Source organism: Rubritepida flocculans DSM 14296, from assembly GCF_000425365.1.
In the GTDB taxonomy this organism is placed as follows: Bacteria; Pseudomonadota; Alphaproteobacteria; order Acetobacterales; family Acetobacteraceae; genus Roseococcus; species Roseococcus flocculans.
Map to the genome: position 1 here is coordinate 14,156 of NZ_KE384355.1, position 54,795 is coordinate 68,950.

Here is a 54,795-nt window from a genome sequence, read left to right on the forward strand (position 1 = left end):
GCAAGGGAGAAGTGTAGCGATGCCCGGGGCGGCCGCAAACCGCAGCGTGGACCTGTCCGGGTCCATGGGCCATGCCAGTGTAGCGATGCCCGGGGCGGCCGCAAACCGCAGCTGCGCGCCGGTCCTGCCCGGCGAGACGCTGAGTGTAGCGATGCCCGGGGCGGCCGCAAACCGCAGCGAAACGGCGCTCGACGCGCTCGCCGGCGCGAAGTGTAGCGATGCCCGGGGCGGCCGCAAACCGCAACTCGCGCCGCGACGGTGTGCTGTCATTCGTCAGTGTAGCGATGCCCCGGGGCGGCCGCGGCGGCAAACCGCAGCGCTGGCCGCGCCGGTATGGTCCCGCCATTGAGCGTAGCGGCGCCCGGAGCGGCCGCAAACAGTAGGACGGGTGCGGCTCCGATCACCACCGTGACGGGTCCTGATCTCGCGAAAGGGGGGCGTGTCAGGCGGCAAGTTCAGCGCGCCGCGCCGATTGCCCCGGCAATCGCTTCGCTGAATCCGAACCGCGGACTCCCGCAGAAAGCAATGGAAAAACAACCGCCTAACCCTTGTAGACTGAATCGGCCAAGTCCCAAGGTCCGGAGAGAAATGGGCGGAGAGAGACGCCCAAAGGCCTGTCGCTGCGACGTCGAAGTATCAACCCGGCCGCGTAAACCCAGGCCAAACCTGCGCCTCAGCGCGGTGCACTGACCAGGAGAGACAGGTTGTGAGAGAGAAGAATGGAGCAGCGGTAGGAACCGGAGAATGAAATTCTCTGGGGTGCGCCCGCTCGGGACCCGTCCTGAACAGCTTCTCTACCTGACAAACTTTGTCACAGCGATGAGAAGCTCTGTCGGGTGAACACGCGCACAAAGCCTTCATGAGAACGGCATCCGCCGCCTCGAAATGAAGGAAATGAACGCATGCGCAACCCGCTCATCCTTGCCGTCGGCCTCGCCATGATCGCAGGCGCTGCGATGGCCCACGACCCCAGCGGGCGCCCTGAGGCGGGCGCCTTCGTGCCGCACGTCGTCGGCGCGAACGGCGACGGCACGCCCGAGATCCACCGCCCCGCGGGCAGCACGCACGACGCCGCCTCCAACGGCGTCGCTCGCCCGACCGGAGGCGCGGACGACAACTCGATCACCTACACCGGCCCGCAGCGTGGGTCCTTCGGCTTCCCGACTGCGGCGCGCGTGGTGGACAACGTCGATGGTCAGCCGGTGGTGGAGCATGGTCATCGGCCGGCAGGCAGCCGCTGAAGACCCTCGGCGGGGGCCATCGACCCCCGCCCCTCTCCGCACCTCGCCAAGGCATCTCCCGATGAACCGCCGTGATCTTCTGCTCAGCGCCGTGGCGCTGTCTCTCCCTGCGAACGTCGGTGCGATGGCGCAGGAAGCGCCCTTCACCATCCGAGTCACCACCCGACAGATCGACATCAAAGGCCGAGCGGCGCGCGTCTTCGGGCTGGTCGGTCAGGATGGCCGCCCTGGATGGACGGGCCGCGCCGGCGACGGATTTGCCGTCCGCGTCGTCAACGACCAGGCCGAGCCGACCGGCATCCATTGGCACGGCCCAACGCCACCGTGGCGCCAAGACGGTGTGCCGGGTGTTTCGATGGAGCCGATTCCGTCGGGCGCAAGCCAGGACTTCCGCTTCCCGCTCGACAAGCCGGGCACACACTGGATGCACAGCCACCTGGGCATGCAGAAGCAGGCCCTGATGGCGGCGCCGCTCATCGTGCGCCATGCCTCACCGCGCGACGAGCAGGAGGTCGTCGTGCTGCTGCAAGACTTCAGCTTCACCCCGGCCGATGAATTGCTGGCCCGATTGCTCGGTGGTGAAGGGGGCGCAGTCCCGCACGGGTCGGCAGCAGCGCCCCATGGCGCCATGGGCGGCATGGGTCTTGTCGATCGGCTGCGCGGTCTTGTCGGACTCGCCCGCCGGGGAGCGATGCCGATGGACGTCAACGACATCGAGTACGATGCCTACCTCGCCAACGACCGAACCCTCGACGATCCGGAGGTGGTCGCGATCGAGGCGCGGGCGCGCGTACGCCTCCGCGTCATCAACGGGTCCGCAGCCACAGGTTTCCATCTCGACCTCGGCGAGTTGTCCGGAACCCTGGTCGCCGTGGACGGGGACGACCTGGCCGAGCCGTTGAGGGTCTCCTCCGTGCCGCTGGCAGTGTCGCAGCGGGCCGACGTTCTGCTGGATATGCCGGCAGGAACGGGTGTCGTGCCCGTGATGTTCCGCCGCGAAGGTGCGCGAGAGCGCACGGCCATCCTGCTGCGACCACCGGGGGCGCCCATTCGCCGTATTTCAGAGCTCGGAGACCCCGCCCCGGCCATCGGCTTGGAACTCGAAACACGGATGCGCGGTCCCGCCATACCGGTGCGCCCCGCGCGGAGCGTCATCGTGCCGCTGACCGGCGACATGGCCAGTTATCGGTGGGGGATGGGCGACGTTCCGCCATTGCGGCGGGGCGAGCGCATCGAGCTCGAGTTGCGCAACACCACCATGATGTCCCACCCGATGCACTTGCACGGTCACCGCTTCCAGGTCGTGGCCATCGACGGACGCCGGCTTCAGGGCGCGAGCCGCGACACAGTTTTGGTGCCGCCGATGCAGCGCGTGACGATCGCCTTTGAGGCGGACAACCCCGGCCCGTGGCCGTTTCACTGTCACCATCTCTACCACCAGGTGCGCGGCATGGAGACGCTGGTCCGCTACGCCTGACATGTTTTGTCACACTGGTGACAAGCATCGTCGTGCGCGAGCGGGCACCAGGACCAATCGGTACTACAGGGACTGCGACTCCATGATCAGGGCCAGTGCGCGATGCACTACCGCCGTTGTCGCCGGGTTGCTCTGGCTGACGCCCCCTTTGGCGTCGGCTGCCAATCTGCAAGAGGGCTTCACAGCGGCTACGAGGTTGGATGCCGAGTTGCGCAGTATCGCCGCCCGGCGAGAAGCGGCGCTGGCCCGCGCTGCCCGCGCAGATTCCCTCCTGCCGGGTGCACCGGTCGCGGCACTCGCCTACCGTTCCGACCAGCTGAGCGGCAATCGTGGCCTTCGCGAATATGAGGGCGAACTCGATGTGCCCGTGTGGTTGCCCGGTGAAGCGCGTGCGCTCCGCCAGGCGGCCGAGGCGGCGGTCACGTCCTTGGACGCCCAGGGCGCACGACGTCGGCTCCTCCTGGCCGGCGAAGTCCGGACCGCTTACTGGAATTGGGCAATGGCGGATGCCGCACGTGCAGCCGCGCAGCAGCGAGTCACGCTCGCTCGGTCGCTGGAGCGTGACACCGCGCGCCAGGTGCGCGGCGGCAACATGCCCCAGACAGAGGCATTGCTCGCGCTCGCCGATCTGCGCGAGGCCGAGGCGAGCCTCCAGACTGCCGAGCTTGATCGGCGCGCCGCCGCGATCGCGTTCCGCACCTTGACCGGCACCATGCCATCCGCCGGGCCACCTGAGTCGCCTGCACCAGGACGGGTGGCGACAGACCCTCGCATCGGCGCAGCCCAGGCGGCGATCGGGGCAGCGCAGCGGGAGGAGCGGCTGGTCGCAGCACGCGACCGCGCCAATCCCGAGATCGGGGTCCAGCTCCGCTACGAACGCGACGCCTTCGAACAGCCGTGGGGCACACGCGTGCTGCTGCGGATGGCAATTCCCTTCCAGAATCCCCCGCTTCAGCGCGAGAGGCTTGCAGAGGCACGCGCTGCAATGTCGGCGGGTGTTGCGGAATTGCACAGCGCGGAGCGCACGGTCGCATCGGCGGCAGACGCCGCGCGTGCAACTCGCGAAACCGCAGAGGCCGTTATGGTCACTGCCCAGGCCCGTCATGATGCGGTGCGACGGCAGGCTGCTCTCGCTGAGGCCGCGCTGCGTGCTGGGCAACTGCCGTTGATCGAGCTGGTGCGTGTCCGCGGCCAGTTGGCGGATGCGGACGCGGCCCTCCGTCGCGCACGTGTGAACGCTGCCCGCAGCGTATCGGTCCTGAACCAGGCGCAGGGGGTGCTGCCCGAATGATCCCCCTCCTGCTCGCCGCAGCGGTGTTGACGACGCTGTCCGCACACGGCGCAAGCGCGGCCGATCTGCGCGAGGGCTTCACACGTGCGCTCGGCCTCAATGCGGAACTTCGCACACTCGAGGCGCAGCGCGACGTTCTAGTGGCGCGCCGCGCACGGGGAGATGCGCTGCTTCCGCTGGCCCCCACTGTGCAGGGTGGGGTGCGATCCGATGCGATCGCCCAGAACAGGGGCTACCTGCAACTGGAGGCCGGCGGCACGGCCCCGCTTTGGCTTCCGGGAGAGGCGCGTGCCCTGCGCGGCGCAGCAGATGCGCAGATGACTGCACTCGCCGCGCAGATAGCCAGACAGCGCCTCCTGCTGGCTGGCGAGGTCCGGACGGCCTACTGGACCTGGGCCATCGCGTCCGCCGAGGAAGAGGCCCAACGGGCGCGCGTCAGCCAGGCCGCGGCACTCGAGCGTGACCTCACCCGACAGGTGCGGGCTGGACAGTCTCCCGAGGCTGATCGCCTGGTGGCCGTTGCCGCGCTGCGAGAGGCAGAGGGCGCATTGCGCGAGCGGCGTCTCGCGGCGCGCGAAGCCGCGATCGCCTTCCGCACCCTCACCGGCGCCGAGCCCAGCGCTGGCGGTGAGGAGCGTCCCTCCCCCCAGGCGAATGGCAGGCAAGCGCCCTCCGATGCCGACCCTCGGCTGGTTGCCGGCCGAGCCGCGGTGGAGGCGGGACGTGCCGGCGAGCGTCTTGCCGCCGCGCGGGATCGAGAGAACCCGACCCTAAACGGGCAGGTTCGCTGGCAGCGCGACGCACGGGGGGATGCCCTCCAGCCCAACCTCATGGTGGGCGGTGCCCTCCCGCTCAGGCACGGGCCGACATACCGCGAGCAGCTCGCCGAGGCGCGCGCCGGGACAGTTGCCGCGGAGGCAGAGCTGGCCGCTGCCGAGCGCACCCTGCGCGGTTCTATGGATCGCGCCCGGGCCGCAAGGGAGACGGCACTCGAACTGGCACGTCTCGCCGAAGCGCGACACGCCGCGCTGCGCCAACAGGCGGGACTGTTCGAGCAATCCTATCGGGCGGGGCAGCTTCCGCTCATCGAACTGGTGCGCGTGCGCGGCCAGTTGGCGGACGCCGACGCCGCACGCCGGCGGGCGCGCGCCGAAGCCGGACGCGCCGCCTCCGACGTCAATCAGTATCTTGGAGTGGAACCCCGGTGATGCGTCACGTCTTTCGCAGCCTTGTCCTGCTGCTTTCCATCGCCTCAGCTCCCGCGCTCGCACACCCGGGGCACGACGACGAGCCGGCGACTGTAGCTGCCGCGCTGCCGCGCGCCGAAGCCCACACGGACGTGTTCGAGATCGTCGCCGTCCTGCAGCCAGGCGGAGTCCTGACGATCTACCTTGACCGTTGGGCCGATAACGCACCTGTCGATGGAAGCGTCACGCTCTCGATCGACGGGCAGGAGGTGACAACGGAGCGGCAGGGCATTGGCTTGTTCGTCGCCCGCTCCCCCCTCCTGGCGCGCGCGGGCCCGCGTGACGTGGTATTCACGGTGACTGCCGGCGAAGAGATGGATCTCCTGACCGCGCGGCTTGAGGTTCCCGAGGCGCCGGCCGCCCACGGAGCCGGGGCGTCGGCACTTGCTTTTCTTCGCAGTACGGCAACGCAGCTGGCGATCGGGCTGATGCTGCTGGTCGTGGGCATTCTCGTGGGCCGCGGGAGCGTCCGCCGGGAGCTTCCACCGATGGTTGAGGAGGGTCAGCCCGCCGCACCGCCGGCCGCCAAGCCCCTGGTCACGGAGCCTGCGGCCCTGGCGCGGCGTGCCGCGGCACTCGTCCTGTTGGGGAGCCTGCTCGCCTCACCGGCCCTGGCAGACCCAGGTCATGGGGCCGCACCGGGTTCGACTTCGACCTTCGAAGCCCCGCGCCGTCTGGAGGACGGAGCGATCTTCGTGCCCAAGGGCTCGCAGCGCCTGTTGACCATCCGAACCCAGGTGGCGGCCGGCGGCGACGCGGCATCCACGTTGCGGATGGTCGGCACGCTGGTGCCTGACCCCAACGCATCGGGCCGCGTGCAGTCCTCGCAGCCTGGCCGCCTTGAACCCAGCGAGCAGGGCTTCCCCATTCTCGGCCAGCGCGTGCAGCGCGGTCAGGTGCTGGCGTTCGTGACCCCGACCTACAGCGCAGCGGAGCGCGGCGGCCTGGTCCAGAATGCGGCCGAACTTGACGCGCAACTGACCATCCTCGAGGCGCGCGTACGTCGTCTGGTGGCGTTGCGCGGTAGCGTGTCCGAGCGCGAGATATCGGAGGCGCAGGCCGAATTGGCAGGCGCCCGCCAGCGCCGCGCCGCCATTCAGCCGGCATTGTCCGGGCGGGAAGCGCTGGTGGCGCCGGTCTCGGGCGTGGTTTCGGCCGTGCGCGGCGCCGTCGGCCAGCTCGTCGACAGCCAGGTGTCGGTTTTCGACATCGTGGACCCGTCGCGCCTCTGGGTGGAGGCGCTCGCCTTCGACCGGCAGGGGATCGACAACGTCACGGGCGCCACCGCCACGCTGGCCGATGGCCGTTCGGTGGAGCTCTCCTTCATGGGGCGGGGGCTCACGGTGCGCCAGCAGGCCGTTCCGGTGAACTTCCGCGTCGAAAATCCGCCCGCCGATGCACCCATCGGGGCCTCGGTCATGGTGACCCTGCGCACGGCGCGCTCGGTTCGTGGCGTCGTGTTGCCGGCCGATGCGGTCGTGCGCTCGGCAGAGGGACCGCCCGTGGTCTTCGAGCATGTCTCGGCAGAGCGCTTCGCACCCCGCCAGGTGCGCGTGCAACCGCTCGATGGCACGCGCGTCGTCGTGACTGCGGGCCTGGAGCCAGGACGCAGGGTGGTGATCCAAGGCGCGAACCTGATAGCGCAGGTGCGCTGAACCATGTTCTTCAATGCACTCGTCGGCTTCTCGCTCCGCAATCGTCTCTTCGTCCTGATCGCCGCACTGCTCGTGACTGGGTACGGCATGTGGACGCTCTCGCGCATGCCGGTCGATGTCTTTCCGGACCTCAACAAGCCGACCGTCACGCTCATGACGGAGGCTGAGGGTTTCGCGCCTGAAGAGGTTGAGCAGCTGGTGTCTTTCCCCATCGAGACAGCGGTCAATGGGCTGCCTGGTGTTACCCGGGTGCGTTCCGTCTCCTCGGTCGGCCTGTCCATCGTCTTCGTGGAGTTCGATTGGGGGCAGGACATCTGGCGCGCGCGCCAACAGGTGAGCGAGCGCCTCAACCAGATCCAGGCACAGTTGCCGCCCAGGATCCTGCCGTCCATGGCTCCCGTCTCCTCCATCATGGGGGAGATCATGCTGGTGGCCGTCACCGCGCCGGCGGATGGCAGCGTCACGCCCATGCAACTGCGCGAGATCGCCGACTGGGTGATGCGGCCGCGCCTGCTGACGATCCCAGGCATCAGCCAGGTGATTCCGATCGGCGGTGAGGTCCGCCAGTTCCGCGTCATGCCCGACATGGCGCGTCTGCACGCCCTCGATCTGACCCACGAGCAGATGGTGGCGGCACTGCGTCAGTTCGGCGTCAACGCGGGCGGCGGCTATGTCGACCAGGCCGGCCGCGAGTTCATGATCCGCAACATCGGGCGCACCACGTCGCTGGAGGATTTGCGCAACGCGACCGTGGGGTTCCGTGAGGGTCAGCCCATTGCGCTCCGGCAAGTGGCGGAAGTGGAATTCGGTGCACGCGCCAAGCGCGGAGATGCCGGCGTGGATGGCGGCCCGGCCGTCATCCTCGGCATCGGCAAGCAGCCGGGGGCGGACACCATCCAACTGACCCGCGCCGTGGAGCAAGCGCTGGCCGAACTGCAGCGCGGCATGCCGCGCGGCGTGGTCGCGGACCGCGTCAAATTTCGTCAGGCTGACTTCATCGAGCTTTCCATCGCCAACCTCCAGCAGGTGCTGGCGGAAGCCTTCATCGTCGTCGCCATCGTGCTGTTCGCCTTCCTCCTGAACACGCGCACGACCTTCATCTCATTGACCGCGATTCCCCTCTCGATCCTGCTCACTGCCATCATCTTCGCGGCATTCGGACTGTCCATCAACACGATGACGCTGGGCGGGATCGCCATCGCCGTTGGCGAACTCGTGGACGATGCGGTGGTGGATGTGGAGAACATCTTCCGTCGCCTTCGCGAGAATCGTGAGAAACCTGTGCCGGACGGTGCGCTGCAGGTCATCGCAGCCGCGAGCTCCGAGGTACGGTCGGGGATCGTCTACGCCACCCTCATCATCGTACTCGTGTTCCTGCCGCTTTTCGCGCTGTCGGGCATCGAGGGCAGGCTCTTCGCCCCATTGGGCGTGGCCTACATCGTCTCGATCCTCTGCTCGTTGCTGGTCTCGATCACCGTCACACCGGTGCTGTGCTACTACATGTTGCCGCGAATGAAGCGGATGGCGCACGGCGATGGCTGGCTGGTCCGCAAACTCAAGGCCGGCAATGAAAGGGCGCTGCGTTGGGCCTTCGGGCACCGCTCGCTCGTGCTCGGCTTCGCCGGTGCCGGCGTGGTGTTGGCAGGTGTGGCCGCTGCCTACCTGCCGCGCGCGTTCCTGCCGCCCTTCAACGAGGGCACGATTGTCATCAGCCTGACCTATCAGCCTGGAATTTCGCTCGCGCAGTCCGATGCTCTCGGGACGGTCGCCGAGCGCCTGGTCATGGCGGTGCCGGAGGTGAAGGGTGTAGGGCGCCGCACCGGGCGTGCGGAGCTTGATGAGCATGCCGAGGGTGTTCACACCTCCGAGCTTGACCTGGACCTGCGTGAGAGTGGCCGGCCGCGCGCCGAGGTTCTGGCCGATATCCGCACACGGCTATCGGCGCTTCCAGCAGCAGTGAATCTTGGCCAGCCGATCTCCCACCGGCTTGATCACATGCTCTCCGGGGTCAGGGCACAGATCGCGCTGAAGGTGTTCGGCGACGACCTCGATACATTGCGGACCTTGTCGGAGACGCTCCGCGTCCGGCTGGCCGCCAACGTGCAGGGGCTCGCCGATCTTCAACTGGAGCGGCAGGTCCGTGTACCCCAGCTCCGCATCGCGGTGGATCATGAACGCGCCGCCCTCTACGGCGTTTCCGCCGCCGCGCTCACCGAAACGCTGCAATCCCTGACTGGCGGGACAGTCATCAGCCAGATCATGGATGGGCCGCGCCGCTTCGACGTGGTGATGCGGCTCTCCGATGCGGACCGAACGACGGCGCGCCTGGCCGAGGCGCTTGTTGAAACGCCCGGTGGCCGCGTCCCGCTGCGTATGCTCGCGACCGTGGAGGAAGCCGACGGCCCGAACCAGATCCTGCGCGAGGGTGCGCGGCGCCGCATGGTGGTGCTCGCGAACACCGCCCCTGGGGCCGACATGGCCGCGGTGATCGCCGCCATCCGCGAGGAGGTCGCGCGCATGCCGATGCCGCCCGGATATACCACCAGCCTGGAGGGAACCTTCCAGGCACAGGAGGAGGCGATGCGGACCATCGGCGTGTTGGCCGTGGTGTCGCTCTCCCTGATTTTCGTTGTGCTCTACTCGCGCTACCGCTCGGCCATGCTCGCCGCCATCATCATGGGCAACGTGCCGCTGGCGTTGATCGGTGCCGTGGCGGCGCTCTGGATCAGTGGGCAGCCGCTCTCCGTCGCCACCATGGTGGGCTTCGTGACGCTGACAGGCATCACCACGCGCAACGGCATCCTCAAGGTGAGCCACTACCTGAACCTCGCATTGCACGAGGGTGAGCGCTGGGGGCTTGCCCTGGTGCTGCGCGGCAGTGCCGAGCGGTTGACGCCCGTCCTCATGACGGCACTCTCAGCGGGCCTTGCGCTGATTCCGCTGGCGATCGGCGCCGATGCGCCGGGCAAGGAGATCCTCCACCCGGTGGCGATCACGATCCTGGGCGGGTTGGTATCGGCCACGCTGCTGGACACCTTCGTCACACCGATCCTCTTCCACCGCTACGGACGGCCGGCACTGGAGCGGTTGCGCGCAGAGGCGGAGGAGCGCCGCGTCGCGGCAGCGACTGCCACCACCCGACCGGCCATCGAAACCTTCTGATCGAGGAGACAAGCACATGAACACGCGTCGCACGGTATTGACCGCCTTCCTGGCCCTGGGTGGCGGCCCAGCCTTGGCGCATGGCGAGGGAAAGCGTGGGGTGAATGGCGGCATCATCGGAGATGTGGGCGATCGGCACGTCGAGGTGCTGGCGCGGGACGGCGAGATCCGTATCTGGGTGCTCGACGCACAGGACCGCCCGGTACCGGCCGCCGGCGCCAGTGGCAGCCTGATCGTGCTGGCCCAAGGCCGCCAGCAGACCATCCGGCTCGAACCGGCTGAGAACAACGCCTACCTGGTCGCGCGGGGCGAGTTTCGGGCGGATCGCGCCATGCGGGTTGTCGCCACTTTGACGCTGCCTGGTCAAACGCAGCGGCAGGCACGCTTCACGCCGGTCGAGTAAGGCCGGAAAGTGCAGTGATGAGCGAAGGCCCGGAACGCCGTCTGCTGGACCGCGAAGCGCATGTGCTCGTCGTCGAGGACGACGGCGAGATGCGCAATCTCGTCACGCGGCTACTCCGCGAGGCGGGGTTCCGCGCCTCTGCCGCACGCGATGGACGCGAGATGTGGGAGGTGCTGGAGAGCCCAGCCGGCGAGCCGGACCTTGTCCTGCTCGACGTGATGCTGCCAGGCACTTCGGGGCTCGATTTGCTGCGCCGGCTGCGAGAGCGGAGCCGGACACCGGTGATGATGCTGACGGCGCGCGGAGAGGAGATGGATCGCGTTCTGGGGCTCGAGCTCGGCGCGGACGACTATGTCGCCAAACCCTTTGCCCCGCGCGAGTTGGTGGCGCGCGTGCGCGCGCTGCTGCGCCGCACCACCCCTGTCGAAGCGCCTGCCGTGCAGCGCTCGCGCCGGATCACCTTCGCCGGCTGGGCGTTGGACACGGCGCGGCGGGAGCTGACGGCGCCTGACGGCGCCTCGGTCGACCTGTCGGGGGCCGAATACGATCTGCTGCTTGCCTTCCTGGAGCACCCTGGTCGCGTGCTTTCACGCGAGCAATTGCTGGAGGTGGGAAAGCGTAGGGTGAGTGCCGACCCCTTCGACCGAACCATCGACGTGCAAGTGAGCCGGCTGCGCCGCAAGATCGAGCCCGATGAGGCAAGTCCGGCGCTGATCAAAACGGTTCGCGGCGCGGGTTATGTGCTGGTCGCGGAGGTGTCGCGCGGATGACAGCGCTGCCGCGGCGATTTCGGCGGTGGCCGGCAAGCCTCGCTGGGCGCGTGACGCTGCTTCTGGTGGGCGGGTTGATGCTGCTGCACCTGGGTAGCATGTGGGTACACGAGCGCTCGCTACACGGTGCGGAGACTGGGGCACGGCTGGAGCGCCTTGCCGATCTGGTCAGCGCAGCGGCCGGCGCCGTGGACCGCCTGCCGGAGCCAGCTCGCGATGCCGCGGCCCATGCGCAGTCGCGCCCAGGACTGGAACTGCACTGGGATCGGGAGCCACCGCTCGCGGCAGGAGCTGTGGTGCCGGACGTACTCCTCCCCGCGCTCGGGCGCCTGGGTCCAGGGGCACGGATCGGATGGGACCCGAAAGCCGAGATCGGGCATCGCCTGATCGGGGCGGTCCCTGTTCAAAGCGGGGGTTGGATCGTGTTCGCGGCACCCTGGTTCAGCGGCGCGCCGCTGGCCGATCGCGGCGCGGTGCTCTCCATGGTCGCCATGGCTGCGGGCATCGCGCTCGCCTCGATCCTCATCATTCGATGGATCACGCGTCCCTTGAGGCGCCTGGCCGACGCCGCCGATGCGATTGGTCGCGATGTGCGCGCGAACCCAGTGCCGGCGGATGGCCCCACCGAGGTGCGCCACGCCGCCGTCGCGTTCAATGCCATGCAGGAGCGGATCCGGCGCCTCGTGGATGACCGGACGGAAGCGCTCGCCGCCATGAGTCACGACCTCCGCACACCGCTTGCGAGGATGCGCCTGCGCGCAGGCTTCCTGCCCGAGGGTGAGGAGCGCGCGAGGATGGAAGCAGACATCGCCGAGATGGAACAGATGGTCGGCCGCACTCTCGACTATCTGCGGGAGGGACGCGATGCGGAGCCGGTGGCGGCCACCGACCTGGCGGCGATCCTGCAGACCCTCGCATCGGATGCCGCGGATGCCGGCGCCGATGCCGCCTATGAAGGCCCGGCCCGCGTGGTGCTGCCGCTGCGGCGCCTGGCCGCCAAGCGGGCGCTGTCCAACCTGGTGGAAAATGCGGTTCGCCACGGTTCCGGGCCTGTTCGCTTGGTCGCACGCCAGGAGTCCGGGCGGGTCATCGTCGAGGTCTCGGACCAGGGCGGCGGCATCGCCGAAGCCGACCGCGGCCGGGCGCTCGCGCCCTTCGTGCCACTCGATGCGTCCCGTGGCGGCGGTGGCTGCGGCCTGGGCCTTGCCATCGCCGCGCGCTTTGCCGAGGCGAGCGGCGGCGCCCTCACCCTCCTAGATGGTGCGAACGGGCGAGGCTTGGTGGTGCGCCTCACGCTGCCGGCCGAGGCGACTTGACGGCCAGCCCGCGCCACACTTTGTCAAACTGTGACGGGCAACGGGCGTTGGCACGCCGGGTTTTCTCTTTGGTTGGCACAAGGAGGAAAGACCCCATGCATCACGAACACCACGACATGGCTGCCTGCATCCGCGCCTGCCTCGATTGCCACCAGGCTTGCCTCGCGACAATCGGACACTGCCTGACAATGGGCGGCCACCACGCGGAAGTCAGCCATATCCGCATCATGATGGACTGTGCGCAAATCTGCGCGACCAGCGCCGATTTCATGATCCGCGGCTCGACGCATCACGCGCATCTGTGTCGCGTATGTGCCGAGATCTGCCGCGAGTGCGAGCAGAGCTGCAGCGGCCACCAGAACGCGGATGAGGCGATGCGCTCCTGCGCCGCAGCCTGCCGCCGCTGTGCGGATGAGTGTGCGAGCATGGCGGCTTGAGGAGGCCGCCTCGCCGGCTCAGGCGTCTGGGGCGAGCCGGATGCGGCCATCCCCCAGCCGCCTGAGCCGACCTGCCTGCTCCAATCGCGCCAGCGCCCGGTAGGTGGCCTCGTGCGAGAGCCCGAGCTCGGCCGCCATCGCCTTCCAGCTGCGCCCGGGACGACGGGTGCCGTCCGCCTCGGCCGGCAAGGCGTGCAGCACATCGAGCAGGCGGTCCTCGGCACGCGGGCGGATGAGGCGCTCCGCCCGCGAACGCTCGGCCACCAGCCTCGCCGCGAGGTGCGCGGCGATGCGCCAACCGAGCGCGGGGTCCGCTGCCGCGGCCCGGCGCACCGCATGGGCGCCGTACACGTCCACTTCGACCTGGGTGGCGGCGATGGCGTCGCAATGGTGACGTTTCTCGAACAGCGACGCCTCAGCGAAGGTCTCGCCGGGCCCGGCCCGGTGCAGAACGGACCGGCGCCCCTCGGGCGAGACGCGCACCAATTCGAGCAGGCCTGCGCGCACGACCACGAGGCCCACTGACGTGTCGCCAGCATGGAAGAGCGCCTCTCCGCGCGTCAGAAGGCGGCGGCGCGGGGCGGGCAGAATGGACAGCAGGTCGTCATTCATCAGGGGAGCTTCTGGCGCGTATGACGCGGATCATACGCGCCTGTGGCGTCGCCCTCCTAACCTTCACTGATCAATGACCATCAGGACCCGCGCATGCCACTCCGTCACCTGATTCCCCTGGCGCTCGCCGCCGCTTTCCTCGCTCCCGCCGCGCCTGCCACCGCCCAGCATGGCGGGCACGGGCATGCCGGGCACGCGGCGCCCTATGCCGGTTTCCAGGGTCGCGAGGCCGCGGGGCTGAGCGCCCAAGATGCCGCCGATTTGCGCGCGGGGCGCGGCATGGGCCTCGCGCTGCCGGCGGAGCTGAACGGATACCCCGGGCCGATGCACGCGCTCGAGCTGGCCGACCGGCTCGGGCTGTCGCCCGCCCAGCGGGCCACGATGGAGCAGCTTCGCGCGGCGATGCTCGCCGAGGCCGTGCCGCTGGGTGAGGCCGTCATTGCTGCAGAGCGGGCGCTGGACGCGGTGTTCGCCCGCGGCACTGCGACGGCGGCCGAGGTGGACGCGGCCGTCACGGCCGCCGCGCTGGCGCATGGCAGGGTGCGGGCGGCCCATCTTCGCACGCATCTCGGCACGCGCGACGCGATGACGCAGGCGCAGCGGGCGATGTACGCCCGGCTGCGCGGCTATGCGTCCCCTTGACCTTGCCGTGGGGCAAGGGGGCATCTGTGCGGGGCAAAGGAGCCGATCGATGACCCGCTTCCACATCCCCAACATGACCTGTGGCGGTTGCGCCAAGGGCGTGACCGCGAGCCTGCGCGAGGCAGTGCCCGGCGTGATCGTCACCGTCGATCTCGACCGCCGGCTCGTCACGCTGGAAGGTCCGGCCGACGCTCAGGTGGCGCTCGCCGCGCTGCAGGCCGATGGCTGGCAGGCAGCCCTCGCCGACTCGTCCCCTGGCCATTGACCTTCCCCCGGGGGAACACACCACCTCAGTTGGCATGAGCACGCACGCGCACCAAGGTCCTACCGGCGGGGCCACCACCGCCCTCCAGGTCGAGGGCATGACCTGCGCCTCCTGCGTCGGGCGCGTCGAGCGGGCGCTTGCCCGTGTGCCCGGCGTGGACGGCGCGGTGGTCAATCTCGCAACGTCGCGCGCCACCGTGCATCACGCGGGGGGTGTCGATGCGGCCGCGCTGCGGGCCGCCGTCGAGCGGGCAGGTTATGCGGCGCACGTCCCGCCCGCCGATGCGGCCCCGCACGGCGCGCACGAGCACGGCGAGGACGGGTCCCTCAAGCGGGATACGATCATCGCGCTGATCCTGGCCTTGCCGCTGCTGCTGCTGGAGATGGGCGGCCACCTGATCCCCGCCTGGCACCACGTCATCGAGACGACGATCGGCATGGCGGCGTCCTGGTGGGTCCAGGCCGCGCTGGCCACGGCCCTGCTGTTCGGTCCCGGCTTGCGCTTCCATCGGGCGGGCTGGCCGGCGCTGCTGCGCGGTGCGCCCGAGATGAACTCGCTCGTGGCGCTCGGCACCTCGGCGGCCTGGGTCTTCTCGGTAGTCGTGCTGCTGGCGCCCGGGCTGGTGCCGGCGGAAAGCCGCTTCGTGTATTTCGAGGCCGCCGGCGTCATCGTGGCGCTGGTCCTGCTGGGCCGCTGGCTGGAAGCGCGCTCGCGCGGCCAGGCGTCCCAGGCGATCCATCGTCTGATGGAGCTGGCCCCCGCCGTCGCGCGCGTGGAGCGCGACGGGACGGAGACGGAGATTCCCGCCGCAGCGCTGCGGGTGGGCGATGTGCTGCTGGTGCGCCCCGGCGAGCGTATCCCGACCGACGCCCTGGTGCTCGACGGCGCCTCCCATGTCGAGGAGGCGATGATCACCGGCGAGCCGCTGCCGGTTCCCAAGCTGGCCGGCGACGCGGTGACGGGCGGCACGGTGAACGGCGCCGGCGCGCTGCGGCTGCGCGCCACGGCGGTCGGCGCCGGCACCACGCTCGCGCGTATCGCGCGGATGGTGGAGGAGGCGCAGGGCTCCAAGCTGCCCATTCAGGCGGCCGTGGATCGCATCACGCTGTGGTTCGTCCCCGCCGTGATGGCCCTGGCCGTGCTGACCTTCGCGGGCTGGCTGCTGGCGGGCGGCGGCGTGGCCCAGGCGCTCGTCGCGGCTGTCGCCGTGCTCATCATCGCCTGCCCCTGCGCGATGGGCCTGGCCACGCCGGTCTCCATCATGGTCGGCACGGGTCGCGCGGCGGAGCTGGGCGTGCTGTTCCGCCGTGGCGCGGCGCTGGAGGCGCTGCGCGGCGTGCAGGTGGTGGCCATGGACAAGACCGGCACGCTGACCGAGGGCAGGCCCGCATTGACCGACCTGCACCCGGCAGAGGGCTTCGCCGCCGACGAGGTGCTGGCGCTGGCCGCCGCGGCGGAGGCGCGGTCCGAGCACCCCATCGCCCACGCCATCCGCGAGGCGGCGCGCACGCGCGGGCTGGACGTGCCGGCAGCGCAGGATTTCGAGGCGCTGCCGGGCGGCGGCGTGCGCGCGACCGTGGGCGGCCGGCGGGTGGAGCTGGGCGCGGACCGCTTCATGACCTCGCTCGGCCTCGACGTGGCGGCCTTTGCGGCGATGGCGGCAGCGGCGGGGCAGGCCGCACGCACGCCGCTCTATGCCGCGGTGGGCGGGCGGCTGGCCGCCTTGCTGGCCGTGGCCGACCCGCTGCGGGCGACCACACCAGGCGCGGTGGTGGCGCTGCGCGGCATGGGCCTCTCGCTGGCCATGGTGACGGGCGACAACCGCCGCACGGCCGAGGCGGTGGCCGGCCCGCTCGGGATCGCCGAAGTGGTGGCTGAGGTGCGGCCGGAGGGGAAGGTCGAGGCGGTGCGACGCTTGCGTCAGGGCGGTCGCAGCGTCGCCTTCGTGGGCGACGGGATCAACGACGCGCCGGCTCTGGCCGCCGCCGATGTCGGCATCGCGGTGGGCGGCGGCACGGACATCGCGGTGGAAGCCGCGGAGGTCGTGCTGATGCGTGGCGACCTGCATGGCGTGGCGACCGCGGTGACTCTGTCGCGCGCCACCATCCGCAACATCCGGCAGAACCTGGGCTGGGCCTTTGGCTACAACGCGCTGCTGATCCCGGTCGCGGCGCTGGGTCTCCTGTCACCGATGCTCGCCGCGGCGGCGATGGCGCTGTCCTCCGTCTGCGTGGTCGGCAACGCGCTGCGGCTGCGGAGGGCGGGCACATGAAGGTCGGCGAGGTGGCGCGCGCCGTAGGCGTGTCTTCGAAAGCCATCCGCACGTGGGAAGCCGCGGGACTGGTACCCGGGGCGGCGCGCGGCCCGTCGGGTTATCGGGCCTATACCGCGGCGGACCTCGCCACGCTGCGCTTCGTGGCCCAAGCGCGGCGCCTGGGTTTCGGCATGGAGCGCATCCGCGGGCTGCTGGCGCTGTGGCAGGACCGTGGCCGTTCCAGCGCCGAGGTGAAGCGCCTGGCCCTCGCCCAGGCGACGCTCCTGAGGGAGGAGGCGGCGGCGCTGACGCGGATGGCTGATGAACTGGAACGTCTCGCGGCGCACTGCCACGGCGATGCGCGGCCGGATTGCCCGATCCTGGACGCGCTGGCGCGGCCTGCGGATCATGCCTGACATGTTTTGTCATGAAGGCGAGAAGCTACGTCGCCCACCGCAGACTAACGAAGCCATGTATCGTTGAAGGAGACCACCGCCATGCGCCGCACCACACTCGTCGCCACCGCCGCCATCGCCCTGGCACTGGCCGGAGGCGCAGGTTTCGCTATTGCGCAGGCCCCACATCACCACGGCCCAGGCCATTCCGCCCCGCGCGCCGCGCAGGCCCCTGGCGCACACAACCATGGCGCCGCGGCACCGGCCAATGCATCGCCCTCCACCCGCGCCTTCATGGCGGTGAACGACAAGATGCACCGTGACATGGCCATCACCTTCACGGGCAACGCCGACCGCGACTTCACGGCCGGCATGATCCCGCACCACCAGGGCGCCATCGACATGGCGCGCGTGGTGCTGGAACACGGCCGCGATCCGGAAGTGCGGGCGCTGGCCGAAAGCATCATCCGCGACCAGGAACGCGAGATCGCCCAGATGCGCGCGATCCTCCAGCGCCTGCCGGCCCGTTGAGGCGACGGGCCCTCCTCCTCGCCCCGCTTGCCGGCGTCGCCGCGCCCGCGGCGGCGCACTCCGAGCTGCGCCGCTCGGTCCCCGCCGCGGGCGCCGTGCTGGAGCGCCCGCCGGAGCGCATCGAACTGCACTTCAACGAGCGCGTGCAGCTCACCGCGCTCCGGCTGCGCCGCGTGGGCGGCGAGGAGGTCGCCCTACCGCGCCGGGCGATCCGCGGGGCGGCGAGCGAGACCGTTGCGCTGCCGCCGCTCGCGCCCGGCGAGTACCGCGCCGAGTGGCGCATCATCTCCGCCGACGGCCACCCGGTCGGCGGTGCCTTCACCTTCCGCGTCGAGCCACCGCGAAGCCCATGATCCTGGAATTCCTCCAGCCCGATCCCTCCCTCCTCGACGGCCTCACCGTTGTCCTGCGGGCGCTCTACTACGTCGCGACGATCGGCGCGGCGGGCCTCGCGCTCTTCGCGATCGCCTTCGGCCACCGGCTCGAGCCCGCGGAGGCGGCGCGGCTGCGCCGGACGCTGATCGCCGCGGTGGCAGCTGGGCTCGCGCTGTCGGTTGCGGCGCTGGCGCTGCGCGTGCTGGTGCTGACGGCCGGCGCGAGCGTTACCGACCCGGACGTCTGGGCGGCCGTCATGCGGTCGCGCATCGGGGACGCCTTCTGGCTGCGGGCCGGCGGCCTCGTCCTGCTCGCCGCGGCGGCGACGGCATGGCGCATCGGGCCGGCGGTGGCCGCGGTCGGCGCCGTCCTCGTCCTCGGCTCCTACGCGGCCATGGGTCACTCGATGCTCTACCGCCCGCGGCAGGAGATCGCGGCGCTCGTCGTGCTGCATCTCGCCGTCGTGGCCTTCTGGGTCGGCTCGCTGCCGCCGCTGCTCTGGGTAGCGCGCCGGCGCGATGGCGCCTCGGCCGCGGCGCTGCTGCGGGACTGGAGCACCGCCGCCACCGTCGCCGTGGTGGCGATGATCGCCACGGGGCTGCTGCTGACCTGGTATCTGACGGTCCGCCTCGACCGCATCCTCGACGCCTGGCACGGCTGGGCGCTCGGCTGGAAGGTGGCGGCGGTGCTCGCCGCGCTCGCCCTCGCCGGCTGGAATCGGCTGCGGCACACCCCGGCCCTTGAACGGCGCGAAGAAGGAGCGGACGCGCGGCTCGCCCTGTCGATCCGCGTCGAGATCGCCGTCGTCCTGCTCGTCTTCTACGCCGCGGCCGAGATGGTATCCGTCCACCCGGCCGACCACGGCCACCGCGTGCAGAACTGAGGAGCCGCCCATGAACGCCCGGAGAATCCTGCTCACCACCGCCCTGGTTGCCCTTGCCGCGCCGGCGCACGCGCAGCGGCGAGAGTCGGCGGAGGTTTGGCGCGACCCGCATTGCGGCTGCTGCGGCGGCTGGGTCGAGCACCTGCGCGCCGAGGGCTTCGCGGTGACCGACCGCGTCGTGCCCACGGTGGCGCCGTACCGCCGTATGCTGGGCACGCCGGCGGACCTGCTCTCCTGCCACGCCGGGCGGGTCGCGGGTTGGCTCGCGATCGACGGGCACGTCCCGGCGCACGCCATCCGGCGCCTTCTTGCCGAACGGCCTGCGGGCGTTGTCGGCATCGCAGTCCCCGCCATGCCGATCGGCACGCCGGGAATGGAGGTTCCGGGCCGCGAGCCTGAGGTGTACGATGTCATGGCTTGGCGGGCCGACGCGACCCATTTCGCATGGCTGCGGATGCGCGGTGCTGACCCGGCCTGACGGCGACAGCCGGTTCGGTTATGGCACCCTTCGCTTGTCAGCCTTGACCGATAGTGTGGCTGGTCCGAGATCGATGGTGGTGTTGGAGATGTTGCGCGCCATCACCCGCACGGTGTTGTTGCTCCACACATGCGCGTCGAGCTCAAAGAACCGGCTGCTGGTTGCGAGCGAGGCGCTGACGATATCCCCCGGCCTCGCGCCTGCCACGGTGATGTCCCGCAGACTGGTCGCCCCTGCGGCGAGGCTCGGAAGGTCCCAGCTGTCCTCGGCGGCGTATTCGCGCTGCCCCGATTCCGGCAGCGTCGGCGTGCCATTGAGGATGCCGGGCGCTGACTCCGGCAGCCCATAGAGCCGCAGCGCTTCCAGCTCGATCACCCCATCGAAGCCGACGATCCCCACCTGCGCGAAGGCCACGCCCAAACCCATGCGCAGCGTCTGCCGTCGGTTGAGGTTGGCATCGTCCATCGGCGCGCCGGCGTTCCACCCCTTCGCCGGCCCGTTCCACTGCATGGTGGTGATGGATGCGAGCACGTCGCCCGCGACATTCTCGCGGATGTTCCCCGCCCCGTCGAAGCAGCGCACGAACAGCCGGCCGCCGGCCACGCCGAACACCAGCGCATGCGCCAGCGCGAACTCCTTCGCCTGCGTGGTGTCGACGACCCAGCCCAGTCCGCGGTTGGCCGAGAGCTGCACCCCGCGCCCGGTTGGCGTCAGCCCCGCCAGCCCGTTGAAGCTGAAGTCGGAGATGTAGGTGGCCGTGGTGGTGGAGGTGGCGATGGTGCACAGCCCCTCCACGCCGATCTCGGTCGCTGACTGCCGGAAGGCCTTCGCCCGGACGTTGTCCACCCCAGCCAGGTAGCGCTGGAACCGCGACGCCGGCGCCCGGTGGCGGTTGATGACCGCGTTGCCGCAGCGATTGGCCGTGGGCGTGTAGTCGATGCCGACCAGGTAGGTGTTGGTCCAGGCGACGTCGTACTCGCAGTCCTGCGCGCCGGCGGTGTGCCGTGCGACGATGGGCGAACAGGCCTCCATGCGGAGGTTGCGGCCGATGATTGCGCTGCCATTGGTCTGGTTCAGGAAGGGGATGGCGAGGTTGGAGCCCGCCTGGCGCAGCTCGAAGTTTGGCCCGTCGAAGATGTGCCGGTTGTGATTGGTGTAGGCGCCGGGCTCATTACCAAAACGCACGCCGAAGCGGTCCTGCGCCGCATTGATGCCGGTGGCGCAAGCGAAGTGGCCGCCGTAGTAGCGGATGGAGGTGTTCCAGGCCGTGGCGGTCGCACACCAGACATCCAGCCCGATGCGGCAATTGACGATGCGCCCCAGCGTGAAGGTGCTGTCCTCCACGCCGCGGCCGTCGCCCAGCGTGCGCATGCCGATGGTGAACCCCTCGACCCGGCGCAGTTCGATCTGGCTCGCGTCGACATTGCGCACGGTGATGCCGATATCGGCCTCTGAGGACCAATCGGAGATGGTCTGCCGGATCACGTTCAGGCCCGAGTACAGCTTCTCGCCATTCCGAATCGTGCCGCCATCGCCGAGCACCAGCACGCTGGTGGGTGCGGTGCCGGTGTAGCGGATGGTGCCCTGCATGATCAGGCCGCGCGCGGCACCCGGCAGGGTGACGGTGCCGGAGACGTTCCAGGTGCCCGGCGGGATGATCGCCATTTTCTGATCTGTCGCGGCCCGATCAAATGCTGCCTGAATGGCCGCGCGATCATCGGCCACGCCATCGCCGAGCCCGCCGAAGTCGGAGGGCAGCACGGCCTCGCGGTCGCGCAGGTACTTCGCGAGGTCGGTCTTGCTGACGGCGGTGTTCAGCACCAGGAGGTCGTCGATGCGGGCAGGCATTTTCTCCTCGAGCCTCCCTATAGCGCGGTGGCGGTGACGGGGCCGGCGAGCGCCGAGACGTTGCCCTCGGGCGAGACGCTGCGCAGCCAGAGCCAGCGCGCCTGTCCGGTGGCGAGGCCGGAGCGCGTCCATGGCAGCGTCGTGATCTGCGCGTGCAGCACCGTGGCGGCGAGGCTGTTGGAGGTAGCCTCGAACACCTGCAACGCCGTGGCGCCGGCGGGATAGGCGCCGGTCACCTGGATCCCGCCCGCCACACCCACGGCGGCCAAGCCCGAGGGCGCGGCCGGGATCGCCGCCTCCTGCCACCCCGACACCGCCCCGCTCCGCGCGCGGGCGCGGACGCGAAAGGCGGTGGGCTCCACGCTGGGGAACACCGCGAAGAGCGCCCCTGTGCCGGCCGCCACGGCGAGCCAGTTGGCCAGGGAGGCGGGCCGGGCCTCGACCTCGTAGCCGCCGAGGTAGGCTGAGGGCACGGCCGTCCAGTCCGCGCCCAGCGCCGCGAAGGTGGCCGTGGTGGGCGTGCCAACCCGGATGGCGGCGGGCGTGGCGATGCTGCCCGGCCGGGGCAGGATGACGGTGGGGGTGTCCCCTGTGGCCCGCTCGTCCACGGCGGGGTTCCAGTCCCACACCGCCGCGTCCTCCTCAGAGAGCGTCAGGTCGATCCCGCCCTCCGGCGCGAAGCGCCAGCCGGTGATGCGTGCCGGGAAGGGCTCGATGCGGTCGATGGCGACAAGCACCCCATCCCAGGGGCGCAGGCGCAGCGCCGAGAGGTTCGCTTGCACCACCACCGCGCGCTGGCGGCGGTTGCGCTCCAACTCCACCTTCATGAGGCGCTGGACGGTCGCGGCGGAGGTGGTCAAAGGGAAGTCGAGATCGCGATAGATCGCCTCGCCGCCATCCTCCGTGACGTAGTTGGCGGCCAGCAGCGGCGGCGCGTCGGTGGGCTGCCAATTCTTGCCGGGATCCACGTAGACAGCCCGCACCCCGTTGAAGAGATCCCGCCGCGGGCGTGAGCCCATGACGGAGACGTCACCGCGCAGATCGGCGGCGGTGATGGTGGCGGCCGGCAGCGCGGGCGCGCCGGCGTGGATCACGAAGCGCCCGCCCGAGACCACCATCGTGCCCGCCATGGCGGCGAGCAGCTTCCGCGTGATGGCGATCTTGCCCTCGCCCAGCGAGACGCGGCCGTTGACGGTGTAGCGGCGCTCGGCGGTGCCGTCGCGCCGGCCCATGATCTCGTCGCAGATGTTGGCCGCGGCGATGAGGGCGGGCGTGTCGATCTCGTCCCAGGCTGCCCGCCAGCCAAAGGGGGCGGTGAGGTACCAGGCGAGGCAGAGCGCCGGGTTGTCGGACCAGCCCACGGCGCCGCTGCGCGGATCGCGGATGGTGTCGGCGCCCTCGACCAGCGCGGCCATGTTGGGCGGGCCCGAAGGGAAGGCCTCGGGCGTGATCTTGAGGCGCAGCGCCATGTAGGCGCGGCCCTGCCCGCGATGCGCTGCGGTCCACTTGCCGCCGGTCTCGGCGATGAGGTTGGTATTGGCGGCCTGGCCGGGGTCGCCGAGATGACGGTCAATCCGGACCAGGCCCGAGAACTTCGCATCGGTGGCCAGTGTGTCGCCGAGCCAGACCTCGCCGATGGCGCGGACGCGGTGAGCGGCCAGCACCACGACGGCGTGGAAGTAGCCGTCGGCGCGGCCCTCGTCGTCGGGGCTGCTGTGCACGAAGACGATGGGCCCCGAGACCTTGCAGCGGCCTAAGACCAGGGCGTGCTCGGTGATGGCCTGGCGGAAGGATTGGGTGCGGGCCTGAGCCTCGACGGCGGTGGGCGCGGTGCCGCCCGAGCCGCCGCCGGTGTCCGTGAAGGTTGCGGAGCTGCCTCGGGCGGCGGCGGTGTTCTGGGGGAAGACCTGGCTGCCGATGAAGGAGACGGCGATGGCAGCCCCCGCGCCGACGAGCGCGCCGATGACGCCGCCGCCGACGGCCGCGGAGCCGACGGCGCCCGCGACCACGGCGATGATGGGGATGGCAGCCGGCATCTGTCAGCCAATCCTCCAGGCGATGGCGCATTCTGTGAGCGCCGCGCTGAGCAGGCCGCGCGGCCCGACGAAGGCGACGCGGCCGGTGTCGAGGACGACACCGAGGCGGGCGGGATCGGGTGCGAGCACAACGTCGCCGCAGCGTGCGAAGGCGGGCGCGACGCGCGGAAAGCCCGCGCTGTCGGCCGAGGCGGCGAGATCGGGCAGCACGCGCACGTGCGGGTACTGCCCCGTCACAGCCTCCACCGCCGCGATGGCGAAGATCGCGCAGTTCCAATGCCGCGCATCGAAGGTGCGCGTCTCCGCCTCCCGCAGCAGGGCTGCGAGCCGGGCAATCCAATCGGGATGGCGCATTACCGCGCTGGCAGCCGAATCTCGGCGTCCTGCAGCGCGGGCACGAACTCGAAGAATCGGTCGCCCGGGAACTCGGCCTGCTGGTCGGCGTCGGTGTAGCGCCGCACCTCAGCGCGCTCGAGGTCCACGAGGCGGCTCTCGCAGGCGAGCGTCACGCGCGGCTCGGCGCCGTCCACCACCTCCATCGTGTCCATGATGCCCGCCCAGAGCGGGAACGGGTCCGCCACGAAGGCGCCGTCCTCGTCCAACAGCGCGAGCCACACCCGCGCCGGGCGCAGCCGATAGGATCGCTCCGACAGCGCGATGTCGATGACCTCCTGCGGCACGGGCGAGAGGGCGAGGGTCAAGCGCACGGCGCGCAGCTCGACCGTTTCTTCCACCTCGCCCATGGCGCCGATGTCGCCGATGCCCTCGAAGCTGCGCCCGGCCCAGTTCAGCGTGCCGAGGCCCGACCACACCCGAAACGCGCCGGTGGCGAAGTCGAGCTCGCAGAGGATGACGGGGGCGACGACGGGCGCGGTGGCGGCGGCGGCGGCCTGGACGGAGAGGCGTGGCGTGGCGCGGATGGCAGGTTCGGTCATGGCGTGGCCTACAGGGCCTCCTCAAATCGGCAGGTGATGCTGGTGAAGCGCCCCGGCCGGGTGGGGTTGATGCCCTCGTCGTCGGAGACGAGCCGCATGGGCGTGGAGACGTTCGAGAAGAACAGCGCCTCGCCGATCGGCGCGGCGGCGCGCAGCGGGGGTGCGATGGGGATGGAGGCCGTGCCCGTGCCCGACGCCATGACGCGCGCGGTGGCCATGTAGAGCCGCCCGCCGAGGCCGATGTGGTCGCCCGCGCCGACGGCCAGCGTGTTCGGCCACCAACCCTGCGTGACCAGCGACAGCGCGCCGCGCGGCGCCCCGGCGGCGAGCGCGGGATTGCCCGAGCCCACCACCATCCCCGTCCCGTCCGTGAAGATCGTGGCGTCGTTGAAGCTGTACGGCCCGCTCGGCACATCGCCCTGGCTGCGCGGATCGCCGGAGCGGAACTCGCGGCGGAAGTCGCGCAGGCGGACGGTGTTCACTGAGCCGGCGAGCGCGGCCACCAGCCCCTCCAGCACGCCAGCCAGGCGCGGGTTCAACGGGTCGAAGGTCATCTCCGCCATCCAGCGCGCGCCCTCCCGGCGCAGCACCTGGGTCTGGCGCGTGAGCGGGGAGACAAAGCGCAGGGTGTTGGGCTGAAGGTAGAAGACCTGCCGGGAGGGGCGCAGCTCCGGCGGCCAGGCGTACTCCGTCATGGCTCTACCTCCTCACCGTGTCGTAGGCGGTGCCACCGCGGCGGATGGCGTCGAGCGTCATGGCGGTGGCCTGCCGCGCGATCTGCTGACCCATCAGCCGCAGCCGCGCCTCCACGCCGGCGTCCGCCCCACGCGCGTCGATGTTCAACGTCGTGTGGATGGTGGGGCCGCCGGCTGGCGCGGTGCCGTTGGGCAGCACCGTCCCCGACTGCTGCGGCACGAACCATTCGGGCCCGCGCTCGCCCACGATGTAGGGCTGGCCGGCCGTGACCGGCCCGCCCTCTGCGCGGAACAGCCCGCCGAGCCACGATCCGATCCCGTCGAAGATGCCCCCGAACGAGAAGCCCGACAGCGCGCCGGTGAGCGCATTGCCCAGCGGCTCGGTGATGGTGCGCCGCGCGATGATGCGGGCGATGTCCTGCCCGATGCCTTGCAGCACCTTGGACAGGCTCTCGCCGCGGATCACCGCGTCCTCGAAGGCCGACGAGAAGGTCAGCCCCAGTTCGCGCGCGGTGTCGGAGGCGCGCTCGGTGGCGCGCTGCACGCGCTCCTGGCCGCGCTCCAACTCCTCCAGCGCCGCCTGGGCCTCCCGCGAAATGGTTTCGTCGGGGATGGGCTGGCCGATGCGCTCCGCGCGCTCGACCAGCGTGCCCAGGTTGGACAGGCGCCTGGCGTAGCGCTCATAGGCGTTCTCGTTCTGCTGGATGAGGCGCTCGCGCTCGCGCAGCACCTCGTTGGCCTCGCGTTCGGCATCGCGGTTGTCGCGCTGGGCAGCGGTGACACGGCGGACGGAACCTTCAAGGCGGCGGAGCGCCTCGTCGCGCTCGCGGGTGGCCAGCGTTTCCAGTCGCTGGCGCTCGGCGGCATCGATAGCCCCGGCGCCCTCGGCCTCTCGCAGACGACGGACGCGCTCATCGAACTCGGTGGTGATACGAAAGCGGTCGTCCAGCTGGCGGCGCAGCTCGTCGGTGTCTTGGGCGGCACGGCGGCGCCGGCTCTCGGCGGCCTGGGCAGCGGCGGCCTCGCTCTCCTGGCGGCCGCGCTCGGCCGCCTCACGCTCGCCGCGGGCGACCTCCTCGGTGATGTCGGCGTAGGCTTGGCGAAGTTCGGCCAGGCGGGCGGTGCGGTCCACGCCGGCCTGCTGCTCAGCAGTGCCGACGAGGCCTGGGCGGATCGAGCCGCGGCGCGGCGTGCGGGCGGCGGCGCCCTCGGCCTCCGCCTCGAGCCGTGCGATCTCCGCGCGCAGCGCCTCGGCGGTGCGGCGCTGGTCGGCGAGGCGCTCCTCGCCGGTGAGCAGGCCGGCGCCACGGCGCACGCCGTCCAGCACCCGGGCGGCGCCGGAGAGCGCGCGGGCGAGGCCGTTGGAGAGGCCGATCGCCTGATCGAGGCGCGCGAGGAACTGGTCGGCCGCGGCGGTGAGCTGCCCGAAGGCGCGGCCGACGGACAGCGGCGCGCGCTCGAACTCGCCATTGACCCGCTCCACGGCGCGCAGCAGGGCCGGGAAGACCACGTCGGCGGTGAGCTTGCCCTCGGCGCCCAGCTTGCGCAGCTCACCGATGGAGACGCCCAGCTCACCGGCCAGGGCCTGGGCCAGGGTGGGCAGGCCCTCCAGGATCGAGCGCAGCTCGTCGCCCTGCAGCACGCCGGACGCCAAGGCCTGCGCCAACTGCTGGGTGCTGCCCTGGATCTCGGCGGTGCTGGCGCCGGACGAGATGGCAACGCGCTGCAGGCCGGCGACCAGGCGCAGCACCTGGTCGGAGGTGGCGCCGATCTCGCGCGCGGCGATCGAGAAGCGCTGGAAGGCGTCCACGCTTTCGCGGACGGCGACACCGGTCTGCAATGCGTCGCGATACAGCGCCTCATAGACCTCGGCCGCGCGCTCCACGCCGCCCACGGCGGTGGTGAGGCGGCCCATGGACTGCGACAGGGCGTCGCCCGCCATGACGAGGGCGCGCAGGCCGGCGGCGACGCCGGCGAGTTGGATGCCGCGGACGGCGACATCCATGAGGGAGAGGGCGCGGGAGGCGCGATCGGCGCCGTCCTGGATGCGTTCCAGCGAGCGCTGGCCGGCCTCGCCGACCTCGCGCAGTTCGGACTTCACGCGTGCGGCGTCGTCCAGCGACAGGCGCACGGAGACGCGGCGGGTGCTATCCGCCATGGGCTGCGCCTCCTGCGTCAGGGATCGATGGGCGGCGCGCAGCGGCACCGGCGGCGAGGCCCATGCGCAGCGCGGTCAGCAGCTCGGCAGCCGCCCAGCCGGAGACGCCCATCTCGCGGGCAAGGGCCAGGGTGCCGGCGGTGTCAAGTTCAAGCCCGGCCATGCCGGCGGAGATGCAGGCGGTGCCCGCGGTCCACAGGGCGGCGCCCTGGGCGGTTGTGGGCGCATGGGCGGCGTAAGGGCAGGCCATGCCGCAGTCGCGGTCGAGGGCCGCGCAGCCGCGGCAGTAGTCGGGGCCCTGGCCGAAGTGCCAGGCGGCGCGGGCCCTCAGCCGTTTCCCTCCAGCGCCACGGCGGCGACCGGACTGGTGGCGCGGTCCCAGAAGGCGGCGGCGATGTCGTCCATGTCCATCAGACGTTCGACGGCCTCAGGGGAGAGGGGCAGTGGTTTGCCGGTGGCATCGCCAACACCCTCCCAGGCAGTGACCGCATGGCGGGCGAGCGCCTTGACCAGGAAAGCGAAGGCCAGGCCGCGCGCTATATCCGGGTCGAGATCGGCCTCGGACGCCCGCAGCGCGCCGAGGCGACGGGCGGAGCCGGCCTGGGCGGCGGCCATGACGGCGGTGGTGACGGGGCGGATTTCCACGCGAACGCCGCGAGGCAGATCGACCCAGTAGGGCTCAGTGGGAAGGTCGAGGATGAGCATATAGGGGTCTCCTGAAGGGTTGGCCTTGACCCACGACCCCGCGATGGCCAAGTTGGCCATAAGTGTCGAAGGAGGATGTGCGGTGCCCAATGTCAGCCTGACGCCGGAACAGCAGCAGTTCATCGACGCGCGTGTCGCCTCAGGGCGCTTTGCCAGTGCGAGCGAGGTCATGCGCCACGCCGTGCGCCTGATGCAGGAGGCCGAGGAACGTCGCGAGCGCTTTGTGGCGATGCTCTGCGACGTCAGCGCCCGTGCCGATCGCGAGGGCACGATTTCGGCCGAGGATGTGGACGCAGAACTCAAGGCGGTGATCGCCGCGGCCAAGCAACGCGCTTGAGTCCGGCGCGAGCGCGGATCGTCGCGCGGTTCACGCGAGAGGCGCTGGCCGATCTGATGCAGGCCGTGGCGTGGATCGCCCGCGAGGATCCCGCTGCGGCGGACCGCTTGCGTGTCGCGGCGAACCGCGCAGCGAAATCCATTGGGGAGCACCCATGTATTGGGCCGGTGCGCACGGAATTCGCGCCGGAGCAATTCCGGTTCTTCGTTCTCCGGCACTCGCCGTATCTGATCGTCTATGAGCCGGATACGAAGCCGCCCCGTATCCTGCGGGTGGTGCATGGATCCCAGGATCTCGCCACGCTGTTGGCTGACCTGTCCGGTGAGAGCGGTTGATCACGCTTACTTCGTGCCTGCCTGTAGATCCCGCAGCACTGCCGCCATCATCACCAGCGATCCGTTGAAGGATTGCTCTGGCAGCCGGAGCTGCACCGAACAGAGTGTCGGGAACCGAGGAGGACCACACAGTCATGGAACGCAAAACCGGTGATGAAGCCATTCTTCTACGCAGTGCCCTCGATCGCGCTGGGCGAATGCTGAAACGTTATGATCTGCGGCTGTCTTATTCGATCGACGTGAAAGATAACTCATATACCGTGGATGTTGTTCCCGATGGATTGGATCAAGTAGGTGTTCTTATGCGGCTCCAGCGTCATGATGTTTTTGAAGAAATATTGGAAGCGATTATCGCTGCGCCTGACCTCGGAGCGAAGGAGCAAGCCATCCAGCGAGCCCGCTCCGCGCTGAATACGCGGTCGCTTCGCATCGTTGAGTGACGTCCAGTCTAATCTCGCGTTCCCCCGGTTTATGCGTACTCCGTGCCCGCCTGCTGGTTGCGCAGCACCGCCGTCATCATGCGCGTCGCCGTCGCGTTGAACGCCGCCCGGAAATCGAAGCTCGCCTCCACGCCGGCCGGCCCTTCGATCGGCGTCTTGGCGAGCGCCAGATAGACCTCGTGCAGCGTGAAGGTGAGGCTGCGATTGGCGTCGATGGTGTAGGCGAAGGCGAACTCGGCGGCGGTGCCGTTCTGCGCCTGGGCCAGCAGCGTGGTGTTTTCAAAGCGCACCGTCACCTGCCCGGTGCAGCGTGCGACGCCAGGATCCACGCCCTCGACGCGCCGGTCGGCGCGGATGGTGCGCACCATCTCCATCCCGTTGCCATAGGTCATGCGCGCCCCGGTGACCTGAGCCAGCGCGGAGCCGCTGCGGGTGATGGATCCCTGCGCCTTGTTGAATGCCGTATAGGCGGCGCTGGTCGGCGTGCCGCCGGCGCTGCTGCCGGTGCGCGCCGAGCCCTGGCCCATCAACCCGAAGGTCGCGGTCGCAGGTCCAGTCGGCGAGAAGTCGATCTCCAGCGTGTCGGCGCGCACGCCGGTGCAGACGTCGAAGCTCGGCACGTCCGGATAGCCGATCTCCACCGCATTGCTCGGCAGCGCCGCCGCGCCTGAGGCGAAGCTGTGGATGAAGTTCGGGTTGGTGCCGGTGGTGGTGGGCGGCCCGAGCAGCAGGCGCAGCCAGTGGCCGATGTTGACCAGGTCCACCGGCACCACCGCCTGACCCTGGACCGTGACCGTGTCCAGGAAGGGCGCGGCCGGATCGCGGTTGCTGCCCACGCCGATCACGTCGGCATCGAGCAGCGGCTGCTCGGCGCCGAGGTCGCAGGAGAGGAAGGGCATGCGCCGCCAGTTGCCACCGGGGGCGGTGCCGTAGGTGGATTCCGGAAAGGTCAGCAGGCGGCAATTCGCGCCGATGGCACGGGGCATGGGCGTTCTCCGGGATCAGGCCAGCGGCGAGCCGGCGACGGTGTAGAACAACGTGACGGGGAGGGAGGCCGCGCGGCCCGCGGCGGCACCCTCGAACTCGACGTCGTCGAAGGAGGGTGCGCCGGGCTGCGCCCAGTCCACCGCGCCGCCGAGGGTGCGGTCGGCCGAGATGGCGGCGGCGATGTCCATGAGCAGCGCGTCGAGGAGGGCGGTGCGCGCGGCGGGTGTCGCGCCCGCTACGGTCACCTCGATCTCCGCACGATGCTCGATGGCCCAGGCGAGCGGGGAGAGGATCGCTGTCTCCTCCACCGTTTCGCCATCGCGCAGGACCACGAGGCCACCCGCTGGCAGACGCTGTGGCGCAGTTTCGCCACGCAGCACGACGGGCGGCGGAACGCGGCTCGCCAAGGCCGCGCCGAGCCGTGCGTGCAACGCGGCGAGCGCGCTTTCCCTCACACTCATGCTGCACTTCTCCCGGCCTCGCGCTCCCAGGCTGTGACGAAGCGTCCCGGCAGCCGACGCAGCGCGCGCTCCGCAGCGCCGCGCACGTCCAGCCGCTTGGCGAGCTTCACCTGGGGCAGCAGGAGAAACATCGGCACCATCCCCTGTTCCAGCAGGCCGCGCGCCCAAGCCTCGCGGCCCTTGCGGTTGGCGGTCCCCACCTCTGTGACGCCGCCCGCCACCAATCGCGTGCGCCGCCGCCGCCCGGTCTGCTCGCCCTGGCGCAGCGGCAGGCACCACACAAATCCGCGCCCAGATTTGAAGGGCCGCAGGAAGGCCTGCCCTGACGCCACCATCTGCGCCGGCGTGACGCGCATGCCCTTGGCACCGCGCCCGCGGCGCCCGCGCGCTGCGTTGAAGCCGGTCGGGACAGCCAGGAACTTCCCGCCACCCTTGGCACGAATGAGCGCCCCACGCTCGAAGGCGTCGATCACGCTCGGCACTTTGGTGAACACCAGCCCTGCCGGCCGCAGCGACTGCCGGCCCTGCGGGAAGGTCATCGACCGCCAGGCATTGGCGATGCCGCGGGCATTGCCGCCGAAGGCGTCGGTCACCTGCCGGCGCAGTTCCTGCTTGACCTGCTCGGTCTCGGCCCGGATCGCCTGCATGGCGGCGCGCTCACCCGCGCGGAGCTCCGCCGCCAGCACCTGGCGCAGGTCACCGACAATCGCCGCAGCGAGCCGCATCAGCCGTCCCGGTCGTCGCGGCGGCGATGCCCGATCTCGGTTTCCATCAGCGTGGAGAGACGTTCCAGCAGCACGCGCACCTGCTCGAGGCGCCCGTCCACGCGCCAGACCAGCAACAGAATGGCGATAAGGCCAGCGCCGTTCTCGGCCAATTGAAGGATCTGCGGGAGGTCCATGAGGGGCTCCTATTGCTGGCAGTGGACGCGCCAGGCGGCGCCGCTGGCGTCGCGCTCGGCGTGGGTGACGGTGAGCAGCTCGGCCCCGAGGGCGAAGCTGTCCCCCGCCGCGATGACGGGCAGCGCGGCGGTGGAGACGGTGAGGATGTCGGTGGCGGAGATGATCTCCGTCCCGAAGGCATCGGCGACACGGTCGGGCGAGGAGCGCAGAAGGCGGAGGGGAACGGGCGCGCCCATGCCGCCCTGGCGGAAGATGGCCTCCACGCCAAGGTTCGCGTCCGCCACCAGCGCGGCCAGTGCGGTGGCAAAGGCGCTCACGCCGGGTGGCTCCGCCGATCCAGCTCGAAATGCGGCCCATCCCGGAACGACGTCCAGTCGCCACCCCAGGTGATCGGCACGCCGAGTTCCTTCGCCGCTGCTTTCATGGCTGCACCGATCTGCTCGTAGAGCGGCCAGTCCCAGCGGATTTCGCCGTGCTCGACCGTGGCGTCGCCGTCATCCAGCCAATAGGCGAGATCGACGGCATGGCCAGTCAGATGCCGGCTGTTCATGGTGCGCGAGGCGCCGATGGCGACGAGCCGTGCCTGGCGCTCGCGTGTGCGCAGTCCCTCCGTCACGATGAAGGGTACGGCTTGGCGCGCACGCTCCACGACCCGGACCAAGTCACGATGCACGCCCTTCAGGCGCTCGCGGTCGCGCGGCAGAAGGCTCGCCATCACGCCCCCGAGGCCGGCACGCGGGCCAGCATGGTGCGCACGGTGGTGTCGGCTGCGAGTGCGGCGGCGGTGGCGATGCCGACCTGGAAGTTGCCGGTGGCGGTGGTGGTGAGACGGCGGTTCGCGTTGTCCCAGAACAGGCGTGCGCCGGCGGTGATGGCCAATGCCGGTTCCTTGGCCAGTTCGAACTCGCCGCGGGTCTCGCACTCGACGGGGGCGTTCTGGGCGGCGTCCATCGCGGCCACCCCGAAGAACGCGCCGACCAGCATGCCCTGGCCGGAGAGGATGCCGCCGGCATAGGGCACGGCCATGGGAATGGAGCGAGCGTCGGGGCGGATGCAGTTGCGCATTGTGGTTCTCCGGATGCGCGACAGGCGCCGCCCGATGGTCCGGTGGCGCCTGTCGCAGGGTGTTGACGATGGGTGGGAAGGGATCAGGTGCCGGCGTTGAAGTAGCCACCGCGCCAGTCGATGGCGCCGACGCCGAAGTCGAAGATCACGCTGACCTCGACGCCATCCACGCCCTGGACATTGCCGGTGGTGACCTGGGGGCCCTCGGCGCCGTTCAGGTAGCCGTAGACATAGACCGGCGCCGCGGTGGGCTCCGCAAAGAGGTACCAGCGGTTGGCGGGGATCAGCGGCTCGACCACCGGCTGCACGAAGGAGGCGTAGACGTTCTCCTGGCTGATCTGGTTGGCCGCGACCGGCACGGTGAGCTGGCGGGCGGGCAGCTCGAGGTTCGGCCCGACGAGCAGACGCATCTGCGCGCCGACGGCGATGGGCAGGCCATCGAGCGTGCGCTGGCGCATCACGGCAGCTCGGCCCGCGGCCAGACCACCGAGGTCGAGCGCGGTGCCAGCGGAGGCCTTGTTGGCGCGCGCGGCAGCGGTGCCGAACACGGCGGCGTTGCCGGTGGAGAGCGTCGGGCCGTCGCCGTTCGCCGAGTTCAGCAGGCCATAGGCGGTGGCGTTCTCGAAGTCCGCCACCCGACGGCCGATGGCGGCGGCGAAGTCGGTGAATGCACCGAGGTCGTCGTTCACCAGCATCGGCCGCGTGACGCGGATGCGTCGCGCGAAGGTCTGCAGCAGGATGATCTCCTGGCTCTCGGACATCGTGCCGGCCTGGATTTCGCCGTTCTCCATGAGCGGCAGCAGCGTCGGGAAATCACCCACGCGCAGGTGCCGGTGCGGCTTGAAGTCGCGGAAGTCACGCCGGAGGAAGATCTGGCGGTAGGTGGGCGCGGCGGGCGCATAGGCCGCCAGCAGCATCTTGTTGGCCGCCGCCGAGAGCAGTGCCGGGAAGTCGCTGGTGGTGTGGAAGGCGCGCTCGGCCAGGATGGTGGGGTTGCGGGGGATGTTCCGCTCGCCCCGGGCGCGGAGCAGCTCGCCCATCATGTCGGAGGGGCGCCAGCCCATGAATTCGACGTGGCGGCCGGCGCCGGGGCCCGTGCTGGGCGCCTGGTAGCCGGGCATGGAGCGGGCGGCGAGCGCCTCGGCCATGGCGTCGAGCAGGCTGGCCGGGTCGTCCTGGCCGGGGCCGGTCTCCGGGCGCGCCGGCAGGGAGGGGCGCGGCGCGCTCTGGGCGAAGGCGTCCCACAGGCGGCCACGCAGCACTTCGGGCGAGATGCGGTCGCGGATGGCGGCCTCGCGCATGGCGTCGAGCATGTCGGGGGTCACCAGGCCGCGGGCGGCGGCCAGCACCGGCTCATAGGCGGCGATGCGCTCGACGGCGGCGCGGTCCGCCTCGGCGCGGATGGCGTCGAGATCGGGCGGGATCGGCGCGGCGCGGGTGGGTTCCGGCGGGGCGGTGGTGGTCACGGGGCTCTCCTGGGGCGGGGTGCTGGGCGGCGCGGGCGGCGCCGGCGCGGGATCCGGCGAAGCCGGCGCGGTCTCGGGCATGGGTGGTTCCTCGGTCAGGGCGGGTTCGATGGCGGTGGCGGGGATGCCCTGGTCCCCCTCACCACGGATCACGGCCAGGCCATCCACCGGGACGGGCACGATCGAGATCTCGTAGGGCTCCCAATCCACGGCGCGGTGGATGGTCTGGCCGGTGGCGGCATCGGGGCGGGGCTCGTAACGGTGGACGCGATAGCCGACGCTGACGGACTGCAGCGTGCCGTCGGCGACGCGCTGCCAGACCGGCTCCACGTCATCAGCGCCGCTGAACTGCAGGGTGGCGTAGCCGCGGCCGGTCTCGAGGCGCGCGGCGGTGACGCGGCCCAGCACATCGCGGGTGCCGGCACGGCGGTGGGTGTCAAGCACCGGGGCGCGGCCCGAGCGCAGCGCATCCATGCGCACCGCTGAGGGCGCCATGTCGAGCTCCTCGATGATCGGGCCGAGCGGCGGCACGAAGTTGAGGGCGCGGGCGCCGGTGCTCCACACCACCTCGACCGTGCGCGCGGCACGGTTGACGGTCACAGGCGCGGCCAGGGCGCGGCAGGCGGTGATCGACTGCCCTCCGGCGGGAAGTCGATCGGGCGCAGCCTCTTGCTCCGGTGCGGGGATATCCCCGCCCGGTTCGATCGGTTCGATCATGGGCAAAAATCCTGGGCTTAGGGCGCCGTGAAGCCCTGGAGGTTGGCGATCACCACCGCCCCTGCCGTCACCGCCTGGATGTTCAGCGCGGCATTGGCCGTGGTGCGCAGCGGGGTCGGGAAGTCGATGTTGGTCGGGCCGAGATTCGCCGGCAGCAGCGCGCGCCAGACCGGCGTGGTGCCGTCGCGGATCTGGAATTCCGTGGCGGTGGCGCTGGCGTTCTGCACTTGCATCCCCGTGACATACCGGCGGATACCGGCACCGGCCGCGGCCTGCACAGCTGTGTCGCTGCCGGTCGCGATGCCGGCCAGCGGCCCGGCATAGGTCCAGTCCGCCTCGGGGATGGCGTAGGGCTTGGTGACGATTGCGCCGATCAGCGTGGCTAGCAGGTCGACACCGCGTGCAGTCGTCACCGCCACCGGGTTCGCTGAATAGCCTGTGGCGGCCAGCACCGGCACGGCACCCGCCGTATTGCGGGCCTGGCCGCCGACCACGCTGAGCGCGGGTGCCGTGGCGCTGAGCACATTTACCCCGATCCCCTGGCCGGCCACGGCATTGGCGCGGCCCGCGGTGATGGCAGTGGTGAGCTCGGCATAATCGGAGATCGAGACGAATTGCAGCCGCAGGTCCGTGCTGCTGGCCGGCGCCAGGTTGCGGCTGATCGTCGCCCAGCCGGTGTTCACATAGGCGCCGGTGAAGCTGGAACCGACCAGGTCGAAGTTGTTCGCATCGATGACCGTGATGGTGAAGGTGCCATTCGCCCCCGGCACGCCGGCGACATTGGCCACCGTCACAGAATCCGAGGTCGCATAGCCATGCGCCGCACGGGTGATGCGCACCGCGCTGCTGCCGTTGTTGGTGACAGCGGAGATGCCGTGGAACACCTGCCGGTTCCGCACCCGCACCCGGAAGCGATACAGCGCGGCGGGGTCGGGCAGCTGCTGCTGGCGGGCGTAGGAATTGGCGCGCAGCCCGGTGCCATCCAGCGCGCGGCCGTGGAAGTAGCATTCGTCGCTGTTCGGCTCGAGCTCCAGCACCGACCAGCCGGCCGGGGCGGTCGTGGGGATGGTGACGCCCGAGGCGGTGCCGAGCCGGGGGGCGCCGTCGCTGCCGACCTCGTAATTGGCCAGCGTGGCGCTGATGCCGTCCAGGCGCCAGGCGACGACGTTGCGCTCGTCGGGCTGGCTGGTCTCGGGCGTGACGCTGACCAGTTCCAGCCAGGCGGTCTGGCCGGCGATGCGCTGGCTGAGGTTCAGCGCGACCATCGCGCGCAGCGGGAGCATGAAGCTCTGGCGGCTCAGCAGGACGAGCTCGTCATCCAGCGTGGTGCCGGTGGATATCTGCGCGGTGCCGTTGGCGACGGACAGCGTCATGCCGCTGCCGCTGGAGAGCACCTCCCACCGCGTCGGGTTGATGACGTCGCCGCCGAAATTGTCGCGGAAGCGCCGGCGCATGCTTTTCACCCGAAGCATGTCGTCGGCCCAGTCATAGCCGCCTGGGATCATGGAAAAGCTCCTGGGGAAGTGGCCGGCGCCTCGGCGCGCGGCGAGGCGGCACCGGTGGCGGCAATCTCGATGGCGGCGAGCTGAGCCGCGTCCTGCGCGGCGCCGGACTTGGCGACGCGGCGTGGATCGCTGTCGAGCGAGAGGCCGGCCTCGTCGAGCAGGGCGTTGGCCTCGCGGATCATCTCGACGACCTGGCGGAAGTCGTAGCCGAAGGCACCCACCGCCTCGGGCTGCGGCACGAAGCCGGCGCGCACCTGGGCGATGAGCGCCGTGGTGTCCTTCAGCGGGTCGATCATCTCGTGCGCGGGCGGGACGTGGGACAGGCCCTCCGGGACATCGGCAGCCCACAGGCCGAGCAGCGCGCCCTGGGCGTGAAAGCGGTCCGCGATGGGCCGCACCAGCATCGGGATGAGCATGCCGTACTGGACCTGCTCGCAGAGGCGGCGGAACTCGATCTTGCCGGCGCGCAGGCTGGAGTAGTTCGCCTGCGTGAGGTCGCCGGCGACCTGGTCATAGGTCAGGCCCGTGCCGACCGCGGACGCCTCGAGCGCGCGGCGGGCGAAGGCGGCGTGGCTCCCGCCGCCCGAAGGGTTCACCACCTCCACGGATCCCATGCCGCGGCGGTAGAGGATCATGCCGGGCTCGAAGCTCTCGACGGTCCGGCCCTGCGCGTCACGCAGCAGGCCCGAGGCCGGGCCGGTCATGGCGTCGTCGCCATCCTCGGACACCACCGCGGCCAGGCACGCCTCGATCTTGGCCTTCATCAGCAGGGCAGCCTCGTAGTCGCCAAGATCCCGCAGCCGGGTCAGCACCGGCGCCAGCCAGGACACGTCCCGCAGCTGGCCGGGGCGGCGCTTGCGATAGATGTGCAGCACGTCGCGGGCCGGGATCCGCTGGCTGCCGAGCCAGGTGGCACCTCCCGGCAGAACCCAGGACGCGCCGGGGTGCACGCGATGCAGCCAGTACCCGACCGGCTCACCGGCCTCGCCCAATCCAATGCCCTGCAGCGTAGGAACGCCCTCGATGACGCCCTGCCGTGCCGTGTCGAGGTGGTCGCTCTCCAGCACCTGCAGCCGCAGCCCGATCGGGTTGGACGGCTTGATGTCCGCGGGCAGCAGGCGGACGAAGCATTCGCCGCTCTCGATGACCGCGCGCATGACCAGCGCCTGCAGGCCATACAGGTCGAGCCGTCCCTCGGCGTCACAGGCCGTGCTGTCGGACCAGCGCCGCCAGGCCTCAGCGTGCGGCTTGTCCGGCCAGCGGGTGGTGATGCCGGAACCCACCGCGTTGCCGGTCCAGAGATCGACGATGCGGGCGGCATAGGGATCGTTGCGGACGGCATCGCGGGCGCGGCGTGCGACGGTGGGCGCGGCGGCGCCGACCTCAGCCGTGGCGCTGCCCCCGGAGGCGGCCCAGGTCGAGGCGCGGCTGTCCTGCGCGGCGGCATAGCCACGCAGGGCGTGCCAGGCATCACGAAGGCGGCCCATCACCTGCTGCCCTCACGAGAGAAGCTGGCGAAGGTCACGCTGGGGCGGCGCGCGGCGGCGTTCTCGGCGGCGTGGAGGACGGACAGCGCGCGGCCGAGCTCGGCGATCGAGCGGTATTCCACCGTGCGACCGTCGAAGGTCACGCGCGTGGTGCCGCCGGTGAAGGCCGCAGCCAGCACGGATGCGCGGGTGCCGGCAGGCTGCGCCAACGCCCAGGCGAGGACGGTCGGATCCATGCTCGTCCTCCTTTCAGCGAAGCCAGCCGTTCCGCGGCGCGAGCCAGCCCCGCGGGCGCTGGCTGTCGGATGGAGGCACCGCCGCGGCCGCCGACGGCGACGGGTGAGCGACATTCCCGCCGGCGGGAAGTTCGCTCGCATGCAGCGGTGCGTCCGCAATCTGGTCCCGCAGCTGCTGCCAGAACCGCTCGCCGTAGCGATCGGCACCAAGCAGCCACAGCGCCGCCCGCGCCAGCACCGCGCAGTCCAGCGCCTCGTTCCGCTCCCGCAGCTTGGCCCATTCCTGCCGCGCGAAGCCGCGGCGGTCCTTGGTGGTGCGCAGCTGCTCCGCGACCAGCTGCTTGATCCATTCCACCTCGATCGCGCGCGGCAGATGCACCCAGCCGGGTGGCAGCTCCTCCGCGTCGCCGCGGCCGAGCCAGAGCCGCCGATAGAGATCGGCCTTCCAGGTCGAGACCGACACCGTCCACAGCTTGAGGCCGCGGCGCAGCTTCTGGCCATTGACCAGTGCATCCACCGACGTCGGGCCTTGCACCGGCTGCGCCCGGTTCCACCCGTCGATCCCCTTGGTCGGCGCGATCCGCGGATCCCGCAGTCGGCGCAGGTGGCCATAGACGGCGGCAGTGTCGCGACCACCAGTGTCGACGCAGAGCCGGGCGATGCGCATCGCGCCACCGCCCTGGCGCGGCCAGTCGCGCGCCAGCACCCGGGCCAACTCGTCCCAGGGCGCACGATCCCGCGGGCTGCCTGGGATCACCACGTGATCGACCAGCCAGGAGGAGAAGCCCTCGGCCCAGCCCCAGACGTCGCATTCCAGGCGATCATCCTGGACGTCCACGCCGGCCGTCAGCACCAGCGCACCGGGCGGGACGACCCCCATAGCGAAATCCTCGCGCCGCTCGACGAGCCGCTCCCAATCCGGCGCCTCTCCCTGCTCCTGCCAGGTCTCGCCCAGCACCGTGTTCCGAAAAGTCTTGATGTCCTCGGGCTTGCCCTGGGCGGCCTCCCAATCGCGGGCGATCTGCTCCCAGGAGAGCCAGCCCACGGGCGAGTAAAGCGCCGAGATGTGGAAGCCGATCGTGTGCGGATCCTGCCCCTCGGCCGTCGCGCGCCACTCGCCGCCGCCAAGCATGGCGGTCTTGTCGTGCTCCTGCATGGGGTGGTCGCAGGCGTTGCAGTGATACCGCGCCGTCTCCGGCGCGCCCTTCTCCCAGATCAGCCGCTCGAACCGCAGCCACTGCATCTCCCCGCATTCGGGGCACGGCACGAAGAACCGGCGCTGGTCGCTGGCGAGGTATTCCCGCTCGATCCGGCTGCGCCCAGCGATGGTCGGGGTCGAAACCAGGAAGGCCTTGCGCCGCCAGCCGAAGGTGCGAGCGCGGGCCTCGGCCAGGGCAATGGGATCGCCCTCGCCGGCGACATCGCCGGGATAGGCGTCGACCTCGTCGAGGAACAGAAACCGCGCCGTCATCGAGCGCAGGCCCACCGCGCTGTTGGCGCCCGTCAGCACCAGGATGCCGCCGGGGAATTCCTTCGACAGCATGGTGTTGCCGCTGTCGCGCGCCCGGGCCGGAGCAACTCGCTCCCGCAGCGCGGGTGTTTCCTCCAGCAGTGGGTCGATGCGCTGGCGTGAGAAGCGCTTGGCCAGCTCCACGGTCGGCTGCACCGCCAGCGCCGGCGCTGGCACGTGGTGCATGATGTAGCCGAGCCAGTTGTTGCCGCTCTCGGTCGCGCCGACCTGCGCGCCCTTCATGAACACGACGCGCCGGGCGGGGTGCACCGCCGACAGCGCGTCCATCACGTCCTTCAGATAAGGCGTGCGACTGGTGCGCCATGGCCCCGGTTCTGCCGAGGCGCGGCTACCCAGCATGCGATGCCGCTCGGCCCATTCCGAGACAGTGAGCTGCGGCGGCGGCCGCAGCATCGCGCCGACACGCCGGCGGACATGCTCACGGCTGCGGAGACCGATCCCCTCCGAGACCTGCGGGATCGAAGCGATCGGCGGCCTCCGTCAGCAGATCGTTGATGTGACTCCGCAGGATGGTCTGCAGCAGATGCGGGTCGACGCTGATCTCGGCGGCGATCAGGCCGGAGACGCGGGCGGGCCAGTTCAGCAGCGCGTCGCGCATCGTGCTGCCGATCTCGTCCAGCGCGGCGTTCGCCTCGGTGACATCGACCAGGCGGCGCCTGGTCTCGTCGAGGGCGAGGCGCTGCGCCTCCACCTTCAGCGCGAGCTGCGCGACCTTCAGCCGGGCGAAGGGTGTGCCGTCGCTGGCGCTGGTGGTCCCGCCACCGCCTGCCAATGGCGAGCGCACCGGATCGGCGGTCTCGATCAGGCGGCGGCGGGTCTTGTCGATGTCCCACTGGCCATCGGGCTCGCGCGCGATCCGGCTGGTCTGCTCGGCCTTGCGCAGTGCGGTCTCGGTGATGCCGATGCGGCGGGCCGCCTCGCGGGTCGATGGGGTCAGTTCTGGCACGGCGGCATCTCTCCCGCCGCGCGCGGGGTCGGGGTCAGGCAGCGCGCCGCGCGCGCTGGCGAGCTTGCTCGAAGGCAGTGATTGCCGCCGGCCAGTCCGGCGTCACGTCGGCGCCAATGGTCTGCGTGGGTGCGAGCGTCAGTTGTCCGCGGCCCCAGTAGTCTCCGTCCAGCGTGGCGATCCATCCAGCGAGGCCCTGCCGTGCCAAGCCATCGCTCGCGGCGGCAATCTCGCTGACCGAAGGTCGTACCGCCCGCCCCAAAGTGACGTGCCGGCCATCCTGCGCCAGCACGATCCAGCGGCGTTCCCTGCGGGCACTCATCGCGCCCGCTCCGCATTGCGGATCTGCGCCAGCAGCTCGCCAAGCCGGCGGCGCCAGGTGCCCGCGCCCTCGATGCAATAGGCAGGGCCGTAGCTCCCGCTGCCACCCTGCCGTGCGCTGCGCAGCCAGTGCGCGTGGCTCAAGCGTGCGTGGTCGGCAAGGCCCTGGAGCTGCGTGATGGTGTCCGTCTGCTGCATCGTCCGTCTCCGCCGTGGCAGGGCGGGATGCCCTGCGCGTGACGGACGCTTCGCGCTGTGGCTTGGCAGAGCCAACTCGAGAAAGCGCCGCGGGAGCCGATGATCCGCGGCGCTGATCATGATGTGCGGTGCTGTGGCTGCGCCGCGTCAGTCGGAGATGCGGTAGATGCTGTAGCTCCCGCGCGCGCCCTCCTTGTTCGGGCCGACCTGGCGGATGCGCTCCAGCACCTGGACCTCGATGCCCTGGCGCTTCTTGAGGCCCGCGAAGAACCCGCGAACCGTGTGCTGCTGCCAGCCGGTCGCATCGCTGATCTGCGCGATGGTGGCGCCCTCCGGGCGGCGTAGCAGGGTGAGCACGGTCTCCTGCTTGGTCCCCTCGCGCGGCTTGCGCGGCGCCGCGCGATCCCGCGGCGTGCGAGTGGGTTTGCCGGCGAGGGTGGCGCGGAGCTGCTCGACCGCCCGGCTGATCGCGTTGTCGGTCGCGTCCTGCGCAGGGCTGGCGTTCCATGCGGCCAGGAAGGCCGCGGCGGCATCGCGCAGGCTGGCCCGCGGGGCGCGCGTGGGCGCCGCCTTGGGCATGGTGGTCACGTCGTCCGCCGGCTCGGCGTCCTCCCCGCCCGTGGGCGCCGTGGGCGCATCCTGCGCCGGCTCCTCCTGGTGGTGCTGCGTGGCGTCGTCTGCCGCCGTGCTGTCGTCCTCGTTCGGGTCGATCCCGATGGCGCGCAGCCCCTCGTCCGTGATCCGCGCCACGATCCAGGTCCCGTCCTCGTCCTGGCGCCAGCCGAGCCCGACATGCTCGCGCGGCGCGTTGATCTCGGTGAGCAGGCTGGCCTTGATCATGCTGCGAAACACCGCGTTGCGGGCGGCGGCCGGCAGGTTCTTGGGCGCGCGGGCCAGGCCCATCTCGTGCTGCGCGGCGGCGGTGAGGATCACGCGCTGGGTGTCGGAAAGCTTCATCGTCGGGGTCTCCGGTTCGGCACCCGAGGAGCCGGGTGCTACCACCCCGAGCCCCGCAGGGCGTCCCGGCGAGGCGGTGGCGGCGCCGCGGGGCGGCTGGCCGGGTGCGTCAGTCCTCGCGCGCGGCGTCGGCGGCGATGCCCTCGCTGATCACAAAGCCCGTCAGGTAGGGCAGCCCCGCCGGGATGCCGATCTCGCGGCTGGTGCGGCGGCCGATGCGCCAGCCCATCCAAGTGGCGGTGGCGCGCGCGATGGCGTCCGGCAGGGCGGCGCCGGCGTGGAGGTGGTTGCTGACCTCGTCGGCGAAGTGGCGCCCGTGGCGGCTGTCGAGGAAGGCCCGCACCGAGTCCGGATCCGTGCCCGTCGCGTCGTGGATAGTGGCGAAAGCGATCGGCCAGGCGGCTGCGGAGCGCTCGCCCATGGTGCCCCAGAAGCCCCAGGCCTCGTTCGCGGTGGGGAGGATGGTGGGCTTGGTCATCGTCGTCTCCGTCCTGGTGCAGGGGCCATCCCCTGCGCGCGACGGACCATTCGCGCTGTGCTGCGCCCGAGCCAAGCGAGATGCAGCGTGATCTCATTGCTATGATTGGGCTTTCTCAATCATCAATCGTGCCTCTGCGACATCGGTGAAGCTGCGATCATCGCCTTCCAGCACCGCGGCTTCATCGGTCGTCTCCTGCCAACGCCGCACGATGACATCGGCATAGGCGGGATCGATCTCCAGCAGCACAGCACGCCGCCCCGTCCGCTCTGCAGCGATCATCGTGGTGCCCGAACCGCCGAAGCAATCCAACACCGTGTCACGCGGCTTGCTGCTGTTGCGGATGGCCCGCTCCACCAACGCGACAGGCTTCATGGTGGGGTGCAAGTCATTCCGCGCCGGCTTGTCGAAGTGCCAGACATTCCCCTGGTCACGCGCGCCGCACCAATAGTGCTGCGCGCCGGCCTTCCAGCCGTAGAGCATGGCCTCGAACTGCTGGTGATAGTCAGCGCGGCCGAGCGCGAAGGTGTTCTTCGCCCAGATGATGGTGCTGGACCATTTGCCGCCCGCCTCCTGCCAGACGCGATGCAGCGTCGGCCATTCGGACGATGACATGCAGACATAGCAGGCGCCCTTCGTCACCGAGAGCAGGTTGGCGAGCGCCGGCCGCAGGAAGTCGAGGAAGCCGAAGCCGAGCGCGTCGTTGGCGATGGTCATCTTCGCCGCGGTGCCACCCTGGTAGGCGACGTTGTAGGGCGGGTCCGTGAAGGCCATGTCCGCGAGCCGATCCACACCGAGCGCGCGCTGCACGTCAGCCAGCTTCGTCGCATCGCCACAGAGCAGCCGGTGATCGCCGCATCGCCACAAATCGCCTGGGCGGGTGACCGGCACTGCGGGCGGCTCGGGTGCTTCGTCGGCATCGTCTTCGCCGAGGCCCGCGTCCGCGGCAGCGAGCAGCCGGTCGAGCTCCATCCCAGAGAAGCCCAGGACGTCGAGGTCCACCACCGCCTCGTCGCGGATGCGGGCGATCTCCGCGGCGAGCAGCGCCTCGTCCCAGCCGGAGTTGAGGGCGATCTGGTTGTCCGCCAGGCGCAGCGCCCGCGCCTGCGCGGGAGAGAGATGGCCGAGCCGCAGCACCGGCACCGAGGCCAGCCCGAGCTGCTTCGCCGCCATGACGCGGCCGTGCCCAGCAATCAGCACGCCCTCGGCGTCGACCAGCACCGGGTTCACGAAGCCAAACTCGGCGATGGAGGCGGCGATCTGCGCCACCTGGGACGCTGAATGCGTGCGTGCGTTCTCGGCGTAGGGCACGAGCGATGCGACCGGCAGGGCGGAAACGACGAGATCAGGCTGCACTGGCGGTGACCTCAATCCGCGCCGCGGCAACGGCATCGTAATCGCGCCCGTCCTCCGCCAAAGTCACCGGCAGGTCCGCATGGAGCATCCGCCACCGGGCCACGGCCAAGTCGACATAGGCGGGCGCGAGCTCGATCGCCCGCACGCGGCGGCCCGTGCGCTGGCCGGCGATGATGGTGGTGCCAGCGCCTGCGAAGGGCTCGAACACCACGTCGCCCTCGTCGGCATAGGCGCGCATCAGGAAGTCCGGCAGCGCGACGGGGAACACCGCGGGATGCTCCGTCTCGATGCCGCGGGCCTTGTGCCGCGTGATGCGCAGCACGCTGTCTGGGATTCGAGTCTCCTGCACGCCCTGCCCAGCGTGCTGCCACTCGCCGACGGTGCCGTCCTTCGCGCGGAGGCCACCCTTCTCGGAATTGACGTGCCCCGCCCAGCGGCAGGGGATGATCTTGTTCGGGCGGCGGGCCTCGCGATTGAAGTGGAACAGGAGCTCGAAGGCGGGCGACAGCCGCCCGTTCCAGTCGCCCGGCAGGCCCGGCCCCTGGTCCCAGGTGTAGAGCCCGAAGCGGCGCCAGCCGCGGGCGCGCATCCAGTCGAGCCAGCCGGACCAATAGGGCTGCCATTCATTGTCGCGATGGATCAGGCCGAGGTTCACCAGCACCTGGCCGTCCGGCCGCATGGCCGCGTCGAGATGCTGGAACACACCCTGCATCAGTGCGTCCCAATCGGAGACGCCGCCCGTGGTGTAGTCGCGCTGGTTCCCATAGGGCGGGCTGGTGAACAGCTGTGCCGCGCGGTCCGCGCCCATGACGCGCCCGACCGAGGCCGCATCGGTGCTGTCGCCGCAGAGCAGGCGGTGCTCACCGAGCAGCCAGAGGTCGCCCGGTCGGGTGACGGCCCGGCGCGGCGGGTCCGGTTCGGCATCGGCGGGATCATCCGCCGCAAGTGCCTCCTCCGTCACCGCCGCGCCGTCCCCGCCCCCCTGGACCGCGGGCGTCGACAGGGCCTCGCGCGCGTCGCCGTCGGACACGGCATCTCCAGCCGCCGCGAGGATGTCGTCGAGCTCCGCGGCAGAGAAGCCGAGCGCCGAGAGGTCGAGGTCCGGCGCCGCCTGCGCCGCGGCGAGCGCGTTGCGCAGCAGCGCCTGGTCCCAGGTTGCGTTCTCCGCGATGCGGTTGTCGGCGAGACGCAACGCCTCCTTCTGCGCCGCGGACAGGTGCCGCAGCACGATGGTCGGCACCTTCTCGATGCCGAGCGCGACCGCGGCCTCAAGCCGGCCGTGACCGGCGATCAGCACGCCGGCCTCGTCCACCAGCAGCGGGTTGGTGAAGCCAAAGGCCAGCATGCTGGCCTTGATCTGGTCGATCTGCACGGCGCCATGCACGCGCGCATTGCCGGGATGCGCTCGCAGCTCCGCCACCGGGCGCAGCAGGATTTTCGCCGCCATCCAAGGGAGCGTCATCGGGCCATCCGGAATCAGGGTGGGTGCGAACCATGCGAACCGCGGCTGCGAACCGACGCGGCGATGGTTCGCAGCTAAGCGATTGAGAGCAGTGGCGAAGGGTGCGAACTGCGAACCATGTTTCGGGCCAGGCGCTAGCAGTGTTGCGCGCTTCCGCCCCCCGCATACAGCGGGGCCGGGAAGGAACCATCGGCTCGAGAGCCACTGTCTCGATCGAGCCGCAGCGTGGCTGTTCAGCCGCGGCGCTCTCGCACCTTCTCTACGTATCTTGCTTCTAGCCTTATCGATTTCGGAGCCGCTACGGGGTGAATTGTAACAGCGTGATCGGGGCGATGGTGACCGCCCCGATCATCCCGCGTCACGCCACCCTCGCTCGTGGCATCAGCCCGAAGTGCACAGCGAGAATACCGAGGGACCCGACCAGGATGCCCTGTCCGACTGGGCCGTGCACCGTTCGTCCGGCCCAACCCTGACGCATCGACCACTCGCGGACCGAGAACTCGAGACCGATGACAAACCACGCGCAGGAGCCGCATGGGCTGTCCTGCCCCCCGAGCGAATCGAGTGCCGCAGCGACGCGGTGTCGTGCCTCCACCTGCATGGTGGAGAGCGTGTCGACGCGCGAGCCAGGGATGCGCAGGAGCTGCGACGTCGACATGCTGTCGAAGCAGGCAGCGCGGAACAGCCCGCGGAAAATCTCACCCGCTTCGTGCATCTGCGCCGTGATGCTGCCACTGGCCAGCATCATGCCGAGCGTGTCTACGGCGCGGCGATGCTGCACGGGCGTGCCGGTTTCGGGATCGGCAGCGCGGATCGGACCCGAGAACGCGCCATGCTGCAGCCGCCACTTCGAGGGCTTCGCCAGGTCGTCCTGCTTCGCCTTCGATGCCTTGGTCTTGCGCTTACCGGCCATGGTGGTTCTCCCCGTCGCGGCACCCCCAGCGCCGATTGGCTTCGTTGGTGATGGCCTGACGCAGCCAGTCGTCCCTGATGTCGGCGACAGCCAGCGCGGCCACGCCGTGCCGATGCCAGGCGGCGGCGCGCATGGCGTTCACTTCGCTTTCGTTGGTCGGGCTGCGCGTGCCGCGGTCGAGGCAGGACCGGGGCGGCAGTGGTGCGCCGTGCATGCTCATGTGCGGCCTCCCGTGGGATCGGTGGCCCAGAGCAGAAGGGCAATGGCATCCGCCTCGTTGTCATCGGCCGGCGTGAAGCCGCGGGCCTGGATGGCCGCGACCATCTTCGCCTTATCGGCGTTGCCTTTGCCGGTGGCGTAGCGCTTGATGGTGCCGACCGGGACGCCCTCGTAGGGGATTTCGTGCTCCTCGCACCAGGCGCTCAGCATCCCGAGGAAGCCGCCGTAGATGTGCGCCGCATCGGTCCCGGCATGGGCGCGCACTTCCTCGAACACGATGCGTGCCACAGGGCCGGACAGTGCAGCGATCTCCGCCAGCCAGGCGCGGAAGCGAAGGAAGCGCATCCCGCCGCCCTCGAACCGGGTGGGACGGAAGATGATCGTGCCCGAGGTGATGCCGCCGTCCTGACCGCGCAGCGCCCAGCCGGTGGTGGTGCCGAGATCCAGGGCGAGCACGGCATGGTGCGCCAGGCTGATCGCGGGTGGGATGGCGATGGGCGGGCCGCTTGCATGGGCGGCGGGCATGGTGAGAGTCGCAACTGCCATGATGGTCTCCGATAGGGGGCGATCCTGGTGAGGGCGGCGACGGCGCGGTTCTTGGCGGAGCTCGCCGTCGCTGCCCGGCTTGCGGGGATGGTGCCCATCGGGGGGAGCCCGAGGCTGAACCTGACCGCTCCGGGTGCGGTGTGCGCGCGCCGCTGCGGCGCGCACGCACACCCCCCGTAGGGGGGTGGCACTTTGCGGAACTTGCGGAACTTGCCTAACCGATTGATCGGGCTGGATGTTTTGAAGTTCCGCAAGCCAGTTCCGCAAAGCCCGTTTGCGGAACTTGCGGAACTTGGCGAACCCATTGGAATGCTTGGGCAAATCGAGTTCCGCAGGGAAGTTCCGCAGCGCTGCGGAACTTGCGGAACTGCCAAGTTCCGCACGGTGCGGGGGCGTTCCGATCGGGCGGATCATGCCTCGACCTCCGGGTCGTTCAGCACCCAGACCTCGGGGTTTTCGACCGGCAGAACGGCGCTGTTGGTGTCGGACTGGAAGTGAGTGGGGAGCAGGCGAACCAGCCTGGGCGTGATTTCGCCGGTCTCGGGATCCATCGTCTCCTCGCCCGTCGCGAAGAGCATGTCCTGCACCAGCAGATAGCCCTTTGAGGATTTGCTGGCAGGAATGCCATGCTCCGGGGCCGCGCGCAGGAACTTGATGTAGCCCTTGTTGGCGAGGACGTTGATGCGGCGCGAGATGGTGTCGTTGCCACCCAGACCGTGGGTGTTCTCGAACTGCGCCGCGAAGGCGCCGCCCGTGAACACGCGCCCTTCGCGGGCCTCCTGCGCGATGATCTGGAGGATGACGTCGTGGCGACGGCTGCGCTCGGCATCAAGGCGGGCGCCGACGTCACGCCGCACGATGCGCTCGCCTTTGCGGTCGAGTTCCACCCAGGCGCCGCCGCGCTTGTCGATGAGGAGCGGGTTGAGGCCGGGCCCGTTGCGCAGCTCGACATGCAGCTCGCGCGGCGTCTCCTCCTCGTCAGGGCGGAAGAGGATCATGCCGGAGGTGTAGAAGCCGCGGAGCGCGGAGGCGCCGGAGAGCGACAGGAAGGGATCGTCCTTCACCTGCTTCTTGCTGAGCTTCTTCGTGTGGTGCGCGAGGATGATGCCCGCCTCGGGTGCCACCTCGTCGCGCAGCGCCTCGACGCGGCTCTGCAGGAAGAACAGCATCGCCGCGTTGTCGTTCTCGCCCTCACCGCCGGGGCCGCCGTCGAAGAGGTTGCGGATCGGGTCGATGCAGATCACGTCCGGCGGCGCGTCAGGGAAGGCTTGACGGATGGCGGCAGCCACCATCGGCACGCCGCGCTCGTCGAGCAGCATCCGGAGCTTCGGGGTGGCAACGAGAGTGTCGCGAGCGCGGGCAACGATCGCGGCGTCGAGCCGGAGCTGCTGCAGCCGCTCGCGCAGGTAGTGGTACTGGATCTCGGCCTGCAGATAGAACACGCGCAGCGGGCGTGGTGCCGTGAAGCGCAGGAACGGGGCGCCGGCCGCGGCGTGCACCAGCAGGCTGATGAGGAAGTCGGATTTGCCGACCTTCGGCGCGCCGCCGAGGACCAGCATCCCACCCGGGGTCAGCAGGCGCGGCCCGATCAGATCGTCCGGCATGGGCGAGGTGTCGTCCAGCAGCGCGCCCAGCGTGTGCACGGCGATGGCGCCGGGCGGCGGCGCCGCGGCGCGGAGCAGGGGCGGCCCATTGCGGTCGACGTGCACGGCCCAGATCGCATCGGCCTCCACCTTGAGGCGGTCCAGCGGCCATTCGGGGCGGAGGCAGGCGGCGTTGTACTGGCAGATGGCCTCCCAGCCCTCGTCGCCGGTCATGCGCCCCTCGTGGACCATCCGGACGAAGTGGCCGATCGCGGCGCTGGCGCCCTGGAAGCGAGTCCAGGCGTCCTGGCTGCACTCACGCACCGGCGTGGTGAGGACGGCATCGAGCCCGGGCCGACTGGTGCCCGTGGTGGCGCTGGGCGCCTCCAGGCCCGGCATGGTGGGCATGGCGGCAATGGCCGCGGCAAAGTCGGGCAGCTCTACCTCGCCCCGGGGCCGGTGCTCCCGGATGATGACCCGCCGCTGCACGCCCTGCTTCTGGTGGACCGTGCCAGGCACGCGGATCGGCTGGTGCGCGGATCGGAAGTGCAGGTCGCCACCGACCTTCTCCGCGATCTCGCCACGCAGCGCGCAGAGCCGCGCCAGGTCGTCGCCCTCGGCCGGCTCGGTGAGCCGCCACCAGGCGTGCAGCTTGGCGGCGCCCTCGGCGGTGCGGCCTCCGCTCTCCACCAGGAGGGTGGGCGCACCCAGGTGGTGGACGAGGTGCGCCAGCTTGGCGACGATGTCGCCAGCGTCAAGGTCGACCACCACCGTCTGCATCTGTAGCACATGCTCGGCGCGGGCGTGGCCCTGCTCGGCGACGGTGCCGGGGATGACATAGACCGCGCTGCCTTCGCGCGCGGCCCAGGTGGCGTAGGCGCTGAGGGATGCGGCGGCGTGCCGATCGGCCTGGACCCAGATGTTGTGCGGCTTGGTGTCGAGTCCCTGGCCCTGGTCGACGAAGCCGCGAACAGGGATCAGCCCATCGCAATAGCCGAACACCACGTCGAGGAAGACGGCGATCTGCTCGATGTCCGGCGCGATAGATCCAGCGGCTTCCAGCATCGACTGCCCAGCGCCGGGAAGTTCGCTCACGCAGTCATCCGGCAGCGGCGCGGCATCGTTGAAGTCGCCCCATGTCGTCATACAGGCAGCGCCCAGCACCGCTTGGCCCAGGGGCAGAACCGGCACTCGAAGTGATCGGCCTGGGCGGCAACGCGGGGCAGCAATTCGCCGGCATCCGTCGCGGCCAGGATGCGCACCGCCCGGTCCGACATGCGCTGCGCCAGCTCCGCGTTGAACGGCACCAGCTCGTGGTGCAGCTCCGCCGTGTCCTTGTTGATGGCGGTGAACAGCGCCGGGTTGTCCGCTACCCCAGGCACCGCGGCATCCATGTAGGCCTGGTAGACCGCGATCTGCGCCGCATAGATCGACTTGGCCACGGCGACGCCCTTACTCGAGGTCTCGCGCCAGGCCTTGGCATTCATGGTCTTGCATTCCCACAGCGCCGGGAACGCCATGCCGGGGATGGTCGGGCCGCCGGCGAAGACGCCATCGACATGGCCGCGGATGCGACCGCCCGCGACGGAGAAGCCGAACTGCTCGCCATGCTCGCCACCGCCGCGGCGGGTATAGAGATCGAAGCCGGCGGCGCGCAGCCAGGCGACGGCCGCATCCTCCAGCGCGTGGCCGATCCCGAAGATGCGGAGCAGCCGGCCATCGAAGTCGGCGCCCTCATCCTTCGGGGCCTTCACGAACTCGAATTGCAGCGCCCGCTCGCAGGCATGGCCGAGGCGAGAGCCGCCTAGGTAGCTGCGCGGCGGTGTCGCCTGGTTGGCCGTGACCAGCGCCGCGTCGATGGCGGCATTGACGTGCGCGGATGTCTGGCTGCGGCTGTTGAAGTCGAGCATCACAAGGGCACCTCCGCCGCCGCGTCCTGCCGGGCGATCGCCTGCATCGCCTCCTGGAAGCCGCCGACAGCGACCTCGATCAGGGTCAGCACCTGCGCCTCGCTTAGCTCCTGGAAGCGGGTGCCCCAGCCGATCTCGGCCATCGTCTCCGCGACGCGGCGCATGGCCGCGCGCATCGCCGCCTTCTCCTGCTCGGTGAGGTCAACCATGGCGGACGACCTCCCCGCCAAGCGCGACCAGAAGCCCTGGCAGGCGATGCAGCAGAAGGAGACCGAGGGCCGCGGCTTCTTCCGCGGCGCCGGGTCGAACCAGCCAAAGCCACGCGCCGGGCGGGAGCAGACGGCGCAGGGCGGTTCCGGGGAGCGGGCCATAGATCATGCGGCCTGCCCCAGCGCCGCGGGCTGGGCGCTGCGCACGAGATGCTGGATGGCCTGGCGGTTGAACTTGAAGGTCAGCAGCGCCGAGGCCTGGTAGCGGGTCATGCCGAGATCGGCCCGGACTGCCGACGGCAGGTGGATCAGCTGGCGCTCGGTCGGCGGCTCGCGCAGCCAGCGCCGGCTCTTGTGGGCACTCTCGTCTGTCTCGTAGGTGTTCAGCCAGTCATCCGCCGCGGCCAGCGCCACCAGCCGTTCGCCGATAGACAGCAGGCGCGGCCGCTCCTCCTTCGCCCCGCCGACGGCGTGCCAGGCCCCGTTCAGGAAGAAGATGCCGGCCCAGCCGTTGAAGCCATTGGCCAGCAGCGCGGCGTCATCGCCGAACAGGTCGCACCACTGGAAAGCCGAGCGCCGGAGGAGATCGATCTCCGTCATGACGAAGTCGGCGAGCGGCGCCGTCTCGCGCCCGCGGGGTTCGAAGGCGTGGCCGCAGATCGGGCACTCCATCACCGCGATCGGCACCTCGGCCTCGCAGGAGGGGCAGGTCTTGGTGGGTGGCTCACCTTCGCCGGGTTCGCTGTCGAGATCGACGTCCTGCTCCAGGCAGCCATGGATCTGCGAGGAGGTGCCGAAGTCGAGCACGATGCAGTCGCGCTTGACGATGCCGGGATGCTCGACCGGATCCACGGTGCGCAGCCCGCGGCCGACCATCTGGATCATCGTGCACTTGAACGAACTCGGCCGCAGCAGCACGACGCAGGAGGTGGGCGGGTGGTCCCAGCCCTCCGTCAGCACCGCGACATTCACGACGATGCGCGCCTCGCCGCGGGCATAGGCGGCCAGGACGGAGCGCCGCTCGCTCTCCGGCATGTCGCCGGTGACCATGACGGTGGGGACGCCGGCAGTGTTGAAGGCCGCGGCGACGTGCTCGGCATGCGCAACCGTGGAGCAGAAGGCCACCGTCTGGCGGCCGCCGGCCTTCTCCTGCCAGTGCTTCACCACGGCATCAGTGACCGGCACCGTGTCCATGACGCGGGCGACCTCGCCCATGTCGAAATCGTCGCCGTTGCGACGCACAGCCCGGAGCTCATCCTGGACGCCGACATCGATGATGAAGGTGCGGGGCGGCACGAGATGGCCGGAGGCGATCAGTTCGCCGAGCCGGATCTGGTCCGCGACGTTCGAGAACACCTGGCGCAGCCCGACCTTGTCGCCGCGGTTCGGCGTGGCGGTGACGCCGTAGATCCGGCAGTCGGGGTTGCGATCCAAGGCGCGATCGATGATGCGGCGATAGCTGTCCGCGACGGCGTGATGCGCCTCGTCGATCACCAGCAGGTCTAGCGCCGGCATCGCCTCCAGGTTTGCCGCGCGCGTCAGCGTGGGCACCATGGCGAAGGTGACCTGGCCGCCCCAGGACTTCTGGCCGGCATCCACCACCGAGGTGGAGAGGCCGGGGTTCACGCGGCGGAACTTCGCCAGGTTCTGCGCCGTCAGTTCGTCCCGATGGGCGAGGACCGCGGCCTTGGCGGCGCTGCCGCCGACATGCTCGCCCACCGCCGCCGACAGCATGATCGTCTTGCCGGCGCCGGTGGGGGCGACGCCGAGGGTGTTGCCGTGTTCGCCGAGCGCACGAAGGCTGCGCTCGACGAAGAGTTTCTGGCGGGGGCGGAGCATCATGCTGGTGCGGCCCTCCCTCAGCGCGCCCAGGCGGGACGCGGGTCGGCGCCGGTGGCGGCGGGCTGGGCGGCCGGGAAGGCGCCCTGGGGGATGGCCGGCGTGGCGGGCGGCGCGTAGGCCTGGGCTGGCTGCGCATAACCCGCCGGCGCCACATGCCGCCCCATCAGCTGGGCGTAGTCCCGATGGTCCGGCGTCACCGCCATGCGGATCTCGTTCTTGGTCTCGCCGCCGGCGTCGGTGCCGTGCTCGATCTTCGCCACGAACTCGAGGCCATCGAGGTCCGCGAAGCCACCGATGCGGCGCGCCGCCTGCGCCTGGGGCGAGACATCCTTGTCGGAGATGCCGCGCGCGGAGTTCAGCATCCCGCGCAGGAAGCTGCGGCCCATCCCCGCCCATTCCGGCCCCTTCGGACTGTAGAGGCCGATCAGCGTGAAGATCTTCCGCTTGGCGTAGGGCCCCTCCAGCACGGTGAACTCGCCATTGAGATAGACGGCGCCGGTGCTGCCGCGCGTCGCGTAGCCGCCGGTCCAGCCCTGGCTCGGATCGTCGAAGCCACCGGGGCGGATGGTGAGGCGGACCTTCGCCAGCGTCCCCTTGGGGATCAGGTTCGGGTTGGACTGGGCGTCGTTGTAGTCGTTCCAGGCAGCCATGGTGCTTCTGCTCCGATCAGGTGTTGGGGGTAGGGACGGGCGGCGCGATCGACGGCGCGCCGTGCGCGGCGATCGGCGGCGATGGGCTGCGGATCTTCTGGAAGAGCTGCCCGAGATGCGGCGGCTCCAGCATGTCGAGCCGGCCGCTGCGATCCTTCGCGGGATAGCCCCACGGATTCAGCGTCTGGCAGACCAGGCCGCGGAAGGATGCGAGCGCAGGCTGGCCGGGAGCGGCATCCGGCTTGATCTCCGCCAGCGTCATCACCTGGTCGACGATGCCGGGCAGCTCGAGGCCGGTCTTGCTGCCGTCGATCTGCGGCACGAAGACGCGGCGATTGAAGTCGTCGAGCTTCTCGTCAAGGATTCCGACGAAGATCACGTTGCGCCCACGCGCATGCTGCAGATGCGTGAGCCAGGCGATCATCTCGCGGCCATGCAAGCCATAGGCGCCGCGGATGTCCGGCTTGCCGGTCTTCTCCGAATGCGCCTCGGGCTGACCGCGGCACCACTGGAAGCAGAGCCGGCCGGCGACCGTGATGCTGTCCACGAAGATCGTGGCGAAGCCATCCATGCGCGCCGGATCGCCATAGGTCTGCAGGACGCGGGCATACTGCGCGGCGGAATAGGGCTGGTCGTCACGCAGCGCGGGGTTGGGGCCGGCCAGGAACAGCGCGAGGTCGCGGCAGTCCTCCCAGGTGCGCGGGCGGATCGACGCGCCACGCCAGTGCTGCACGGCGAGATCGCCCGCCTCCAGGTCGATGAAGAGCGTGCTGCCCTCATCGAGCGTTAGCAGGAGGTAGGTCTTGCCGATGCCGCTCTTGCCGAAGATCACGGCCTTGATGCCGCGCGCCTCAGCCTGCCGCTCGTCGGCGGTGATGATGCGCAGTGCCATCAGCGGCCTCCCCGCATCGGGATGATGCCGGCGCCATGCGGGCTGTCCCGCAGCGCCGTCTCGGACATGATGGCGAGGCGGTAGGTGGCGCGGCCGGTGCGGACCGTGCGTGCCGGCTCGAAGGCCTGGCGGATGCGATCGGGCCAGGCGGTATAGGCCCGCTCCGAGACCTTGAAGCTGACCTCGACGTACTGGCCGGGATCCTCACCGCCGGCGCGGATTTGCTCCGACAGCGCGGCGAGCCGCGCTTGATCCCAATCCACCTTCTTCGGCAGATCGACCGCGATCTCCACGGCGCCGTCCTGGAAGCGGACCGTGCCGGTGTCCTTGCCGGCAGCGGCACGGGCGCCGATGGCGCGCTGCTCGTAGCGGAGCGCGATCGCGGCCTCGATCCAGTCCTGCATGCGCTTGGCGGCATCCAGCGCCTCGCGCGCATCGGTCTGCAGCAGCGCCAGATGCTCGGCGGGCAGCGCGATGACGTCGCTCACCTGCATGTGGCGCAGCGCGTCGAGGGTCGGGCGGTTGGTGCGGAGCGCGTCCATCACGCGGCCTCCGCGAGGAGGAGCGGCAGGGCCGACGGGGCGACGCGGCGCGGGCGGCGGCGGGCGACGAGGAGGTACTCGTAGTCCTCGTAGCCGTGGCGGCGCTGCACGATGTCGGCAAGGCCGAGCTCGGCCAGCTTCCAGGCGCGGGCCGCCAGGCGCTGCAGCGCGGTGCGCTCCGGCTCGGGCAGGCACTGCAACTGCGGGCAGACCTGCCGGGCGAGCGCGCCGCGGTGGTAGGTGATGCTGTCGCCGGGAGCCGCGGCGCCCAGCCAGGCGCAGAGGGAAGCCTCGGTGAGAGGCGCCACCACTGCGCGGATGTCGGTGATGCTGGTGTCCATGACAGCCATTACTCATCCACCTCCAAATCCGTATCAGGCGGCGGAGGGGATGCCGGCGGCGAGCAGCCGCAGGCGGATTTCCCGGATGCGGCGATAGATGCGCATGCGCGGCATCGTCTTCTGCTCGCCGAACTCGTGCGGCGTGTGCTC

62 protein-coding genes (1 of these 62 running past the window's edge) are annotated in these 54,795 nt (G+C 70.5%); 22 read left to right on the forward strand and 40 right to left on the reverse strand.

The window, feature by feature from the left end:
* The 11 genes from H596_RS24470 to H596_RS0119055 all read left to right on the forward strand — a co-directional run.
* A partial coding sequence (locus H596_RS24470; protein ID WP_211225323.1) for a hypothetical protein occupies nt 1–349 on the forward strand: 349 nt, incomplete at its 5' end.
* Between the two features lie 553 nt (nt 350–902).
* Complete coding sequence (locus tag H596_RS0119010) at nt 903–1,241, forward strand: hypothetical protein (RefSeq protein ID WP_027286203.1); 339 nt, start codon at nt 903–905, stop codon at nt 1,239–1,241.
* 61 nt (nt 1,242–1,302) lie between these two features.
* The gene (locus H596_RS0119015; RefSeq protein WP_027286204.1) at nt 1,303–2,718 is read left to right on the forward strand and encodes a multicopper oxidase family protein; all 1,416 of its coding nucleotides are present in this window, start codon (nt 1,303–1,305) and stop codon (nt 2,716–2,718) included.
* Between the two features lie 82 nt (nt 2,719–2,800).
* Complete coding sequence (locus tag H596_RS22570) at nt 2,801–4,009, forward strand: TolC family protein (RefSeq protein ID WP_037302121.1); 1,209 nt, start codon at nt 2,801–2,803, stop codon at nt 4,007–4,009.
* On the forward strand, nt 4,006–5,217 hold the full coding sequence (locus H596_RS0119025; protein ID WP_027286206.1) for a TolC family protein: 1,212 nt from the start codon (nt 4,006–4,008) through the stop codon (nt 5,215–5,217). The genes H596_RS22570 and H596_RS0119025 overlap by 4 nt, the downstream gene beginning before the upstream one ends.
* Nucleotides 5,217–6,911, forward strand: a complete 1,695-nt coding sequence (locus H596_RS0119030) for an efflux RND transporter periplasmic adaptor subunit (RefSeq protein WP_037302124.1) — start codon at nt 5,217–5,219, stop codon at nt 6,909–6,911. Before H596_RS0119025 ends, H596_RS0119030 begins: the two co-directional genes overlap by 1 nt.
* 3 nt (nt 6,912–6,914) lie before the next feature.
* Nucleotides 6,915–10,073 (forward strand): efflux RND transporter permease subunit, encoded by a 3,159-nt coding sequence (locus tag H596_RS22575; RefSeq protein ID WP_051213456.1) that lies wholly within the window; start codon nt 6,915–6,917, stop codon nt 10,071–10,073.
* Nucleotides 10,074–10,089: 16 nt separating this feature from the next.
* Nucleotides 10,090–10,476 carry a hypothetical protein gene (locus tag H596_RS23195; RefSeq protein WP_051213458.1) on the forward strand — a complete coding sequence of 129 codons (387 nt, stop codon included), beginning with the start codon at nt 10,090–10,092 and terminating at the stop codon, nt 10,474–10,476.
* A gap of 17 nt (nt 10,477–10,493) precedes the next feature.
* Entirely contained in the window at nt 10,494–11,246 is a 753-nt protein-coding gene (locus H596_RS0119045) for a response regulator (RefSeq protein ID WP_051213460.1), read from the forward strand.
* Between the two features lie 50 nt (nt 11,247–11,296).
* The gene (locus H596_RS0119050) at nt 11,297–12,562 is read left to right on the forward strand and encodes an ATP-binding protein (protein ID WP_169579900.1); all 1,266 of its coding nucleotides are present in this window, start codon (nt 11,297–11,299) and stop codon (nt 12,560–12,562) included.
* A 95-nt stretch (nt 12,563–12,657) separates the two neighbouring features.
* Complete coding sequence (locus tag H596_RS0119055) at nt 12,658–12,999, forward strand: four-helix bundle copper-binding protein (protein ID WP_027286210.1); 342 nt, start codon at nt 12,658–12,660, stop codon at nt 12,997–12,999.
* A gap of 18 nt (nt 13,000–13,017) precedes the next feature.
* Here H596_RS0119055 and H596_RS22585 read toward each other — a convergent pair whose 3' ends face one another.
* A complete protein-coding gene (locus tag H596_RS22585; protein WP_051213466.1) occupies nt 13,018–13,611 on the reverse strand; it encodes a Crp/Fnr family transcriptional regulator in 594 nt (197 codons plus the stop codon).
* 93 nt (nt 13,612–13,704) lie between these two features.
* Between H596_RS22585 and H596_RS22590 the strand changes: the two genes are divergently transcribed.
* From H596_RS22590 to H596_RS0119100, 8 genes are all read left to right on the forward strand, one after another.
* Nucleotides 13,705–14,253, forward strand: a complete 549-nt coding sequence (locus H596_RS22590) for a Spy/CpxP family protein refolding chaperone (protein ID WP_051213468.1) — start codon at nt 13,705–13,707, stop codon at nt 14,251–14,253.
* Nucleotides 14,254–14,302: 49 nt separating this feature from the next.
* A complete protein-coding gene (locus H596_RS23680; RefSeq protein ID WP_027286211.1) occupies nt 14,303–14,518 on the forward strand; it encodes a heavy-metal-associated domain-containing protein in 216 nt (71 codons plus the stop codon).
* Nucleotides 14,519–14,552: 34 nt separating this feature from the next.
* A complete protein-coding gene (locus tag H596_RS22595) occupies nt 14,553–16,790 on the forward strand; it encodes a heavy metal translocating P-type ATPase (RefSeq protein ID WP_156910202.1) in 2,238 nt (745 codons plus the stop codon).
* A complete protein-coding gene (locus H596_RS0119080; protein WP_027286212.1) occupies nt 16,787–17,188 on the forward strand; it encodes a MerR family DNA-binding protein in 402 nt (133 codons plus the stop codon). Before H596_RS22595 ends, H596_RS0119080 begins: the two co-directional genes overlap by 4 nt.
* 63 nt (nt 17,189–17,251) lie before the next feature.
* A complete protein-coding gene (copM, locus tag H596_RS0119085) occupies nt 17,252–17,698 on the forward strand; it encodes a CopM family metallochaperone (protein ID WP_245584085.1) in 447 nt (148 codons plus the stop codon).
* Nucleotides 17,695–18,051: a copper resistance CopC family protein gene (locus H596_RS0119090; RefSeq protein WP_027286214.1), complete on the forward strand. Its 357-nt coding sequence runs from the start codon at nt 17,695–17,697 to the stop codon at nt 18,049–18,051. Before copM ends, H596_RS0119090 begins: the two co-directional genes overlap by 4 nt.
* Nucleotides 18,048–18,956, forward strand: a complete 909-nt coding sequence (locus H596_RS22600) for a CopD family protein (protein WP_051213474.1) — start codon at nt 18,048–18,050, stop codon at nt 18,954–18,956. Before H596_RS0119090 ends, H596_RS22600 begins: the two co-directional genes overlap by 4 nt.
* A gap of 10 nt (nt 18,957–18,966) precedes the next feature.
* Nucleotides 18,967–19,434 (forward strand): DUF411 domain-containing protein, encoded by a 468-nt coding sequence (locus H596_RS0119100; RefSeq protein ID WP_027286215.1) that lies wholly within the window; start codon nt 18,967–18,969, stop codon nt 19,432–19,434.
* A gap of 18 nt (nt 19,435–19,452) precedes the next feature.
* Here the strand turns inward: H596_RS0119100 and H596_RS0119105 are convergent, their stop codons facing one another.
* From H596_RS0119105 to H596_RS0119140, 8 genes are all read right to left on the reverse strand, one after another.
* Nucleotides 19,453–21,282, reverse strand: a complete 1,830-nt coding sequence (locus H596_RS0119105; protein WP_027286216.1) for a pectate lyase family protein — start codon at nt 21,280–21,282, stop codon at nt 19,453–19,455.
* Between the two features lie 17 nt (nt 21,283–21,299).
* Nucleotides 21,300–23,318, reverse strand: coding sequence for a phage tail protein (locus H596_RS0119110; protein ID WP_027286217.1), 2,019 nt, complete (start codon nt 23,316–23,318; stop codon nt 21,300–21,302).
* Between the two features lie 3 nt (nt 23,319–23,321).
* Entirely contained in the window at nt 23,322–23,672 is a 351-nt protein-coding gene (locus tag H596_RS0119115; RefSeq protein ID WP_027286218.1) for a DUF6950 family protein, read from the reverse strand.
* Nucleotides 23,672–24,253, reverse strand: coding sequence for a hypothetical protein (locus H596_RS0119120; protein ID WP_027286219.1), 582 nt, complete (start codon nt 24,251–24,253; stop codon nt 23,672–23,674). Before H596_RS0119120 ends, H596_RS0119115 begins: the two co-directional genes overlap by 1 nt.
* An 8-nt stretch (nt 24,254–24,261) precedes the next feature.
* A complete protein-coding gene (locus H596_RS0119125) occupies nt 24,262–24,948 on the reverse strand; it encodes a hypothetical protein (RefSeq protein ID WP_027286220.1) in 687 nt (228 codons plus the stop codon).
* Between the two features lie 4 nt (nt 24,949–24,952).
* Entirely contained in the window at nt 24,953–27,079 is a 2,127-nt protein-coding gene (locus H596_RS0119130) for a tape measure protein (RefSeq protein WP_245584086.1), read from the reverse strand.
* 16 nt (nt 27,080–27,095) lie between these two features.
* A complete protein-coding gene (locus tag H596_RS24300) occupies nt 27,096–27,269 on the reverse strand; it encodes a hypothetical protein (RefSeq protein WP_169579901.1) in 174 nt (57 codons plus the stop codon).
* 164 nt (nt 27,270–27,433) lie between these two features.
* Entirely contained in the window at nt 27,434–27,811 is a 378-nt protein-coding gene (locus tag H596_RS0119140) for a hypothetical protein (RefSeq protein ID WP_027286222.1), read from the reverse strand.
* 82 nt (nt 27,812–27,893) lie between these two features.
* On the opposite strand from H596_RS0119140, the gene H596_RS0119145 reads away from it, so the two are divergent.
* From H596_RS0119145 to H596_RS24025, 3 genes are all read left to right on the forward strand, one after another.
* Nucleotides 27,894–28,148, forward strand: coding sequence for a type II toxin-antitoxin system ParD family antitoxin (locus H596_RS0119145; RefSeq protein ID WP_027286223.1), 255 nt, complete (start codon nt 27,894–27,896; stop codon nt 28,146–28,148).
* Nucleotides 28,145–28,483 carry a type II toxin-antitoxin system RelE/ParE family toxin gene (locus H596_RS0119150; protein WP_051213476.1) on the forward strand — a complete coding sequence of 113 codons (339 nt, stop codon included), beginning with the start codon at nt 28,145–28,147 and terminating at the stop codon, nt 28,481–28,483. Before H596_RS0119145 ends, H596_RS0119150 begins: the two co-directional genes overlap by 4 nt.
* A 134-nt stretch (nt 28,484–28,617) precedes the next feature.
* Nucleotides 28,618–28,923 (forward strand): hypothetical protein, encoded by a 306-nt coding sequence (locus H596_RS24025; protein WP_156910203.1) that lies wholly within the window; start codon nt 28,618–28,620, stop codon nt 28,921–28,923.
* 29 nt (nt 28,924–28,952) lie between these two features.
* Here H596_RS24025 and H596_RS0119155 read toward each other — a convergent pair whose 3' ends face one another.
* The 31 genes from H596_RS0119155 to H596_RS0119310 all read right to left on the reverse strand — a co-directional run.
* A complete protein-coding gene (locus H596_RS0119155; protein ID WP_027286225.1) occupies nt 28,953–29,909 on the reverse strand; it encodes a phage tail tube protein in 957 nt (318 codons plus the stop codon).
* A 15-nt stretch (nt 29,910–29,924) separates the two neighbouring features.
* Nucleotides 29,925–30,218: a hypothetical protein gene (locus H596_RS0119160; protein WP_245584087.1), complete on the reverse strand. Its 294-nt coding sequence runs from the start codon at nt 30,216–30,218 to the stop codon at nt 29,925–29,927.
* A 149-nt stretch (nt 30,219–30,367) separates the two neighbouring features.
* Nucleotides 30,368–31,096, reverse strand: a complete 729-nt coding sequence (locus H596_RS0119165; protein ID WP_027286227.1) for a DUF6441 family protein — start codon at nt 31,094–31,096, stop codon at nt 30,368–30,370.
* Nucleotides 31,096–31,272 carry a hypothetical protein gene (locus tag H596_RS24030; protein ID WP_156910204.1) on the reverse strand — a complete coding sequence of 59 codons (177 nt, stop codon included), beginning with the start codon at nt 31,270–31,272 and terminating at the stop codon, nt 31,096–31,098. The genes H596_RS0119165 and H596_RS24030 overlap by 1 nt, the downstream gene beginning before the upstream one ends.
* A gap of 9 nt (nt 31,273–31,281) precedes the next feature.
* Complete coding sequence (locus H596_RS0119175; RefSeq protein ID WP_027286228.1) at nt 31,282–31,590, reverse strand: head-tail joining protein; 309 nt, start codon at nt 31,588–31,590, stop codon at nt 31,282–31,284.
* Entirely contained in the window at nt 31,587–31,988 is a 402-nt protein-coding gene (locus tag H596_RS0119180) for a M15 family metallopeptidase (RefSeq protein WP_027286229.1), read from the reverse strand. The genes H596_RS0119175 and H596_RS0119180 overlap by 4 nt, the downstream gene beginning before the upstream one ends.
* Nucleotides 31,988–32,338 (reverse strand): DUF2190 family protein, encoded by a 351-nt coding sequence (locus tag H596_RS0119185; RefSeq protein WP_027286230.1) that lies wholly within the window; start codon nt 32,336–32,338, stop codon nt 31,988–31,990. The genes H596_RS0119180 and H596_RS0119185 overlap by 1 nt, the downstream gene beginning before the upstream one ends.
* 83 nt (nt 32,339–32,421) lie before the next feature.
* Complete coding sequence (locus H596_RS0119190; protein WP_027286231.1) at nt 32,422–34,521, reverse strand: prohead protease/major capsid protein fusion protein; 2,100 nt, start codon at nt 34,519–34,521, stop codon at nt 32,422–32,424.
* A gap of 17 nt (nt 34,522–34,538) precedes the next feature.
* The gene (locus H596_RS0119195; RefSeq protein ID WP_027286232.1) at nt 34,539–36,026 is read right to left on the reverse strand and encodes a hypothetical protein; all 1,488 of its coding nucleotides are present in this window, start codon (nt 36,024–36,026) and stop codon (nt 34,539–34,541) included.
* Nucleotides 36,023–37,513 carry a phage portal protein gene (locus H596_RS0119200; protein WP_027286233.1) on the reverse strand — a complete coding sequence of 497 codons (1,491 nt, stop codon included), beginning with the start codon at nt 37,511–37,513 and terminating at the stop codon, nt 36,023–36,025. Before H596_RS0119200 ends, H596_RS0119195 begins: the two co-directional genes overlap by 4 nt.
* A complete protein-coding gene (locus tag H596_RS0119205) occupies nt 37,513–37,749 on the reverse strand; it encodes a phage head-tail joining protein (protein WP_027286234.1) in 237 nt (78 codons plus the stop codon). The genes H596_RS0119200 and H596_RS0119205 overlap by 1 nt, the downstream gene beginning before the upstream one ends.
* Nucleotides 37,750–37,762: 13 nt before the next feature.
* Nucleotides 37,763–39,673, reverse strand: a complete 1,911-nt coding sequence (locus H596_RS0119210) for a phage terminase large subunit family protein (protein ID WP_027286235.1) — start codon at nt 39,671–39,673, stop codon at nt 37,763–37,765.
* Nucleotides 39,674–39,698: 25 nt separating this feature from the next.
* On the reverse strand, nt 39,699–40,226 hold the full coding sequence (locus tag H596_RS23210) for a hypothetical protein (RefSeq protein ID WP_027286236.1): 528 nt from the start codon (nt 40,224–40,226) through the stop codon (nt 39,699–39,701).
* 34 nt (nt 40,227–40,260) lie between these two features.
* Nucleotides 40,261–40,548 (reverse strand): hypothetical protein, encoded by a 288-nt coding sequence (locus tag H596_RS22615; RefSeq protein ID WP_037302129.1) that lies wholly within the window; start codon nt 40,546–40,548, stop codon nt 40,261–40,263.
* Nucleotides 40,545–40,745: a hypothetical protein gene (locus H596_RS0119225; RefSeq protein WP_027286237.1), complete on the reverse strand. Its 201-nt coding sequence runs from the start codon at nt 40,743–40,745 to the stop codon at nt 40,545–40,547. Before H596_RS0119225 ends, H596_RS22615 begins: the two co-directional genes overlap by 4 nt.
* A 147-nt stretch (nt 40,746–40,892) precedes the next feature.
* Nucleotides 40,893–41,702, reverse strand: coding sequence for a DUF3489 domain-containing protein (locus tag H596_RS24790; RefSeq protein WP_051213478.1), 810 nt, complete (start codon nt 41,700–41,702; stop codon nt 40,893–40,895).
* Between the two features lie 109 nt (nt 41,703–41,811).
* On the reverse strand, nt 41,812–42,180 hold the full coding sequence (locus H596_RS0119235) for a hypothetical protein (protein WP_027286238.1): 369 nt from the start codon (nt 42,178–42,180) through the stop codon (nt 41,812–41,814).
* 99 nt (nt 42,181–42,279) lie between these two features.
* On the reverse strand, nt 42,280–43,536 hold the full coding sequence (locus H596_RS0119240; protein WP_027286239.1) for a site-specific DNA-methyltransferase: 1,257 nt from the start codon (nt 43,534–43,536) through the stop codon (nt 42,280–42,282).
* Nucleotides 43,526–44,983: a site-specific DNA-methyltransferase gene (locus tag H596_RS0119245; protein WP_245584088.1), complete on the reverse strand. Its 1,458-nt coding sequence runs from the start codon at nt 44,981–44,983 to the stop codon at nt 43,526–43,528. Before H596_RS0119245 ends, H596_RS0119240 begins: the two co-directional genes overlap by 11 nt.
* Before the next feature lie 373 nt (nt 44,984–45,356).
* A complete protein-coding gene (locus H596_RS0119250; RefSeq protein ID WP_027286241.1) occupies nt 45,357–45,911 on the reverse strand; it encodes a hypothetical protein in 555 nt (184 codons plus the stop codon).
* Nucleotides 45,901–46,131 (reverse strand): hypothetical protein, encoded by a 231-nt coding sequence (locus H596_RS0119255; protein ID WP_027286242.1) that lies wholly within the window; start codon nt 46,129–46,131, stop codon nt 45,901–45,903. The genes H596_RS0119250 and H596_RS0119255 overlap by 11 nt, the downstream gene beginning before the upstream one ends.
* Entirely contained in the window at nt 46,128–46,655 is a 528-nt protein-coding gene (locus H596_RS0119260) for a crossover junction endodeoxyribonuclease RuvC (RefSeq protein ID WP_051213480.1), read from the reverse strand. Before H596_RS0119260 ends, H596_RS0119255 begins: the two co-directional genes overlap by 4 nt.
* 431 nt (nt 46,656–47,086) lie before the next feature.
* The gene (locus tag H596_RS0119270) at nt 47,087–49,405 is read right to left on the reverse strand and encodes an AAA family ATPase (protein ID WP_051213482.1); all 2,319 of its coding nucleotides are present in this window, start codon (nt 49,403–49,405) and stop codon (nt 47,087–47,089) included.
* Nucleotides 49,402–50,169 carry a hypothetical protein gene (locus tag H596_RS0119275; RefSeq protein WP_027286245.1) on the reverse strand — a complete coding sequence of 256 codons (768 nt, stop codon included), beginning with the start codon at nt 50,167–50,169 and terminating at the stop codon, nt 49,402–49,404. The genes H596_RS0119270 and H596_RS0119275 overlap by 4 nt, the downstream gene beginning before the upstream one ends.
* Nucleotides 50,169–50,378: a DUF6511 domain-containing protein gene (locus H596_RS24795; protein WP_027286246.1), complete on the reverse strand. Its 210-nt coding sequence runs from the start codon at nt 50,376–50,378 to the stop codon at nt 50,169–50,171. Before H596_RS24795 ends, H596_RS0119275 begins: the two co-directional genes overlap by 1 nt.
* 165 nt (nt 50,379–50,543) lie before the next feature.
* Nucleotides 50,544–52,220: a DEAD/DEAH box helicase gene (locus H596_RS0119285; RefSeq protein WP_027286247.1), complete on the reverse strand. Its 1,677-nt coding sequence runs from the start codon at nt 52,218–52,220 to the stop codon at nt 50,544–50,546.
* A 17-nt stretch (nt 52,221–52,237) separates the two neighbouring features.
* The gene (locus H596_RS0119290; protein ID WP_027286248.1) at nt 52,238–52,870 is read right to left on the reverse strand and encodes a hypothetical protein; all 633 of its coding nucleotides are present in this window, start codon (nt 52,868–52,870) and stop codon (nt 52,238–52,240) included.
* 16 nt (nt 52,871–52,886) lie between these two features.
* On the reverse strand, nt 52,887–53,762 hold the full coding sequence (locus H596_RS0119295) for an ATP-binding protein (protein WP_027286249.1): 876 nt from the start codon (nt 53,760–53,762) through the stop codon (nt 52,887–52,889).
* The gene (locus H596_RS0119300; RefSeq protein WP_027286250.1) at nt 53,762–54,304 is read right to left on the reverse strand and encodes a hypothetical protein; all 543 of its coding nucleotides are present in this window, start codon (nt 54,302–54,304) and stop codon (nt 53,762–53,764) included. Before H596_RS0119300 ends, H596_RS0119295 begins: the two co-directional genes overlap by 1 nt.
* A complete protein-coding gene (locus H596_RS24035) occupies nt 54,304–54,645 on the reverse strand; it encodes a hypothetical protein (protein WP_027286251.1) in 342 nt (113 codons plus the stop codon). The genes H596_RS0119300 and H596_RS24035 overlap by 1 nt, the downstream gene beginning before the upstream one ends.
* A 33-nt stretch (nt 54,646–54,678) precedes the next feature.
* Nucleotides 54,679–54,795 carry the 3' portion of a sigma factor gene (locus H596_RS0119310; protein WP_027286252.1) on the reverse strand. 456 nt of this gene lie beyond the right edge of the window, so only the last 117 of its 573 coding nucleotides appear in the window; its start codon lies beyond the right edge, outside the window — the gene reads right to left on this strand; its stop codon occupies nt 54,679–54,681.

Excerpts from the sequence above, each read along its gene's own strand:
- H596_RS0119010 (WP_027286203.1), top strand. The coding sequence starts at position 903 with ATGCGCAACCCGCTCATCCTTGCCGTCGGCCTCGCCATGATCGCAGGC.
- H596_RS0119015 (WP_027286204.1), top strand. The coding sequence starts at position 1,303 with ATGAACCGCCGTGATCTTCTGCTCAGCGCCGTGGCGCTGTCTCTCCCT.
- H596_RS22570 (WP_037302121.1), top strand. The coding sequence starts at position 2,801 with ATGATCAGGGCCAGTGCGCGATGCACTACCGCCGTTGTCGCCGGGTTG.
- H596_RS0119025 (WP_027286206.1), top strand. The coding sequence starts at position 4,006 with ATGATCCCCCTCCTGCTCGCCGCAGCGGTGTTGACGACGCTGTCCGCA.
- H596_RS0119030 (WP_037302124.1), top strand. The coding sequence starts at position 5,217 with ATGCGTCACGTCTTTCGCAGCCTTGTCCTGCTGCTTTCCATCGCCTCA.
- H596_RS22575 (WP_051213456.1), top strand. The coding sequence starts at position 6,915 with ATGTTCTTCAATGCACTCGTCGGCTTCTCGCTCCGCAATCGTCTCTTC.
- H596_RS23195 (WP_051213458.1), top strand. The coding sequence starts at position 10,090 with ATGAACACGCGTCGCACGGTATTGACCGCCTTCCTGGCCCTGGGTGGC.
- H596_RS0119045 (WP_051213460.1), top strand. The coding sequence starts at position 10,494 with ATGAGCGAAGGCCCGGAACGCCGTCTGCTGGACCGCGAAGCGCATGTG.
- H596_RS0119055 (WP_027286210.1), top strand. The coding sequence starts at position 12,658 with ATGCATCACGAACACCACGACATGGCTGCCTGCATCCGCGCCTGCCTC.
- H596_RS22585 (WP_051213466.1), bottom strand. The coding sequence starts at position 13,611 with ATGAATGACGACCTGCTGTCCATTCTGCCCGCCCCGCGCCGCCGCCTT.
- H596_RS22590 (WP_051213468.1), top strand. The coding sequence starts at position 13,705 with ATGCCACTCCGTCACCTGATTCCCCTGGCGCTCGCCGCCGCTTTCCTC.
- H596_RS23680 (WP_027286211.1), top strand. The coding sequence starts at position 14,303 with ATGACCCGCTTCCACATCCCCAACATGACCTGTGGCGGTTGCGCCAAG.
- H596_RS22595 (WP_156910202.1), top strand. The coding sequence starts at position 14,553 with ATGAGCACGCACGCGCACCAAGGTCCTACCGGCGGGGCCACCACCGCC.
- H596_RS0119080 (WP_027286212.1), top strand. The coding sequence starts at position 16,787 with ATGAAGGTCGGCGAGGTGGCGCGCGCCGTAGGCGTGTCTTCGAAAGCC.
- H596_RS22600 (WP_051213474.1), top strand. The coding sequence starts at position 18,048 with ATGATCCTGGAATTCCTCCAGCCCGATCCCTCCCTCCTCGACGGCCTC.
- H596_RS0119100 (WP_027286215.1), top strand. The coding sequence starts at position 18,967 with ATGAACGCCCGGAGAATCCTGCTCACCACCGCCCTGGTTGCCCTTGCC.
- H596_RS0119105 (WP_027286216.1), bottom strand. The coding sequence starts at position 21,282 with ATGCCTGCCCGCATCGACGACCTCCTGGTGCTGAACACCGCCGTCAGC.
- H596_RS0119110 (WP_027286217.1), bottom strand. The coding sequence starts at position 23,318 with ATGCCGGCTGCCATCCCCATCATCGCCGTGGTCGCGGGCGCCGTCGGC.
- H596_RS0119115 (WP_027286218.1), bottom strand. The coding sequence starts at position 23,672 with ATGCGCCATCCCGATTGGATTGCCCGGCTCGCAGCCCTGCTGCGGGAG.
- H596_RS0119120 (WP_027286219.1), bottom strand. The coding sequence starts at position 24,253 with ATGACCGAACCTGCCATCCGCGCCACGCCACGCCTCTCCGTCCAGGCC.
- H596_RS0119125 (WP_027286220.1), bottom strand. The coding sequence starts at position 24,948 with ATGACGGAGTACGCCTGGCCGCCGGAGCTGCGCCCCTCCCGGCAGGTC.
- H596_RS24300 (WP_169579901.1), bottom strand. The coding sequence starts at position 27,269 with ATGGCCGGGCTTGAACTTGACACCGCCGGCACCCTGGCCCTTGCCCGC.
- H596_RS0119140 (WP_027286222.1), bottom strand. The coding sequence starts at position 27,811 with ATGCTCATCCTCGACCTTCCCACTGAGCCCTACTGGGTCGATCTGCCT.
- H596_RS24025 (WP_156910203.1), top strand. The coding sequence starts at position 28,618 with ATGGAACGCAAAACCGGTGATGAAGCCATTCTTCTACGCAGTGCCCTC.
- H596_RS0119155 (WP_027286225.1), bottom strand. The coding sequence starts at position 29,909 with ATGCCCCGTGCCATCGGCGCGAATTGCCGCCTGCTGACCTTTCCGGAA.
- H596_RS0119165 (WP_027286227.1), bottom strand. The coding sequence starts at position 31,096 with ATGCGGCTCGCTGCGGCGATTGTCGGTGACCTGCGCCAGGTGCTGGCG.
- H596_RS24030 (WP_156910204.1), bottom strand. The coding sequence starts at position 31,272 with ATGGACCTCCCGCAGATCCTTCAATTGGCCGAGAACGGCGCTGGCCTT.
- H596_RS0119180 (WP_027286229.1), bottom strand. The coding sequence starts at position 31,988 with ATGGCGAGCCTTCTGCCGCGCGACCGCGAGCGCCTGAAGGGCGTGCAT.
- H596_RS0119185 (WP_027286230.1), bottom strand. The coding sequence starts at position 32,338 with ATGCGCAACTGCATCCGCCCCGACGCTCGCTCCATTCCCATGGCCGTG.
- H596_RS0119190 (WP_027286231.1), bottom strand. The coding sequence starts at position 34,521 with ATGATCGAACCGATCGAACCGGGCGGGGATATCCCCGCACCGGAGCAA.
- H596_RS0119195 (WP_027286232.1), bottom strand. The coding sequence starts at position 36,026 with ATGATCCCAGGCGGCTATGACTGGGCCGACGACATGCTTCGGGTGAAA.
- H596_RS0119200 (WP_027286233.1), bottom strand. The coding sequence starts at position 37,513 with ATGGGCCGCCTTCGTGATGCCTGGCACGCCCTGCGTGGCTATGCCGCC.
- H596_RS0119205 (WP_027286234.1), bottom strand. The coding sequence starts at position 37,749 with ATGGATCCGACCGTCCTCGCCTGGGCGTTGGCGCAGCCTGCCGGCACC.
- H596_RS0119210 (WP_027286235.1), bottom strand. The coding sequence starts at position 39,673 with ATGCTGCGGCCGCCGCCGCAGCTCACTGTCTCGGAATGGGCCGAGCGG.
- H596_RS22615 (WP_037302129.1), bottom strand. The coding sequence starts at position 40,548 with ATGAGTGCCCGCAGGGAACGCCGCTGGATCGTGCTGGCGCAGGATGGC.
- H596_RS0119225 (WP_027286237.1), bottom strand. The coding sequence starts at position 40,745 with ATGCAGCAGACGGACACCATCACGCAGCTCCAGGGCCTTGCCGACCAC.
- H596_RS24790 (WP_051213478.1), bottom strand. The coding sequence starts at position 41,702 with ATGAAGCTTTCCGACACCCAGCGCGTGATCCTCACCGCCGCCGCGCAG.
- H596_RS0119235 (WP_027286238.1), bottom strand. The coding sequence starts at position 42,180 with ATGACCAAGCCCACCATCCTCCCCACCGCGAACGAGGCCTGGGGCTTC.
- H596_RS0119245 (WP_245584088.1), bottom strand. The coding sequence starts at position 44,983 with ATGGCGGCGAAAATCCTGCTGCGCCCGGTGGCGGAGCTGCGAGCGCAT.
- H596_RS0119250 (WP_027286241.1), bottom strand. The coding sequence starts at position 45,911 with ATGGCCGGTAAGCGCAAGACCAAGGCATCGAAGGCGAAGCAGGACGAC.
- H596_RS0119255 (WP_027286242.1), bottom strand. The coding sequence starts at position 46,131 with ATGAGCATGCACGGCGCACCACTGCCGCCCCGGTCCTGCCTCGACCGC.
- H596_RS0119260 (WP_051213480.1), bottom strand. The coding sequence starts at position 46,655 with ATGCCCGCCGCCCATGCAAGCGGCCCGCCCATCGCCATCCCACCCGCG.
- H596_RS0119270 (WP_051213482.1), bottom strand. The coding sequence starts at position 49,405 with ATGACGACATGGGGCGACTTCAACGATGCCGCGCCGCTGCCGGATGAC.
- H596_RS0119275 (WP_027286245.1), bottom strand. The coding sequence starts at position 50,169 with ATGCTCGACTTCAACAGCCGCAGCCAGACATCCGCGCACGTCAATGCC.
- H596_RS24795 (WP_027286246.1), bottom strand. The coding sequence starts at position 50,378 with ATGGTTGACCTCACCGAGCAGGAGAAGGCGGCGATGCGCGCGGCCATG.
- H596_RS0119285 (WP_027286247.1), bottom strand. The coding sequence starts at position 52,220 with ATGATGCTCCGCCCCCGCCAGAAACTCTTCGTCGAGCGCAGCCTTCGT.
- H596_RS0119290 (WP_027286248.1), bottom strand. The coding sequence starts at position 52,870 with ATGGCTGCCTGGAACGACTACAACGACGCCCAGTCCAACCCGAACCTG.
- H596_RS0119295 (WP_027286249.1), bottom strand. The coding sequence starts at position 53,762 with ATGGCACTGCGCATCATCACCGCCGACGAGCGGCAGGCTGAGGCGCGC.
- H596_RS0119300 (WP_027286250.1), bottom strand. The coding sequence starts at position 54,304 with ATGGACGCGCTCCGCACCAACCGCCCGACCCTCGACGCGCTGCGCCAC.
- H596_RS24035 (WP_027286251.1), bottom strand. The coding sequence starts at position 54,645 with ATGGACACCAGCATCACCGACATCCGCGCAGTGGTGGCGCCTCTCACC.